The sequence below is a fragment of the Chitinophaga varians genome (assembly GCF_014529945.1).
Lineage (GTDB): Bacteria > Bacteroidota > Bacteroidia > Chitinophagales > Chitinophagaceae > Chitinophaga > Chitinophaga varians.
In genome coordinates this window covers 692,057-749,727 of sequence record NZ_JACVFB010000003.1, presented here as the reverse complement: position 1 = coordinate 749,727, position 57,671 = coordinate 692,057, and the positions used below count along the sequence as shown (strand labels likewise).

Below are 57,671 nucleotides of genomic sequence, written 5' to 3'. Positions count from 1 at the left end.
AGATTTAACCAACCATATCAGCGTCAGTGAATAATATCTTTGTTGGGCTATTGTAATTGTACGTCATCGATGTTGAATCCTTTTTCCGGACAGCATCCGGGCAATAACTTTTTATTTCCTTTTAACACGATCCATCATACCATATTCATAAAATCTGCATGACGGATAATGAAACTCGCTATATGGTTACCATCCGGTAAAAGACCGGCATGCGTAACGTTAACCCTAATTTTGGCAAGCATAGGACCAGATATAGCAGCACCGGGGTGGTAGCCGGCTGCTGCTACTATCACGCTTATCAGATATAAAAGCGGCAGGCTGTGTCCACAGTTCCGCCCTATCTTTTAATTAATCATCTCCTTGATCTCGCTTAGTTTCAGTAGTGCCTCCACAGGAGTAAGCCTGTTGATGTCTACAGTGCCCAGTTTCTCTCTGATCTGCTGGAAGGTATCACTGTGGGCGTCAAAAATGTTGAGTTGCAGTTTCTGTGTAGGCGTCGCAATATTTTTGATGTTTTTCTGTAAGGAAGTATCGATGTGTTTTTCTTCCAGATTGGCCAGCACTTCGTTGGCCCGGTTGATCAGTTCCGGGGGCATACCGGCCATGCGGGCCACATGTATACCAAAGCTGTGACGGCTGCCTCCCGGCGCCAGTTTACGCAGGAAGATGATCTTATTACCTGATTCCATATTGGTGATATGGAAGTTTTTCACCCGCGTATGTTTGTTCTCCAGCTCATTCAGTTCATGATAGTGTGTGGCAAACAATGTTTTAGGACGATGGTCTGTCATATCATGCAGGTATTCCACAATGCTCCAGGCGATGGAGATACCATCATAGGTGCTGGTGCCACGGCCAATTTCATCCAGTATCACCAGGCTGCGGGGCGTGATGGTATTGATGATGCTGGCGGTTTCATTCATCTCTACCATGAAGGTGGATTCACCACCACTCAGGTTATCGGAAGCGCCTACACGCGTAAATATTTTGTCGGTCAGCCCAATCTCTGCGCTGGTGGCGGGTACAAAGCTGCCCATGTGCGCCATCAGGGTGATCAGGGCTGTTTGCCGCAGCAGGGCGGATTTACCGCTCATATTGGGACCGGTCAGGATGATGATCTGCTGATCGTCTTTATTGAGCTGGATATCGTTGGCTACATAACTTTCGCCTGCCGGCAGGCCCCTTTCGATCACCGGGTGACGACCCTCGCGGATATCGAGTTGATAACCGTCTGTGATCTCCGGCCGGCGGTATTTGTATTGCAGGGCGTTGTGGGCAAAGCACAGCAGGCAGTCGAGCTGCGCAAAGACCTGTGCATCCTGCTGCACCGGTTCTATGAAGGGCTGAAGGGCTGCCAGCAGTTCGTCGAACAGCCGCGTTTCCAGCGCCAGTATTTTATCTTCGGCGCCCACGATCTTCTCTTCGTATTCTTTCAGTTCCGGTGTGATATACCGTTCGGCGTTGGCCAGCGTTTGTTTCCGGATCCAGGTGTCGGGCACTTTGTTCTTATGGGTGTTGGTTACTTCCAGGTAGTAGCCGAAAACATTGTTGAAGGCTATTTTCAGGGAAGGGATGCCGGTAGCTTCCGACTCTTTCTGCTGTATCTGCAGTAGATAGTCTTTGCCTTTGGTAGCGATGTTACGCAGTTCATCCAGCTCTGCGTTCACGCCATCGCGGATAACGCCGCCTTTGTTCACCAGTACCGGCGGGTTCTCCATCACTTCGTTCAGAATCCTGTTGAGAATAGGCGCGCAGATGTCCAGTTTTTCGTTGAGGCGTAACAGATGGTCGTTCTCACTTTTGAACAACAGGTGCTGTACGGCCTGTACCTGTTCGAGGGAACGGGCCAGCTGCATCACTTCCCGCGGGTTGATTTTACGCAGCGGAATTTTGGATACCAGCCTTTCCAGGTCACCGGTCTGTTTCAGGTGATGTACCAGCTTTTGGGCCAGCTCCGTTTCTTTGATGAAATAGGTGACGGTGTCCAGTCGCTGATTGATATGGGCAATGTCACGCAGGGGAAATACGAGCCAGCGTTTGAGCAGGCGGGCGCCCATAGGGGTGGCAGTATTGTCCAGCACTTTGAGGAGGGTATGACCGTTTTCCACGCTGCTGTGCAACAGTTCCAGGTTACGCACGGTGAAACGGTCCATCCACAGGAAGTCTTCCTGGCTGATGCGTTGCATGCGGGTGATATGTTGCAGATGCGGATGTTCGGTGTCCTTCAGGTAGTGCATGGTGGCGCCGGCCGCTATGATGGCGGCATTCATGCCTTCTACGCCAAAACCTTTGAGGGAGTGGGTTTCAAAGTGTTTCAGCAGAATGTCTTCCGCATACTGCGTGGTAAAAATCCACTCATCGAGGTTGTAAGTATAAAAACGGCCGCCAAAGGTGGCTTTAAAGTGTTTCTGTTGCTGGCGGGCAAACACTACTTCAGCAGGACGGAAGCTCTGCAGGAGCTTGTCCACATATTCAATGCTGCCTTCGGCGATGATGAATTCACCGGTGGATATATCGAGGAAGGAGACTCCGGTCACGTCTTTGTCGAAGTGAACGGCTGCCAGGAAGTTGTTGCTGGCGTTCTCCAGGAGTTTGTCATTGACGGCCACGCCGGGCGTCACCATTTCGGTCACCCCGCGCTTTACGATACCTTTTACTGTTTTAGGGTCTTCCAGCTGATCGCAGACGGCTACACGATGTCCGGCCTTTACCAGCTTGTGCAGGTAGGTGTCCAGCGAGTGATGGGGAAAACCTGCCAGGTCAACGTAAGAAGCAGATCCATTGGCTCTTTTGGTTAACACAATGCCCAGTACCCGGGAGGCGATCACAGCGTCTTCATTGAAGGTCTCGTAAAAGTCGCCCACGCGGAATAAAAGTACTGCATCCGGATATTTGTCTTTGATAGCCTTATGCTGTAGCATCAGTGGCGTTTCTTCTGATTTCGTTTTTGCCATGGCGCAAATATATAAAACTCATCCGATCCGGTTATCTTTGCAGATCATGAGAAAACTAAGCATGGATGAACTGGGCCGTAAAACGGTGGACGAGTTCAAGGCAGCAGATAAAACGCCGTTGGTACTGGTACTGGACAATGTACGGAGTATGCATAATGTGGGGTCCGTGTTCCGTACCGCAGATGCTTTCCTGTTACAGGGCATTGTGTTGTGTGGCTATACGCCGGTGCCTCCTCATCGTGATATTAACAAAACGGCCCTCGGCGCTACCGAAACGGTGGATTGGCAATATTTCCCTACTACCCTGGAAGCTGTACAGGCGTTGAAAAATGCCGGATACCGGATTATTACGATTGAACAGGCCGCCGGCAGCGTGATGCTCGATGCTTTCACCCCTCCAGCAGACCAGCCCGTGGCGCTCGTGTTCGGCAATGAAGTGAGCGGCGTGGACGCGGAAGTGATGAAAACCGCCGATGGCTGTATAGAAATACCCCAGTCCGGCATGAAACACTCCCTGAATATTTCTGTCAGCACCGGTATTGTAGTTTGGGATATCTTTGTAAAACTGAAGGCCGTCGCAGGCCGCTGATACAGTATCGATAAGGTTATATTTAAGAGCTGTTAGCTCAACTGTTTACATATGATTACTACTATTAACAAGTATCTGTCGCTGGTAAAGTTCAGTCATACCATCTTTGCCATGCCGTTTGCACTGACAGGTTATTTTATGGCCACTACGAAGGGTGGGGGCAGTTTCAGCTGGGTTACCTTCGGGCTGGTGGTGTTGTGTATGGTATTTGCCCGCAGCGCCGCCATGGCGTTCAATCGCTGGCTGGACATGGACATTGACAAGCTGAATCCGCGAACGGCCAAAAGGGAGATCCCCGCAGGCATCATTTCCCCGCAGAACGCCATGTTCTTCATCCTGATCAATGTGATGTTGTTTATACTCACGACCTGGTTTATTAACCGTATTTGTTTTTTCCTGTCGCCCATCGCGTTGATGGTGGTGCTGGGATATAGCTATACCAAACGTTTTACGGCCCTGTGTCATATGGTGCTGGGCGTAGGCCTGTCATTGGCGCCGATAGGAGCGTACCTGGCCGTGACCGGCGAGTTTGCCCTGTTGCCGGTGCTGGTTTCCGTGCTGGTGCTGTGCTGGGTGTCCGGCTTCGATATTATTTATTCCCTGCAGGACGAAGATTTTGACAAATCGCAGCAGCTGAATTCCATCCCGGCATGGCTGGGCCTCTCCGGCGCGTTGCGTTTCTCGGAGCTGCTGCATGTGATAGCGGCCGCACTGGTCATCACCATCGGTATATATGGGCACTATCATTGGCTGTTCTGGATAGGCGCTGCTGTATTCATTTCCATGCTGATATCCCAGCACTTGCTGGTGAAACCCAATGACCTGAGCAAGGTCAATGTGATGTTTATGACGACCAACGGCATTGCCAGCGTGCTGTTTGCCGTTTTTGTCATTGCAGACATGCTGCTATTTTGATATTTAGTTATTTGATTATTTTGAAATTGACTGTGCATAAGTCTTTCAGGAACTAAATAACCTATATTCAAAACAGCTCTCTAAATATCCAAATATCCAAATATCAAAATTTCTAAATGATATGGCTCGTGTAATGGCGATCGATTATGGAAAAAAAAGGACCGGACTGGCGGTGACAGATCCGCTGCAGCTGATTGCGAGCGGGCTTACGACCATCCCTACCCATGAATTGATCCCTTATCTGAAAAAATATTTCGCAGCGGAAGAAGTGGAGGCGATCATCATCGGAGAACCTAAAAACCTGGATGGCAATGCTACACATGCCACCCCGCTGGTGGAAGAATGTGTCCGTATTCTCCGGAAAAACTTTCCGCAGGTGCCGGTAAAAAAGGTAGATGAACGCTTTACTTCCAAAATGGCCTTCCAGAGTATGATCGACAGTGGGCTGAAAAAAAAGGACCGTCAGAATAAAGGCCTGGTGGATGAAATCAGCGCAACGATCATTTTACAGGAGTACCTGCAAAATAAAATGTAGGTATTTAATCATTTAAATATTTTTTATTTTAATATTTAGGCATTTAGCAGCGTAGCTCCTATGAAATAACCAAATATCGAAATATCAAAATAACCAAATGTCGTACCTTTGCAGATCAATTAAAACCAGCACAACATCATGATATTGCCAATTGTTGCATATGGGCATCCGGTACTGAGAAAAGTAGCAGAAGATATTACGCCCGATTATCCCCAGTTGAAGGAACTTATTGCCAATATGTGGGAAACAATGTACGGCTCCAACGGAGTAGGCATTGCCGCCCCTCAGGTAAACAAATCCATCCGTCTGTTTGTAGTAGACAGCAAACAGATCATCGATAACCTGGAAGACGATGAGAAAAACGATTATCCGGGAGATGAAGGAGTGAAGGACGTGTTTATCAATGCACACATCGTGGAAACCGGTGGCAAGGAATGGGCTTATAACGAAGGATGCCTGAGCATTCCTAAAGTACGGGAAGACGTATACCGCGACGAGACGGTGACGCTTTCCTATGTGAACGAAAATTTCGAACCGCAGCAGAAAACCTTCACCGGCGTTACTGCCCGTGTCATTCTGCATGAATATGACCACATCGACGGCAAGCTGTTCATCGATCATCTCAAACCGCTGAAACGCAGGATGTTGAAAAGCAAACTCGATGATATCACCAAAGGAAAGATAAGGGTAGACTACAAAATGACCTTCCCGAAATAGGAAATAATTTTGTAATGTAAAGAAAACCCGTTATTTTGGTATTATAAAGACAACCATCCGTATCCATTTTGGGAACTACCTTATCATATACTGAAATAGAGCTCGTTCAGGGACTGCAAGCCAGGGATGAAAAATTATTCAGTTATTTGTATGACCACTACTCCCCCGCGTTGTATGGGGTAGCACTCAAAATAGTTACGGATGATGCTTCCGCGGGAGATGTGCTCCAGGAAGTATTCATCAAGATCTGGAAGAATATAGACCGATACGATCCCTCCAAAGGCCGCCTGTTTACCTGGATGCTCAACATTGCCAGGAATACCGCTATCGACAGTTTAAGGTCAAAAGCTCACAAACTTGACCAAAAAGTACAGGATGTAACCAGCGCTAATCTGATGTATGAGCCACAACTGGCCGTACACCTGTCCGTAGATCATCTTGGATTAACAAAGGTGATCGAAGGCCTTCCCAAAGATCAGCGTATTATTATTGATCTGGCTTATTTCAAAGGCTGCACACAGGAAGAAATCGCAAAAACCCTGGATATACCGTTGGGGACAGTGAAGACCAGAATGCGCAATGCGATTATGCAGTTGAGAATCCTATTAAAACAATTATAACGCACAGTGGATGTACAACGTTACATATCGTCCGGTATCCTGGAGAGTTATGTGTTTGGACTGCTACCCGATGCAGAACAAAACGAAGTAGAAACAGTCGTCGCACAATACCCTCAGGTGAAAGCTGCTGTTCAGGAGTTACAACTGGACAGGGAGCGGTTTGTACAGTTGTATGCCATGGCGCCGCCGGCAGGCATCAAAGACCGGCTGCTGGATATCATCCGTGAGGAAGAAACACCGGCAGGCAACGTCCTGTTACCGGAAGAACTACGTGCCCCCTCGGCCGCTCCTGCCCGGGCAACACCCGTGAAACGCATCAACGGACATAAGCCTTCCACAGAAAAAATCTGGAAATACATAGCAGCGGCTATTATCGCATTGTTTCTCGGCAGTGTGATACTTAACTTCTTTTTCTTTAGTCGCTCTACAGATTATAAAAGCCGCTACCAGTCGCTGGTAGCCGCCAAAGAAAAACTGGACGCTCAAAAGGAAAGCCAGTCGCTCACTGCACATACGGAATTGCAGAAAGAGCTGGATATGCTCAAAGACCCCGCTTTTAAATGGATCAAGCTGGAAGGTTTTGGCGCTAATGCCGGACAGATCGTAACGGTATGCTGGAACCCCGTTTCCCACGCTGTTTTCCTGATGGCACAGGCTTTACCGATGCCACCCGCTGGTAAACAATATCAATTGTGGGCTATCCGTAATAAGAAACTCGTGGATGCTGGTGTGTTCCATGGCGGAGCGCAGATGGCACAAAAAATCCAGTCCATGAAACCGGCCGAAGCCGCAGAAGGCTTTGCCATCACACTCGAAAATGAAGGCGGCAGCGCACTGCCCACCATGGACCAGCTGCAGCTATCAGCCAAAGTACAGAAATAGTAAGTGGTAACTACGGGTTGTAATTGATTAATCCGTAAATTGCCAAGAATACCTCGGAAAACCATTAGTTTACACGCTCGGCACAGTTTACACAGATTAGCAAGGTAGTCTATATTGATTTTTCAGTTGCGAACGGCGCTACCTATGATGTCATGGAATGAATTCAACCAAATACACCGATCAACCAAACCTGGCGGTCTGTCTTGGATTATCATGTAACATACACAGAAGCAGAACTGGTACAGGGCCTTCATGCCCGTGACCAGAAAGTATTCAGTTTCCTCTATGATCACTATTCGCCTGCTCTCTATGGCGTGGTCGTAAAGGTGCTGAATGATCATGCCCAGGCAGTAGATGTACTGCAGGACGTGTTCCTGAAGATATGGCGCTATGCGGACCAGTACAATGAGGACAAAGGACGCCTGTTTACCTGGATGCTGAATATCGCCCGCAATACGGCGATCGATGTGCTACGCTCCAAAGCTTATAAACTGGAACAGAAAATCCAAAATATTACGGACGACGTACATCTAAACGGTGGCCCGTTAACCGTGTACCAGTCCATCGATCATCTCGGTTTTTCCAAAGTCCTGGACAAACTGACCAAAGAACAACGTACCCTTATCGATCTGGCTTATTACAAAGGCTGTACCCAGGAAGAAATCTCCCGGGCACTCGATATTCCTTTAGGTACGGTGAAAACCAGACTACGTAATGCCATCATCCAGCTAAGGAACATTTTGAACAAATAAACAACTTGCGTGGACGCCCAATTCATCATATCGTCCGGACTGATAGAATTGTATACTGCCGGCCTGACTTCCGAAAAGGAAAGCCAGGAGCTGGAGGCTGCCATGCATCAATATCCCGAAGTGGCCGCAGCAGTGGCTACCTGTCAACGCAACCTCGAAGAATATGTGAAGCTCCAGTCCGTATCCCCACCGGAAAGCATTAAAATTCGCCTGTTAGACCTCATTCATACATATCCCCTCACATCGGATACAGCTATAACCAATGCTGATATACCACAACTCACTAAAACATCGCCCATGGAACAAACCAACGTCCTGTCCGTTCCGGAAACAAAAGGAGTTTCCTGGAAGTGGATCGCTGCAGCAGCCGCCGTACTGCTCATTGGCAGCGTCATTCTCAACTTTTTTTACTTCAACAGATGGAAGGAATTCCGCGAGTACAAAGACAAATACCAGTCACTACTCCTATCCCAAAACTCCATCATCTCCAAAACCAACGAGTACAAAACCAGACTGGAAAAACTCACTGAGTCCATGGAAATCATGGAAAACCCGAAAGTCATGAAAGTGGCCATGCCTGGTACTGCAGCCTTCCCGACTGCCGTAGCAACGGTGTTCTGGAACCAGGACGACAAACAGGTATACCTGAAAGTCAACAACCTGCCGGAACCAGCCGCAGACAAGCAATACCAACTGTGGGCTATCGTAGATGGCAAACCAGTGGATATGGGCGTGTTTGAAATGGGCGATACCGCCAGCCTGCTGCAAAAAATGAAGATCACCGGCAAAGCACAAATGTTTGCCGTAACCCTGGAAAAGAAAGGTGGCGCCGTTTCTCCAACCATGGAGCAGATGTACGTAGCCGGAAAAATCCCGGGCTGATAACATCAACCGCCGGCAGCCCCCGCTGCCGGCCCGTTTACACCACTGACCACAGCGGAGATAACAGGGCCATCGGCAACCCTGTTGTCTCCGCTGCTTTTTTAACGAATTCCTAACACCCGAAAGCTTACAGCTTTTCCCTAAATTGCAGCATGTCACATTTTTGGAAAAGTATAGCCGCAACCGTTGTTGTGTGCTGCCTGCAACTTACACACCTGGCCGCGCAGGACACTGCCCGGTACAAGGGAATGACCGTTAACCTCGATGAAGTGATCGTGGAAGCTAAGCGTATAGGCTTCGACGTTAATAGTTTTATTAAGAGGGTGGAAGAAGACACCACCTTCTACCGTGCCTTCAAAAACCTGCATATCGTTGGGTTTCAGGCAGACAATGACATCCGCATCCTCGATAAAAAAGGACAGATACAGGCCTCCCTCAAAAGCAAAACCGCACAGCATGTAAAAGGCCGCTGCCGCAACATGGAAGTGCTCGATCAACAAGTCACCGGCGACTTCTACACCCGCAAAGGCAATTACAACTACTATACGGCAGAACTATACGGCAACCTCTTCTTTACCCAGGGAACGGTATGTGTAGACGGCAACGGTGAAACACCTGAAAATACCGGCGGCGCCATGGCCCGTCATAAAGCCCAGCTCAAACAACTCATCTTTAACCCCGGTAAACCCGTGAAAGGCGTGCCCATCGTGGGACCCAAAGTAGCCATCTTCGACCGGGACGTGATGCGGTTTTACGATTTCTCCATCAGCGCGGAAAACTATGTGGACGGCACCCCCTGTTACGTGTTTACCGCCAAAGCCAAGCCAGACCTTAGCCGCATAGATCGTGGCGACGTGGTGATCGATGAGCTCATCACCTGGTTCAACAAGGAGAACTTTGAAATCGTAGGCCGTAAATACGCCCTGTCCTATAAAACAATGCTGTTTGATTTTAATGTGAAGATGAATGTGCAGATGACCAAACAGTTTGGCCTGCTGATACCCGCACTGGTGACCTACAACGGTACCTGGGACGTGGCATTCAAAAAGCGGGAAACAGCCACTTTTGTAGCTAAATTCTATGATTTTAAGGCGGCGGAATAACTAATATAATATCGTCACGGTACCGGTCTTATGCACCGGAATGCGGGTGTACACTTCGCGATAATCCACAATCCACACGTAGGTGCCCAGATCTGCCTGCAGGCCTTTTACACGGCCAGTCCAGCCTATCTGCGGATCGTTGGTATAGAACACCCGTTCCCCCCAACGATTGTAGATACTAAGGGTATATTGTTCTATCGGGCACCGGTATCGTGGCCGGAAGTAGTCGTTGCGCCCGTCGCCATTAGGTGTAAACGCATTGGGGAAATGTACGGCGCACTCACAATCGTGATATTCCACTCTTACAGAATCCACACTCTTGCCACAGGCATTCCAGGCCAGCAGCGAATAGATGCCCGGCTGCCGCACAATGTATTGCGGTACGCTGGTGCTGTCCTGCCATTTGAATGGCGCGCCGCCCGCGCCCACCACCGGGATCTGGTATACTTCATTGCGGCACAACAGCGTGTCCGGCCCCAGACGCACCCGCAGCGTATCATTGAAAGACACATGGATGGTATCTGAAGATTCACATCGTCCTATTTGCGCGTGCACAAAGTAGTTGCCCGGTTTGGTGACATAATAGGTGGCCTGGTCGGAGCCGTCCTGCCAGCGGTATAAACCGTTGCCAAAATCGGCTGTCAGCACCAGGAAATTGCCTTTGCAGATAGTAGTATCGTTGCCCAGATTGAGTTTGCGTAGCCGGTTGAAGTTGACAAAAATCGTGTCTACCACGTTACAGATATGATTGATCTCCACCAACGCCCAGATATTCGCTTCATAGTTAACGCTGATAGACGGTGTCGTAGCGCCATTGCTCCATTTCCAGGCGGTGGCTTCCGGAACGGAAGGCGCCAGCGTAATGGACTCGCCCGGGCACAGCAGGGTGTCGGGCCCGAGGCTGAAAGGGTAGGGCGGACCGGTAAACGTGATGGTGATCTCGTCGTCTATCTCTGCACATCCTTTCGGAAATATACGCACCTTGTAGGTGCCGGTGGTCCGTACATCCTGTACAGGCGTGGTGTTGCCGGTGTTCCAGAGATAGGTGCAGTTCTGTGCGGTGGCATCAAGCTGGAGCTGTTCGCCGGAGCACAATATCAGGTCCGGGCCAAGGTCTACCTTGGGTATCGGCGTATAAAATACGTTGACGGAATCGGGTATCAGACAGCCATTGATTTTCACTTTATAGGTAGCGGAGGTATCTACCAGAATAGTGGGGGCCGTGGAGCTGTCCTGCCACAGGTAGGTGGCGCCGGGTATGACAGGGGCGCTGAGCGTCATGGTGCCGCCCTGACAGAGGGTGACATCCTGTGGCCCTAAGTCATAGATGACCGGTGTAACAATGGTGATAGGCTGTGTGGTGATGTCCTGTACCCCGTTACGCCAGGCCACCAATGTAACGGTGTAGGTGCCTGTTTGCTGGTACACGTGAAAAGCGCCTTTTATCTTATTGGAAGTGTCTTTGGCTGCGGTGGGAGGATCGCCAAAATACCATTTTACAGAGTCGATGCCTGCCGGCTGTTTGATTACAAAAAACACACTATCCTGCACGCAGGTAGACGATGCCGTGAAAGCGGTAACAGCTTTGGCTTTTAGGGCAACCGGCAGCAGGGCCAGTAGCAGAAATAAGGTGCGAAAGGGACGACGTATTTGGCGGCTTCTCATGTTGTTGACATGGTAATGGCCGCTAAGATAATCGAAATATGTAAATTAATAATAATAATTTGCCATGAAATAAAAAGCCTCCGGAGAGAGTTGTCTGCGGAGGCTTTTACTATTTTAATCTTCCCATTTTTGTTGTTTTCCTTCTTCTTCCTGTAAGGGTCGGGCGGTAGTATACCGGCGCCATTTCTCCAGCACCTGTGTAAAGTCCGATGGTAGCGGGCTTTCAAAGTACATCTGCTGACGGGTACGAGGGTGGATAAAGCCCAGCTGCTGTGCATGAAGCGCATGCCGGGGTATGATCTCGAAGCAGTTTTCCACAAACTGTTTGTATTTGGCGAAAATGGTGCCTTTCAGGATGCGGTTGCCGCCGTAGGTGTCGTCATTAAAGAGGGAGTGCCCGATATGTTGCATGTGCACACGTATCTGGTGGGTGCGACCTGTTTCCAGGCGGCATTCTACCATGGTAACATAGTTATAGCGTTCGAGCACGCGGTAGTGGGTAATGGCTTCTTTGCCGTATTCGCCGTCGGGATAGGCGTCCATGATTTTGCGCAGCCGCTGGTGACGGCCCACGTGAGCCACCACTGTTCCTTCATCTTCCTCAAAATCACCCCATACAAGGGCTATATAACGACGGTGAACGGTATGGTCGAAAAACTGTTTGGCCAGATCGGTCATGGCTTTTTCAGATTTCGCCACTACCAGCAGACCGGAAGTATTTTTATCAATGCGGTGCACCAGCCCGAAACGCGGGATTTCAGGAGTGGTAGCCTGTGTTTTGTCGCCCAGGTACCAGGAAAGACCGTTGACCAGCGTACCGGTATAGTTGCCGCAACCGGGGTGTACCACCATACCGGCAGGCTTATCGATGATCAGTACGTCATCATCTTCATAAACAATATTGAGTGGTAACTCTTCCGGTATTACCTCGGTGCTTTCCGGATTTTTATTGGAGAATACGATGATCCTGTCCAGCGGCCTGATCTTGTAGTTGGCTTTAACGGGCTTGTCGTTTACCAATACCATCTCCGTGTCCAGTGCATTCTGGACCTTGTTGCGGGTAATGCCTTCAATACGGGCGGTCAGGAACTTGTCGATACGAATCGGTTCCTGGCCTTTATCCACCACCATGTTGATCTTCTCATACAGTTCCTCACTGCCCTCCCCGTTTTCCAGCTCGTCTTCCAGTTCCAGCAATTCTTCAGCCATTACAGTAAATTTTGGCAAAGGTAAAATAAAATACCCGTAGCCGTGAGGGTATGCCGCAGGGCTTGTCTGGTAAACCGGCCGGGAGGCGCATTTCAGGCCGGACATTACAGAAAAATGACATCTGGGGCGGGGCCGGGACGCCCGACGATATGAAACCGGGCAGGAGCCACTGATGACAGGTATAATTGGCAGCAACTGACGCATTACCCCGCCTTGATGCGCCTTAGCGCTTTGTTTTATATCTTTGCATCTCGGGATTTTTCTCTTTAAAGACCCGGACTGGTTAGTCCGGAAAAAAGCATAGGAGTGTAGCACTTTTCAGTATGGAAAAGCAGGAGATCATCGTCAGAGACCTTGGCAAAATAGATTATCAGGAAGCCTGGGATTACCAGGAACAGCTATTGAAGGAGAATGTACAACGGAAGGCCCAAACGCCGGACCAGTGGCCTAAACCCACTACTAATTATCTTCTTTTCTGTGAACATCCGCCGGTATATACCCTTGGCAAAAGCGGGCATATGGAAAACCTGCTGTTGAGCCAGGAAGAGCTGGACCAACAGGGGATCGGCTTCGTGCCTACCAACCGCGGTGGTGATATCACTTTCCATGGCCCTGGCCAGATAGTAGGATATCCCATCATCGACCTCGAAAATTTCTTCACCGATATCGGGAAATACCTGCGTTACCTCGAAGAGGTGGTCATCCGCACCCTGGCGGAATACGGCGTTACCGGCGACCGGTCTCCGGGAGAAACCGGCGTATGGCTGGACCCGCAGGACAAAACTAAAGCCCGTAAGATCTGCGCCATGGGCGTGCGCTGCAGCCGCTGGGTAACCATGCACGGCTTTGCCCTCAACGTGAATACCTCCATGAACTACTTCGACAATATCATTGCATGTGGCATCGCGGATAAAAAAGTGGCTTCACTGGACAAGGAACTGGGTCGTCAGGTGCCGGAGGATGAAGTGAAAGCCAGGCTGAAAAAGCATTTTGCGGAAGTGTTTGGCGCTGCGCTCATTTAATCATTTAGTCATTTGGTTATTTTGATATTTTATTAATATAATATCAAAATAACCAAATGACTAAATAAGCAATTTACATGCGGTAGTTCAGTGGAATGAAGAAGTTCCATTTCTCTTTCAGATGGCCGTCTTCAAACAGTTCGAAATTGAACCAGCCGGCATGCATGAAGATGGCTTTTTCCAGAATGAGGGAAGGGCCTTTTACCTGCTCAATCTCAAACAGGAAAGTACCGTTGGGCTCAAAAAATTTGACAGAATACTTTTTCTGTGGAGCGTCATTCAGTTTGATGTTGACGTTGCCATCAGCGGTGGTGTAGATATAGTTAGATGGGTGCCATACCACCTTAGGTTCTTTATTCTCTTCAGCGGGTTTGTTCGGGTTGCGGGTTGCATCCTTAATATCCGCGTATTGCAGTTTCATATCTGCTCTGATGGTACTGTCGGGCAGTGCCAGCAGGGTTTTACTGTAGATAAACCGTCCGTTGTTGAACAGGATAAAGAGACGGTAATAGTTATTGCCGGGCAACGGTTTGTTGTCCAGATACACATTTCGTGTTTGCGTAGGATAGCTGGCGTAGCCAATGGTATTAAAGTTCAGCACGCTGTCCAGTGAACGCTGAATGCCGATCTCTTTTACCTCCATAAATCCGGATATCCAGTCCAGCTGAATTTTACCGGTTTTAATAGTGGCCGAAAAATCAGGTAATACCGGGGGCAGCATTTCCTGACCCTTACCTGCGAGTGCTATCGATAAAAAAAATCCTATGGCGAATGTTAAACGCACGACCTGCTTCATACAAAAAATCCGTAAGCTCTTATAAGTTGGCAAAAATACACTACCGTTCAAATATAATGAACAGTTTTTACAGGGAGAGAACGCCCGAAGGCAGGGAAAGATTGCCCTGTAGCCCGCCGGTATGTATTAATAATACTTTGCTATTGTCGGCAAAGTAGCGCTGATGGATTAATTCGCGGAAAGCCTTCACTAATTTTCCGGTGTAAATGATATCCGTCGGAATACCGGTTTCTGCAAAAAAAGTATTGATAAAATCTATAAGTTCCGGTTTTACTTTAGCGTAACCACCGCCATGAAAATCATGTAACAATTGCCAGTGGCTGGTTTGACCGGTATGTAACAGGGTTTTGATATCGGCTTCAAGATAACCGGCGCCTTTCAGGACCGGAATACCGACAACAGTCTGCATGGCCGTGGCGCTGTTGATGAGGCCGGCCAGCGTGGTACCTGTCCCCACAGCGCAAAGAATATGGGTAAAATGCTCCGTGGGAAAAAGGGAGAGGATGTCTTCGCAACCACGGGCGCCGGCGGCATTGTGCCCGCCCTCCGGAATAATGTACGTATCCGGGCGGTTTTCAAAAGATGGACGGCTGTCGCGGTAAGATTCCCGGCTGATAAACTCCAGCTGTATACCCTGATGCAGTGCGGTTTGCAACGTATGGCTCAATACGGAAGGCCGCTCGCCACGGATGATACCGGTGCAGCGCAACCCGGCCTCGCGGCAGGCCGCGGCAGTGGCGGCAATATGATTGGAATACGCGCCACCGAAGGTAAGAATGTGCTGTTTGCCCTCGCGCCGCGCCGCTTCCAGATTGTATTTAAGCTTGAACCATTTATTACCTGAGATCTCCGTGTCCAGCTTGTCGAGCCGCAGCATAGCTGCCTCCAGCTGCTTTGGCAGCCAGGAAGGGCGAAGGGCGTCTAATGTGATCTTCCCGGTCCCAGGGCTAAAGCCCTGGGTTACGATGTTTTTCAAGTTAATTAACCGTTGGGTTTTGTGAACAAAACGTGGGTACCCATCTTGGGTCGTCCATTGCTCCAGCATAATGGATGAAGCCCCGGGCTACCTTGTCTTTCAGATTTTGTAAAGATACTGTTATGATATCAATCTACTGTTCAGCAGTAGAGGGCTTTATGCCACCAGCTATCAACACAGCCTTAGAAGTAGCCTGAAACACATCGTAGCTCAGGGCTTCAGCCCTGGGGACAAAAATGTTGGTTATTCGTTGGTCAGAAATCCGCCTTTGCCGCGGTACAGCTTAACCGGTTTATCCAGTTTTACTTTCAGCACCGTTACATATTTGTCCTGCACGTTTTCCGGCACATCGATGTACACGAGGCCTGGTACAGGGCTCCAGGAGATTTTACCGACTACTTTATGATTCAGTTTGGTACCGTTGCCTACAACGCTGATCTCTTCGATCTTGTTGCTCAGGCCTTTGATCACTACCTGTCCGCTGGTTTTGCCAGGCAGGAAGAGATAGAGTGTGCCGGAATCTTTAGAGAGGGTGGTAGGACCGTAAAAGTGTCCCAGTGGCAGTCCGGCGATGGTATTAAAAACAGCTTCGCCGTTCTTTTTATTCCAGGCGCCCAGTTCTTTCAGGATGTTCACTTCTTCTGCAGGGATGGTGCCATCTGCTTTAGGGCCGATGTCGAGGAGGAGGTTACCGCCGTTGGCTACTGCATCTACGAAGATGGTGATGATTTCGAAAGGTGTTTTCCAGTTGGTGTCTTGTGGTTGCCATCCCCAGTTGTTGTTGATGGTCATGCACAGTTCCCACCAGTGGTAGTGAGGGCGTGTAACGGGGAAATTTTGTTCCGGTGTGTCATAATCGCCATAGCCCTGTAAACGCCCGTTGATAATGGTGTTGGGGTTATGGGTGGTGAGCATTTTACGCATTTTGTCTGCTTCCCATTCTTCGGCGGAGTGTTCCCAGTCGCCATCAAACCACCAGAGGTCGGGGTTGAATTTGGTCATCACTTCTTCCATCTGGCCTTCGTAGAATTTCAGGAAACGCTGCCAGCGTGCGGGTTGTGTCTTGATATCATAGCGGTTGCTGTCTTTCAGGAACTGCGGATAATCGGGATAACTCCAATCGATCAACGAAAAATAGGCACCACATTTGATACTGTCGCGCCGCAAAGCGGTGTAGAGTGGTGTCAGTACGTCCCGTTTGGCAGGGGTGCTGTTGACAACGTCGAGTTTACTGTATTTGCTGTCCCACAAAGCCACGCCATCGTGGTGTTTGGTGGTGACTACCGCGTAGCGGGCGCCGGATTCTTTGATCAGGTCGGCCCATTCCTGCGGGTTGTAATTACTGGCAGTGAAGCCTTTGAGCTGCTGCATGTAATCGGGGTGGGAGATTTTTTTGTTGTGGAATGACCAGGATTCATCAATTCCTTTTACCGAATAAATGCCCCAGTGGATGAAGATGCCCAGTTTGGCGTCGGCAAACCACTGCATTTTGCCTTTGATGTCGTCCGGATTGGTTTTCTGTTGCGCATGAGCAGTCATAGAAAGCTGCATGGCACAGGCTCCCAGCACAAGTAGTCTTTTCATCGTTCCAATTAAATTAATCATTAAAATATGTGTTGTCCACAAAAAGAAAGCGTGAAAATAGGTTTAATGATTATATTTAGCGCCGATATTTTCAGGTAAAACATTGAAAATTATAAAATAATATCAGAAAAATGCAACCGACTTTATTGATTTTAGCGGCCGGTATGGCCAGTCGATATGGCAGTTTGAAGCAAATCCAGGCTTTCGGGCCCAGTGGAGAGACTATCATTGACTACTCTATTTACGATGCTATCCGTGCCGGCTTTGGCAAGATCGTATTTATTATCCGGGAAAACTTTGCCACAGAGTTTAAAGAGATCTTTGAACCTAAGCTCAAAGGCCGTGTAGCAACGGATTATGTGTACCAGAACATGGATTCTTTCACCGGTGGTTATCAGATCCCGGGCGACCGTACCAAGCCATGGGGTACTGCACATGCTATTCTGTGTGCGAAAAATGCTATCCAGGAGCCATTTGCCGTGATCAATGCGGACGATTTTTACGGAGCGGATGCTTTCGTGAAAATGGCTGATTTCCTGAAGGGCGAAGCCAAAGCAGATATCTACAGCGTAGTAGGGTATGAACTGGGCAAAACAGTAAGTGAGCACGGTTCCGTGTCCCGCGGTGTTTGCGCAGTAGACGGCGCCGGTTTCCTGTCAGCGATCAATGAAAGAACAAAAATTTATACTGACAATGGCCAGATCGTTTATGAAGAAGCCGATGGCAGCAAACACCCGCTGGGTGCTGAAACGCCGGTTTCCATGAACTTCTGGGGTTTCCATCCGAGCGTATTTGACATCAGCCAGTCGCTGTTCAACGAGTTCCTGGAGAAAAACGGCACCAATCCTAAATCGGAGTTCTTTATTCCGATCGTGGCTGACGAATTTATCCGTCGTGACCTGGGTAAGGTAAAAGTGTTACCTACCACAGCGAAATGGTTTGGGGTTACTTACAAGGAAGATGCACCCGGTGTTCAGGCCAGTCTGTCAGAATTGGTTAAAAACGGAGCATATCCCGACAATTTATGGAAATAACACCCAACAAATTAATCCTTCAGGCTTTCGGACTGGAGCCTGAAGGATTAAACGTCCGAAGATTCGGATCCGGACACATCAACAACACTTTTCTGCTCGAAAAGAAGGAGGACGGCAGCAAATATGTTTTACAGAAAATCAATGTAAACGTATTTAAGGAACCCGGGATAATAGCCGCTAATCAGAGAATGGCAGCCGATTATCTCGCTACACATCATCCGGCGTATCTGTTCATTACGCCCATACCCACGGTCAACGGGGAAGAGCTCTTTGTAATGGACAACGAATACTGGCGAATGATTCCGTTTATTGCCGGTTCTGTGACGGTGGATCAGGCAGATAACCCAAAGCAGGCATATGAAGCCGCCAAGCAGTTTGGCCGCCTTGCCAATTACCTTTCGGGCATCGACCTGAAGCCGTTTAAAGCTTCAATTCCGAACTTTCACAATCTCACCCTCCGGTATGCCGCTTTTCAGGAAGCGATCCGCAATACCAGGGAAGACAGAAAGGCAGCAGCAGAAGAACTGATTGATGAATTCCTCCGCTACTCCGATATCGCAGTCACCTACGAACAGCTGAAAACAAATCCCGAATTCAGGGACCATCTGATGCACCATGATACCAAAATCAACAATGTGCTGCTCAACAAAGACACATATGAAGGTATCTGCGTCTGCGACCTGGATACACTGATGCCGGGAAAAATCATCTCAGACCTCGGAGACATGGTACGCACCTATGTCTGCCCCGTTTCCGAAGAAGAGCCTGATGTCAGCCAGATCGTTGTCCGCGATGAATACTTTGAAGCCCTCATGCAGGGATATCTCGAAGAAATCGGCGGCGCTCTCACCAAAGTGGAAAAAGAACAGCTCTTCTTTGCAGGAAAGTTCATGATCTACATGCAGGGTATCCGGTTCCTCACTGATTATCTCAACGGTGATGTGTATTACCCGATTAAGTACGCCCGGCACAACTTTGATCGCGCACACAATCAGCTCGTACTGCTGAAGCGCCTCATAGAAAAACAAGACACATTGCAGGCCATCATCAACAAATGCCTCCATGTAAGTGAACAGGTTTAGACTAGTGAACAATTAAATGAAATCATTCAAAGTCCCGGTGCTTTTCCGCACCGGGATTTTTTTTGCCACCTTCTACGCTTCCCCCTGCTTTCCGGGATCAGTTGGTTGTTAGTATTTGATAACCGGTTTTGATAATTTGTTAGAAACGAATTAATAATCGACTTCTTTTTTTGAATATTTTCAAAAACATATAAAGGGATTAATTTTTGACGAAATATTTTGCCCTTTGTTGTTTTTTATTTTTTTCACGAATACATTTGTACTGATACAAACAATAATCGCCTCCTTATGTGGGTAAATAAAGACAATATAAAACTTAATCACATCGTACCTCAGCTCAACTGGGCTATCACGAAGGTCGTGATTATCGTCGTTGTCATTATTAGCCACCATTACGGAGGATAGGTACACGTGCATAATCAAAATCGATATACGCCTTCCTCCGCAAAGAGGAAGGCTTTTTTTTTGACCACAACATTTTGACGCTAATAATTCAATTTTATGTATAGCTATTACAACAACGACACCTTTCTTTATCTCGACGGTGAGTATCTGAAAGCAACAGCAGCCACCACAGACCTTTTCGGTCAATCGCTTCACTACGGCTACGCCGTGTTTGAAGGTATCCGTGCCTACAAAACAGCCAACGGAGAAGTAAAAATCTTCAAAGCGAAAGAACACTTCGACCGCCTGAAGCGCTCCTGTGAACTGATCCACATCCCCTACAAATTCGACAACGAAGAACTGATCGCTGCCTGTTACAAGGTACTGGAGATGAACAACATGGAAGAAGCCTACATCCGCCCGCTGGTGTTCTGTCCGCCGAACATGACCCTGAAAGCAGCGAGCGAATCCAATATACTCATCTGCGCATGGGAATGGGGTGCTTACCTCGGTGAAAAACTCCTCCGCATCATGACATCTTCTTTCGAAAGACCGAACCCGAAAGCATTCCAGATAGAATCCAAGTCGGCCGGCCTTTACGTAAACTCGATACTGGCATCGCAGGAAGCAAAACAAAAAGGATACGACGAAGCACTGCTGCTGGATATGAATGGTAACGTTGCGGAAGGCCCGGGTGCTAACATCTTCTTTGAAAAAGACGGCAAAATCTTCACACCTCCTCCCGGTAACATTCTCCCCGGCATTACCCGCGCCACCGTTATCGAACTTTGCCACGAACTGCAAATCCCACTCGAAGAAAAACTGTTCACCATCGATGAATTAAAACAAGCTGACGCCGCCTTCTTCTGCGGTACCGCTGCAGAAGTGGTGGGTCTCGAATCTATCGACGGACAGGCTTTCGGTAAACCATGGGCTTCCTCTCTCGGAAAAGTATTACAACAAGCATATAAAGCAAGAGTGCTCGACAAAACATTCCAACGCGAAGCACAATTAGCATAGCCTTTAGCTGTTAGTATTTTAGCTGTCAGTGCTAAATGCTGACAGCTAAAAGCTAAAAGCTTCCCTTGGACCTTGTAAAACGAAAAACAGAGAATCCGCTACAGTAAAGGGTTTGAAAGAACCGAAGGCAGATTTGAAAACCGGTTTACCGAAAATATTTGGTTTGAATTTGCCGGCCTCACCGGGTAATTTGTGATGGATTTTTAAAATAGGATTACTATAAACAGTTGGTAATCCGGGTAATAACAACAGCAATGGAATTAAATAAATACAGCAAAACGATTACACAGGACCCTACGCAGCCCGCTGCGCAGGCACAGCTCTACGGTATCGGCCTCACTGAAGAAGACCTGAAAAAAGCTCAGGTCGGCATCGCCTCCATGGGCTATGATGGTAATACCTGTAACATGCACCTCAATGACCTCGCACAGGATGTGAAAAAAAGCGTCTGGGCTAACAACCTGGTCGGCCTTACTTTCCACACCATCGGCGTCAGCGACGGCATGAGCAACGGTACGCCCGGTATGCGCTACTCCCTGGTAAGCCGCGATCTGATCGCTGATTCCATTGAAACTGTTTGTGGCGCGCAGTACTATGACGCGCTCATTACCGTACCTGGCTGTGATAAAAATATGCCCGGCTCCCTGATGGCCATGGGCCGCCTCAATCGCCCGTCCATCATGGTGTACGGCGGTACGATCGCACCTGGTAAATACAAAGGCCAGGACCTCAACATCATCTCCGCTTTCGAAGCGCTGGGTCAGAAAATGGCCGGCACGCTTGATGAAGGCGACTTTAAAGGCATCGTACAAAACTCCTGCCCCGGCGCCGGCGCCTGCGGCGGTATGTACACGGCCAATACCATGTCTTCCGCTATCGAAGCATTGGGTATGAGCCTGCCTTACAGCTCATCCAGCCCCGCACTGAGCAAGGAAAAAAAGGAAGAATGCGCCATCGTAGGCCAATACATCCGCCTGCTCCTTGAAAAAGATATTAAACCCAGAGACATCATGACCAAAGAGGCTTTTGAAAATGCCCTCACCGTGATCATGGCCCTGGGTGGCAGCACCAACGCGGTACTGCACTTTATCGCTATCGCAAAATCTGTGGGCGTGCCGTTGACACTGGAAGATTTCCAGCAGTCGAGCGACAAAACCCCGCTGATAGCAGACCTGAAACCAAGCGGTAAATACCTCATGGAAGATCTCCACAACATCGGCGGTGTTCCGTTAGTCATGAAATACCTGCTGAAACAAGGTCTCCTGCATGGTCACTGTCTCACCGTGACCGGCAAAACCGTGGCTGAAAATCTGGAAAGCGTTCCGGACATTGATTTCGGCCAACAGGATATTATCGTTCCCACGGAGAAGCCACTGAAAGCCAGCGGTCATATCCAGATATTATATGGCAACCTCGCCGAAAAAGGCTCCGTTGCTAAAATCACCGGTAAGGAAGGCGAACAGTTCACAGGACCTGCGCGCGTGTTCGACGGTGAATTTGAACTCATCGCTGGTATTCAGTCCGGAAGAGTGAAACAAGGCGATGTGGTGGTGATCCGCCAGGTAGGCCCGAAAGGCGCACCAGGTATGCCTGAAATGCTGAAGCCTACCAGCGCCATCATGGGCGTGGGATTAGGCAAAAGCGTGGCACTGATCACCGACGGCCGCTTCTCCGGTGGTACCCATGGTTTCGTGGTAGGTCACATTACGCCGGAAGCCTTTGAAGGTGGTAACATCGCACTGGTAGAAGACGGCGACATCATCGAAATAGATGCAGTGAACAATACAATCAATATGAAAGTGAGCGACGAAGAACTGGCTGCCCGCAGGGCCCGGTGGACCGCTCCGGCATTGAAGGTATCCAATGGAATCTTATTTAAGTACGCAAAACTTGTAAAAAATGCAACAGAAGGATGTGTTACCGATGAAAGCTGAGAAAGCTGATAAGCGGTTGTCTGCAAAGCCTGTAATTACCGGCTCAGAAGCTGTGATCCGTTCCCTCATCGCCGAAGGAGTGGACACCATCTTCGGTTATCCCGGCGGGGCCATCATGCCTATCTATGATGCCCTGTATGATTTCCAGGACCAGGTACATCATATACTGGTACGGCATGAACAGGGTGCTACACATGCGGCCCAGGGTTATGCCCGTAGCTCCGGTAAAGTAGGAGTGGCCTTTGCCACCTCCGGTCCGGGCGCTACCAACCTGGTCACCGGCCTTGCAGACGCGTATATGGACAGTACTCCCATGGTATGCATCACCGGTCAGGTGGCTGCTTCCCTGCTGGGTACAGACGCTTTCCAGGAAACAGACGTGATCGGTATTACCATGCCTATCACTAAATGGAATATACAGGTGACCCGCCAGGAAGATATCCCCGGCGCTATCGCCAAAGCTTTTTATATCGCTCGTAGCGGCCGCCCGGGCCCCGTGCTGGTGGATATCACCAAAAACGCACAGTTCGGCGAATTCGAATATGAGTATGTACCGTGCACGCATATACGTAGTTATCAACCAGTGCCTGAACTGAAACAGGACGCTGTAAAAGCGGCGGCTGCACTGATCAACGAAGCAAAAAAACCTTTCCTGCTGGTAGGCCACGGCGTATTGCTGTCCGGCGCTGAAAAAGCCCTGATAGCCCTGGCAGAGAAAGCACACATACCGATGGCTTCCACCTTGCTCGGCCTGTCGGCTGTTCCGGTAGACCACCCGCTGTATGTAGGTTTGCTGGGTATGCATGGTAACTACGGACCGAATGTGCTCACCGGCGAATGCGACGTGCTCATCGCAGTAGGTATGCGCTTCGATGATCGTGTAACCGGCGACGTGGCCTCTTATGCCAACAAAGCAAAAGTTGTCCACATCGAAATAGATGCGGCAGAAATAAACAAAATCATCACGGCGGAGGTAGCCATACACGCTGACGCCAAAACAGCGCTGGAAGCACTGGTAACAGATGTACAGCCTGCCAACCATGACGAATGGCTCGCTGAATTCAAAGCGGCCCATCAAAAAGAATACGATAAGGTTCAACACGGTGAACTGTATCCTGAAGCCGGTGAACTGAAAATGGCGGAAGTGGTACGCCTGATCTCCGAAAAAACAAAAGGAGAAGCGGTACTGGTAACAGACGTAGGACAGCATCAGATGATTGCTTCCCGCTATTATCGCTTCAAAAATCCAAATACCAATATCACCTCCGGAGGCATGGGCACCATGGGCTTCTCCCTGCCTGCTGCCATGGGCGCTAAAATGGGCACACCGGAAAAAGAAGTCGTAGCCGTTATCGGTGATGGCTGCTTCCAGATGACCCTTCAGGAACTGGGTACTATCTACCAGTCTAAAATCGGCGTGAAGATCGTGATCCTGAACAATAACTTCCTCGGCATGGTACGCCAGTGGCAGCAGTTGTTCTTCGACAAACGTTACTCTTCCACTGAGATGGTCAACCCTGATTTCGTTCAGATCGCCAAAGGATTTTTTATCCCGGGCAAAAAAGTCACTGCCAGAGAAGATATTTCCGCAGCTATTGATGAAATGCTGGCTACCGACGGCGCTTACCTGCTGGAAGTAGTGGTGGAAAAAGAAGACAACGTGTTCCCGATGGTGCCTGCCGGCGCCCCTGTTTCCACTATCAGACTGGAGTAGTACCACCCGATTATAACAGATCAGTAAATAAATTTTTTACAAGAATTGCCTCTCTTTTTCACCGGCCAAAGGCCATAAACAGGAGGGAGGATGCCCAAGCTGTTTTTATGCAAAAAGAATATACAGTCACGGTTTATACGGAAGACCGTATAGGTATCACCAACCGTATCACCATTATCTTCACCCGCAGAGGGATCAATATCACCAGTCTGACAACTGCTGAAACAGAGATCCCTGGCGTGTATAAGTTTATCATAACGGTAATGTCTACACGTGAAAAGCTGGATAAGGTGGTCGGTCAGATCGAAAAGCTGATTGAAATTCACCGTGCCTTTGTACACGAGGAAGATGAAGTGGTGTACCAGGAACTGGCATTGTATAAGATTTCCACCAAGTCACTGGAATCCGGTGATATCGAACGGCTGATCCGTGATCATCAGGCACGTATCCTGACCATAACGGCAGACTATTTCGTGATCGAGAAAACCGGCCACCAGCAGGAGCTGACAGACTTCATCAAAAAGCTGGAGCCCTATGGTCTGATAGAATATTCCAAAAGCGGAAGGGTGGCCATTGTGAAATGGAGCCGCCGTTTCCACGAACACCTGAAAGAACTGCAGGCATCATCGGAAGCGTAAGCTGCCGGAAGCTGCAACATAAACAAGCCCTTTATTCATTTACTTAAATTTTACAGCTAATAGCTAATGGCTAGTAGCTAAAAGCTAAAAACACAAAACATGGCAACCATCAATTTTGGAGGTGTACTCGAAGAAGTAGTAACCAGGGAAGAGTTCCCAATGGAAAAAGCACGGGAAGTCCTGAAAAACGAAGTCATCGCTGTTATCGGCTATGGTGTACAAGGCCCCGGCCAGGCACTGAACCTGAAAGATAATGGCTTCAACGTTATCGTTGGTCAGCGCAAAAATTCCAAAACATGGGATAAAGCTGTCGCTGATGGCTGGGTTCCGGGCGAAACTTTATTCGATATCGAAGAAGCTGCTGCCAAAGGTACTATCATTCAGTTCCTGTTGTCCGATGCAGGTCAGATCACCCTGTGGCCTACCCTGAAACAACACCTGAATCCTGGTAAAGCACTGTACTTCTCCCATGGATTTGGTATCACCTATAAAGATCAGACCGGCATCATTCCGCCTGCTGATGTAGACGTAATCCTGGTAGCGCCTAAAGGTTCCGGTACTTCTCTGCGCCGCCTGTTCCTCGCTGGTCAGGGCCTGAATTCCAGCTTCGCTGTCTTCCAGGACGCTACCGGCCGCGCTAAAGAACGCGCAGTAGCACTGGGCATCGGCGTTGGCTCCGGTTACCTGTTTGAAACAGATTTCAAAAAAGAAGTATACTCCGACCTCACCGGCGAACGTGGTTCACTGATGGGCTGTATCCAGGGTATCTTCGCTGCTCAATACGAAACACTGCGTAGAAACGGTCACTCTCCGTCTGAAGCATTCAACGAAACAGTAGAGGAACTGACACAGTCCCTGATGCCACTCGTTGCTGAAAACGGTATGGACTGGATGTATGCTAACTGCTCTACCACTGCTCAACGCGGCGCGCTCGACTGGTGGAAGAAGTTCAAAGACGCTACGCAACCAGTATTTGATGAACTGTACGCCAGCGTAGCTGCCGGTAAAGAAGCTGCCCGTTCTATCGCTTCCAACAGCACTCCGGATTACCGCGAGAAACTGAACGAAGAACTGAAAGAACTGCGCGAAAGCGAAATGTGGCAGGCTGGTGCAGCTGTTCGTAAGCTCAGACCGAACGCATAATATTTTATGATTTGGTTATTTAATTATTTAGCCATTGACAGCATACTATCAATGGCTAAATAATTAAATAACCAAATCTTCAAATGATTTAATATGTCCTCTAATTTAATATCTGGCGTTAGCCCGCTCAATATCCTCGATGCGTCGGTGAAATTGAAGCCTGTGGTGAACCGCACGCCGTTGACTTATAGCGCCACGCTCTCCCGTCGCTATAACTGTGATGTATATCTGAAAAGAGAGGATATGCAGATTGTACGCTCTTACAAACTCCGTGGGGCCTATAATCTGATCAGCAGCCTGCCTGCCGATCTGCTGGCGAAAGGGGTTACCTGCGCCAGCGCCGGTAACCACGCACAAGGTTTTGCCTATGCCTGTAAAGCCATGAACATCAAAGGCGTGGTTTTCATGCCGATCATCACACCAAAGCAAAAAGTAAATCAGGTCAACATGTTTGGAGGAGATAACATCGAAATACGCCTCACCGGCGATACTTTCGACGACTGCTCCGCAGAAGCGCAAGCCTTCACTGCTGCCAACGGCATGACCTTCATCCCTCCTTTTGATAACGCTAAAATTATTGAAGGACAAGGCACCGTGGCGGTGGAAATTCTGGAAGACCAGACCAACATCGATTATTTATTTGTACCCGTAGGCGGTGGCGGCCTCGCTGCCGGCGCAGGCACCTACTTCAGGACCTACAGCCCTAAGACCCGCATTGTGGGCATAGAACCGGAAGGCGCTCCTTCCATGCTGCGTGCCTTTGAAAACGGAGGCCCCGTAACCCTCGATGAAATTGAACGTTTTGTTGACGGCGCTGCTGTGAAAAGAGTAGGAACGCTCAACTACGAAATATGCCGCGAAGTGCTGGATGAAATGCATCTCGTGCCGGAAGGGATGGTGTGCTCCACCATCCTCAAACTGTACAATGAAGACGCTATCGTGGTAGAACCTGCCGGAGCACTCTCTATCACCGCCCTGCAAGACTACGCGGAAGAAATCAAAGGGAAAAAAGTGGTCTGCATTATCAGCGGCAGCAATAACGATATCGACCGCATGCAGGAAATAAAGGAACGCTCGCTCCTGTATGAAGGACTGAAGCACTACTTTATTGTTCGCTTTGCACAGCGCCCGGGCGCACTCAGGGAATTCCTGAACCATATCCTCGGTCCTACCGACGATATCACCCGCTTTGAATTTATTCAGAAACATAATAAGGAAACAGGTCCTGCACTCGTAGGTATTGAACTGAAATGCAGAGAGGATTATGATACCCTCATCGCCAATTTCCGGAAATATAATTTTCAGTTCACCGAACTGAATAAAGATGATAACCTGTTTGGTTATCTTGTTTAGAGTTTGACAAATAGTTGTTTTAAGAGTAATATAAGCCTGGTCATTTTTATGAACGGGCTTTTTTTATTGTTCAACTATCGCATGTAAAGTGGCCAGGTAGTCGTCTTTTAAATAAGGATGCACATCCTCCTCATTCAGCATTGCCTGGATTTTTTTGATAATAACCAGTTTTACTTCCAGTGACATCGGATCATGTTTCTCCAGCTGCTGCTTTACGGTATCATAAAAAACAACGATGGATTTTTTCTTCGGTGCAATGTCCGGAACAGACAACAGGTATTCCCATCTTTTAGCCCAGGTCTGATACTGCGGAAAAACGCGGATATGCAGCGCTACGTAAAAGTTGACCTTCCTATTACCGGACGCGGCCACCAGGAGGTCGAACATAGCATCTGTGGGTGTTAGGCCGTAGCGCAGCACCATATTGCCTAAAGCCGAAACAACATTGATCAGCAGTTTGACATTGTCAGGGAATTGCTGACCAATGGCTACCAATAAGGCGCCCAGCTCGCTATCGGAAAGTACCGGTGTGTAAAAGGTCGAAACTTCGGCACGGGGGATTCTTTCAAATTCACGTATATATGTTTCCAGCTCCTGCTCAGATAACTGCTGCCAGTTGAGCAGTTTGTCTTTCAGCGAGTGTAAGGCATCTGTTTTTAATTTCATGGTTGGAATAGTTAGCTGCTTTTGAAATCAGTAAGCTGATAATATGGCATCATATAGGTTTCCTGTGGGTACCGGATTCCAATGATTTTCCATATTGTTCATACACTACCACTAATACTAATAAAGATAAGGGGTTAAACGCAGAAACGTGCATATCTTTTTTCAGGGCCATCCGTAAAGCGTAAAAAGAAAAGGCAGGTAATAACCTGCCTTTTACATGATAATTTAGACGCTATATTATTTTTTCAGACTCGCGATGTCGATCACAAAACGATATTTCACATCGCCTTTCATCATGCGGTCATACGCGGTGTTAATGTCTTTGATATCGATCACTTCCACATCACTCACAATATTATGCTCGGCACAGTAGTCCAGCATTTCCTGTGTTTCCCGGATGCCGCCTATGAGAGAACCAGCAATGCTGCGCCGCCCCATGATCAGGTGAAAAGCAGGTACCTCGGAAGGCTCTGGCGGTATGCCCAGACAAATCATCACGCCATTGAGTGTCAGCAGCTTCAGGAAGTCGTTGTACTCGTGTGGCGCGGACACTGTATTGATGATAAAGTCAAACGTGTTACGTAACTTTTTCATTTGCTCCTTGTCCTTGATCAGCGCAAAGTGATGCGCCCCCAGTTTTTTGGCATCTGCCTCTTTGGAAGGGGAGGTGCTCAGCATGGTCACTTCTGCGCCCATGGAATTGGCGAGTTTCACGGCCATATGTCCGAGACCGCCCAAACCCAGTACCGCTACCTTATGTCCTTTGCCTACTTTCCAGTGGCGCAGGGGCGAGTAGGTGGTGATACCGGCGCACAACAGCGGCGCTACACCTTCGAGGGGCAGTTTGTCGGATACTTTCAGGGTATATTGTTCATCCACCACGATCTGGGTGGAATAACCCCCATAGGTGAGTGTCTGTCGGTCCATCTCTGTACCGTTATAGGTGCTGGCGTTGCCTTTCTCGCAATACTGCTCTTCTCCGCTCTTACAGGGATTACACTCCCGGCAGGAATCCACAAAACAGCCGACGCCTGCCAGATCACCCACGCTGAATTTGGTCACATGGTCGCCGACTTTCACGATACGGCCCACGATCTCATGACCGGGCACCATCGGGTACACTGAACCACCCCATTCATCCCGTACCTGGTGTATATCGGAATGGCATACACCACAATAAAGGATTTCTATCTGTACATCGTGAGGACCAACTTCTCTCCGTTGGAAATTCCACGGACCAAGGGGGGAAGTAGCATTTTGTGCTGCGTAAGCTTTGGTTTCAATCATGGTCTTTTGATTTTGAGATGCCGAATCTACTGATTTTTAAGCAGGTTTATGCTGACCTGCATCCTGCTGCCAATTGTTTAACTTAGTAGGATGTTAAGCTATTGGGAGAAACAAAGTCTGCTTCAGTACGACTATATCATTGCCGGCAGCGGTATCGTTGGCCTGTCTGCGGCCATCAGCCTCCGGGAGCGCGAGCCGGACGCCCGCGTGCTGGTACTGGAGCGGGAGGTACTGCCTACCGGCGCCAGCACTAAAAATGCCGGCTTCGCCTGTATCGGGAGCCTGACGGAAATACTGGCCGATCTGCAGACCATGCCGGCCGAAGCAGTCCTCAACCTGGTGGCCATGCGCCGCACAGGGCTACAGCTGCTCCGCAGGCGCCTCGGCGATGAACGGATCGGCTACCGGGAAAACGGTAGTTATGAGCTGATCGGTGCCCGTGAAGAATGGGCCCTCCACCAGCTGGATGAGGTAAACCGTATACTGGCAGCGGTGTTAGAGGAAACACCGGCCTTCTCCCTCGCCAGTGATAAGATTTCATCATTTGGTTTCGCGCCGGCTTATGTGAAGGCCATGGTGCGCAACCACTATGAAGGGGAGCTGCACACCGGGCAGATGATGCGGGCGCTCATCGACAAAGCCATTGCTTCGGGGGTGGAAATAAAGACAGGGTGCCCGGTTACCCGCATGGAAGACCTCCGCTCCGGCGTGAATGTGGTGGTGGCCAACCAGGTACTGAAGGAGGAGGTGGTCTTCCAGGCACGGAAGCTGCTGGTATGCACGAATGCCTTTACCCGTCAGCTGCTGCCGGAGCTGGAAGTAACCCCCGGAAGAGGACAGGTGCTCATCACCGGACCGATTCCCGGCCTCCCTTTTAAAGGGGTATTCCACCTCGAAGAAGGATACTTCTATTTCCGGGAACTCGATGGCCGTATTCTACTCGGCGGCGGCCGCCAGTTGGATTTTTCCGGCGAAACCTCCACAGCGTTCCGGTACAACGACCGTATCCAGCACGAGCTGGAAGAAATGCTGCGCCACCAGATCATCCCCGGAAGGCCTTTTACGGTCGCCGACCGGTGGACCGGCATCATGGCCTTCGGCAGTACCAAACAGCCTATCGTCCGCGCCTATACGGAAAATATTATTCTGGGTGTACGCATGGGCGGTATGGGAGTGGCCATCGGGTCGCTGATAGGAGACAAAATCGCTGCCATGGCGGCAGGAACCCTGTAACCTACACGCCTTCCCGTTTTTTTGTTAAAGTGTTTTGATAGCAATTTTAAATGTATAGATTTGATCTCTTGGGGAAACCGCAGTCAAGCTGCGGTTTTTAGTTTTAGCTTTTTATGGTGCATAAGCGTATTTAATACATTTATTTCACTATATTGATCCGCCAAATTTATTATACAAACCACGTTTGAACATTTATGCAACCAAACTTACTTCACTACGTCGATTACCTGGTATTCCTGGTGTATTTTGTAATAGTGGCCGGCTACGGGTATTATATCTATCAGAAGAAAAAGAAGGCGACAACGGATTCCAAAGACTTTTTCCTGGCAGAAGGCTCCCTGACATGGTGGGCTATCGGCGCCTCCCTGATTGCCTCCAATATCTCGGCGGAACAGTTTATCGGTATGTCCGGCTCAGGTTTCACTATGGGCCTGGCTATCTCCACCTATGAATGGATGGCGGCTGCCACCCTGATCGTAGTGGCAGTTTTCTTCCTGCCCATCTACCTGAAAAACAAAATCTACACCATGCCCCAGTTTCTGGAGCGGCGGTACAACCAGACGGTAAGTACCATCATGGCGGTGTTCTGGCTGCTGTTGTACGTGGTGGTAAACCTCACGTCCATCCTTTATCTGGGTGCATTGGCCATCAATAAAATCTCCGGCATCGATTTTTATGTCTGTATGATAGCGCTGTCTTTCTTTGCGGTGCTGATCACACTCGGTGGTATGAAGGTAATCGGTTATACGGACGTGATACAGGTGTTTTTCCTGATCCTCGGCGGCCTGGCGACGACCTATCTGGCGCTGGACCTGGTGGCAAAACATTTTGGCGGAAGCGGTGTAATGCAGGGTTTCAGCCTGCTGCATCAGCATGCCGATGATCATTTTCACATGATCTTCAAAAAGAATGATGCTCACTACCTCGACCTGCCGGGATTAAGTATCCTCGTGGGGGGTATGTGGATCGTGAACCTCAACTACTGGGGCTGTAACCAGTACATCACACAGCGTGCACTGGGCGCCGATCTGAAAACAGCCCGCAGCGGCCTGCTGTTTGCCGGTTTCCTGAAGCTGCTCATGCCTATCATTGTGGTATTGCCGGGCATCGCGGCTTATGTGCTGCATCAGCAGGGCCTGTACCATCAGGAGATGATGCAGGGTGGTTCCATGAACCCGGACAATGCCTACCCCGTATTGCTCAATCTCCTGCCCAGTGGCCTGAAAGGATTGGCATTTGCGGCGCTTACAGCTGCGGTGGTGGCTTCTCTGGCGGGTAAAGCCAACAGTATCTCCACCATTTTTACCCTAGATATTTATAAGAAGATATATCATAAAGATGCTGATGAACAGAAAGTAGTAAAGGTAGGACGTACGACGGTGATCGTCGCCATGGTGCTGGCCATTATTCTGTCCAACTTCCTCGGTATCGATAAAAAAGGTGGTTTCCAGTTCATTCAGGAATATACCGGCTTTGTGTCGCCAGGCGTGTTTGCCATGTTCATCATGGGCTTCTTCTGGAAACGCACTACCTCCAACGCCGCCCTGTTTGCCATGATCGTCGGCTTACTGATGTCCTTTGTGCTGAAGTTCCTGCCGATGTGGGTAGACCTGCAACCGCTCTATCAGTTTGGCTGGGCCGCTCCCAATGCTGCCGGCGTTTATGAAATGGCGTTCATCGATCGTATGGGCGTGGTGTTCGTGATTTGTGTGGTGGGTATGATCATTATCTCTCTGGCCGATCCTTCCAGCAAAAACAATCCGAAAGGACTGGAAATCGACAGCAGCATGTTTAAAACAGCGATGCCGTTTACCATTGGTGCTTTGTTTATCATCGGTATCCTCATTGCGCTGTATACCGTTTACTGGTAATCGTTATTCACAACAGGTATGTATTTTATCGGGTATGATATAGGCTCTTCTTCTATCAAAGCGGCATTACTGGACGCAGACACCGGTCGTTGCCTGGCAACGGCCACCAGTCCGTCCCGCGAGATGCCTATCCTGGTCCCGCATCCTGATTGGGCGGAACAGGACCCGGAAAGCTGGTGGCAGGAGGTGGTGAACGCCACCGCACTCCTGCGCCGGCAACATCCTTTCGATCCGGCCATGGTCAAAGGAATAGGCATCGCCTATCAGATGCACGGCCTCGTCTGTGTGGATAAAGATATGCAGGTACTGCGCCCCGCTATTATCTGGTGCGACAGCCGCGCCGTGGACATCGGCCATAAAGCATTCACCACATTGGGTGAGCCCTACTGCCTTTCCCACCTGCTCAATTCCCCCGGCAATTTTACCGCTTCCAAACTGCGATGGATATACGAAAACGAACCGCATGTTTACGAACGGATTCATAAAGTGATGCTTCCCGGCGATTTTATCGCCCTGAAACTCACCGGTGAAACAACCACCACCGTGTCAGGCCTCTCTGAAGGCACTTTCTGGGATTTTCCGGGTAACACTGTCAACACCGCGCTGCTGGACCACTATCAAATCAGCCCGCAACTGCTGGCCACGATTGTTCCTGCTTTTGGTACACAGGGCCGGTTGACAGCCGCGGCTGCCGCAACGTTGCAACTGCTGCCCGGCACGCCCGTCACCTATCGCGCCGGCGACCAACCCAACAACGCTTTTTCACTCAATGTACTGGAACCGGGCGAAGCAGCCACCACTGCCGGTACTTCCGGCGTGGTATATGCGGTACATGATCAGCATACCTTCGACCGGGAAAGCCGCGTCAATACTTTTGTACATGTAAATAATGGTCCGCAGCATACCCGCGATGGCGTGCTGATGTGCCTCAACGGTACCGGTATCGCCAACTCCTGGCTGCGCAATATGATCGGCGATATCAGCTATGCGGATATGAATGAAGCCGCCACACAGGCCCCCGCAGGCGCCGACGGTCTGCTGGTATTTCCCTTTGGCAACGGGGCGGAAAGAATACTGGGCAACAAAAGCATCGGCGCCACTGTCAGTGGCCTCGACTTCAACCGGCACCAACGGGCACACCTGTTGAGGGCTGTACAGGAAGGCATCGTCTTCGGACTGAATTACGGGCTGGACATCATGAAAGACATGGGCCTCGATATACACCGCGTGCGGGCCGGTCACGCTAATATGTTCCTCAGCCCGCTCTTCCGCGAAGTTTTTGCCAACACGGCCAACGTCGCCATCGAACTATATAATACAGACGGAGCACAGGGGGCAGCAAGAGGTGCCGCGGTAGGAGCTGGTTATCTGTCCGTCAAAGAAGCCTTCAGGGGCATGGAATGTCTCGCTGTAATAGAACCGGATAACCGGCAGCGCGAACGTTATGCAACAGCTTACAGCCATTGGCTGGGCCGACTGCGTTCGTTGCTGGCTAACGGTGAATAATAAACGATATTTTAAAATCCACTATTATGAGCATTACACTTGGAAACCACGAATACTTCAAAGGCATCGGTCAAATCCGCTACGAAGGGCCGGAATCAGACAATCCGCTGGCATACCGCTGGTATGATGAGCACCGCCTCATCGCCGGCAAATCCATGAAAGAACTGTTCCGCTTTGCCGTATGTTACTGGCATACCTTCTGCGGCACCGGCGGCGATCCTTTCGGTCCGGGTACCAAACATTTCCCCTGGCTGGTGTCTGCAGATCCGATGCAAAGCGCAAAAGACAAAATGGATGCAGCTTTTGAATTCATCACCAAACTGGGCCTGCCATATTATTGTTTCCATGACATCGACCTTGTAGACGAAGGCGCTACCATCGCCGAATATGAAAGCCGTATGCAGCAGATCGTTGACTATGCCAAACAAAAACAGGATGTCAGCGGCGTGAAGCTGCTCTGGGGCACAGCCAATGTGTTCAGCCATCCCCGCTATATGAACGGGGCTGCCACCAACCCCGATTTTGCCGCACTGGCCCATGCCGGTACACAGGTGAAAAACGCACTCGATGCCACCATCGCACTGAACGGAGAAAACTATGTTTTCTGGGGCGGCCGCGAAGGATATATGACCCTGCTCAACACCAATATGAAACGGGAACAGGAACACCTGGCCCGCTTCCTGTCCATAGCCCGTGATTATGCCCGCAAACAGGGCTTCAAAGGCACTTTCTTTATAGAGCCCAAGCCCTGCGAACCGACCAAACATCAGTACGATTATGACAGCGCGACCGTGATCGGCTTCCTGCGTCATTATGGACTGGACAAAGATTTTAAACTGAATATTGAGGTAAACCACGCTACGCTCGCCGGCCACACCTTCCAGCATGAGCTGCAGGTAGCGGTGGACGCCGGCATGCTGGGCAGCATCGATGCCAATCGCGGTGACTATCAGAATGGTTGGGACACCGATCAGTTCCCCACCCAGCTGAATGAACTGGTAGAGAGTATGCTCATCATCCTGGAAGCAGGCGGTTTTGCCGGCGGCGGCGTTAACTTCGACGCCAAAACCCGCCGTAACTCCACCGACCTGGAAGATATCTTCCACGCGCACATCGGTGGTATCGATGCTTTCGCGAGAGCGGCCATCATCGCTGAAAAAGTACTGACTAAAACGGCCTATAAAAAATTCAGGACAGACCGCTACGCCTCCTTCGATACCGGCAACGGAAAAGCTTTCGAAGAAGGGAAGCTCACCCTGGAAGACCTCCGCAATATCGCCGCTGCCAACGGAGAACCTGCCCAGATCAGCGGAAAGCAGGAATGGCTGGAAAATATCATCAACGGATGTATTTAATCACGCAAAGGCGCAAAGCAGCAAAGTGGCAAAGAAAAACTTTTACTACTTATTTTATCTTAGCGCCTTGGCTGCTTAGCGCCTTTGCGTGAACAAAACAATGAACAATGACAATCAACACTTTTCATGAGGCAGGATTTGATATCATTGCCCTTACTGATGAACAAAGCGGCACACAGGTAGAGATCGTGCCGGCCCATGGTGCGTTGCTGCATGCTTTTAAGGTGCGCCGTCAGGGTAAACTGATCAACCTGATAGACAGCTATAGCAGCCTGGAAGATCTTCGGGAAAATCTGCACACCAGTTTTAAAAGCGTAAAACTGAGTCCTTTTGCCTGCCGTATCAAAGACGCGGCGTATGAATGGCAGGGCAGTGCTTATAGCATCGAAAAAACGATAGCGCCCGGAAACGCCATCCATGGCCTGTTGTATGATGCAAAATTTACCGTAACAGCACAAAATGCTGCTGCTCAGGAGGCGTCCGTTACCCTCGCTTATCGTTTCCGCGAAGAAGATACCGGTTATCCTTTCAGCTACGACTGTCAGGCTACCTATACACTGCTGCCGGGCAATGAGCTGCGGGTGACCACCAAAGTGATCAACCACAGTGACACTTCTATCCCGGTGATGGACGGATGGCATCCTTATTTCTCTACCGGTACGCCGGTAGATGAACTGGTGCTCACCTTCGCCTCTAAAGAAATCGTCGAGTTCGACGCCAAACTGATCCCCACAGGAAAAGTATTGCCTTACACAGAATTTGTAAAAGGTAAAAAACTAGCGGGCGTGGAACTGGATAACTCCTTTGTGCTGGACTTTTCGCAGGCGCAACCACTTGCTTCCCTGCTGGATCCGGTGAAAAATATCCAGATCGACTTTTTCCCCGGCGATCACTATCCGGTTTTACAGGTTTACATACCGCCGCACCGCAACAGCATCGCTGTGGAAAACCTCAGCGGGGCCCCCAATGCCTTTAATAATGGCATCGGGCTGGTCACCCTGGCAGCCGGTGACGACAGGACCTTCGATACCAGGATAAAAATCACGGTGTAATAACAGCTTCGCTTCGTAATATGAACGTCCTCCGGTCGCCTGGCCGGAGGATTTGTTTTTTAACAACCGCCTCAATTTATTTAAATTGTGGGCTGGAATGGAGATGAACAATACACTTATCGTATTGGTTGTTCAGGGAGAGGAAGGATAGTCAGGATTAAAAACACTTACAATTTTATGAAGGCTCACATGCGTATTCTGTTGCTGGGTTGCATCGCCGGGATATTGTTCCCTTTTGCCGCGAAAGCACAGGTCATCGTAACCGGACAGATTTCAGACAGCAACAAACTGGTGCTGCCATACGCCACTATTACCAACCTGACAACAGGCAGACATTCATTATCTGATCAGGGTGGTTTTTACAGGATAGACGCAACCCGGAATGACAAGATCGTTTTCACGTTCGTCGGTTATCTGCCCGACACGGTAAAAGTTACGCAGACAACCGGTACCCAAACGATCAACGTAAAACTGGTCGTGGCCAGTCGTTTCCTGAAAGGAGTAGAAGTGTCCTCTCAGTATACGCCTTATCAGCTGGACTCACTGGAGCGTCGCCGGCAGTACGGATATTTGCTGGACCTGCCCAATAAACCGCTGGCCGGCGGCAGTACACCACAGGGAGCCGGTATTGTCTTCAGTCCGTTTACCCGTTATTCCAAGAGCGAGAAACAAAAAAGACAGTTCAAAAAGAATTATGAGGAGATGGAAAAGGAGAAATATATTGACTCCCGCTTTACCCCGGTACTGGTTAGTCAGGTTACCGGACTGAAAGGAGATTCCCTGCAACTGTTCATGCGGGATAACTATCCGGATTACGAAACCATGCGGACAATCGGTCATAACGACCTGCTGTACTGGATTACTGACAAATACAAAGCCTGGAAGAAAAAATAACCCAATAGCCAAATACTAAAATATCAAAATAAAAAAGGGTGAAGAACAAGCCGAAGTCTTCACCCTTTTGATTTATATGCTATTGTGTTCAAACTTAATTATAGACCTTCACCATATATACAAACTCTTCCAGCTTTTTGATCTGATCCAGTCTGTTTAACCCTTCCAGATGACTTTTACGGGCCATTTCCTTTTTCATGCTTTTATCTTTCGGCATTTCATCGAGCAACCGTTTCAGGTGGGCCGATTTCACTGCGAAGGCGATACCGTCGGAAGTGGTTTGTTTGCCTGTAACGATACCCACCACATCACCCTGGTTGTCTAACAGAGGAGCGCCGCTGTTGCCGGGGTTAACCGGGATAGACACCTGATAGGCAGTAGTATCACCGTTGAAGCCGGTCTTTGCACTGATGTAACCTTTGCCGTAAACGATTTCATCGCGGGGGAAGCCCATGGTGAAAACTTCTTCGCCCAGTTTCGCGTTCTGAGGTTTCAGTGCGTAGGGCAGGGGTTGGCTTTTGAAGGTGGAGTCGGCAATTCTCAGTACCGCCAGATCGCTGGAGATATCTTCAAAAACGCTGACAGCCTTAAAAGCTTCACCTTTATTATTCTGTACATATACCGAATCGGCGCCGGCCACTACATGATAGTTGGTCACAATATAACCGTTACCGGATACTGCGAAACCAGTGCCACCGTAAGTACCTGGATTAGTCGGTGCTTTACTTTTATTATTGATATCGTTGATAAGGGCATTCTGGGAGCGCTGGATATTATTCAGCACTCTTCTGACGTCCTCGTACTGGGCGGTAGATTTGTTTTTGGCTGCGTTTTGCAGTACCGCGATGGTAGACAGAGAAGTGACCAGTGCGATACAGGCGGCGGCGGCCAGGTTGGTGATCGTGCGGCGGCGGATAGATACCCTTTTGGCGGCCAGGTTTTCTTCCTGGGCTTGTTTACGCAGGGTCGGCATATCCAGTTGCCGGTGAAGGTGGTCCATTTTAGCCTGAAGCGACTGGCGCTGGCCAAAATGTTGCAGCTGCTGCAGGAAAAACTGTTGCTCTTCTACCTGACGGTTGATTTGCGGATTGTTTTTACGCAGTTCTTCAAAAACGGCTTTTTCCTGTCCGCTCATTTCCCCTTCCAGGTAACGTTCAATTTCACGTAATAAATTCATGTCATCTTTCATGGCCGTTGCTGCTTATAAGGATGTATTATACTGATCAAAAAATAACTTCTTCAGGCGCATCAGACATTTATACTTCTGATTTTTAGCATTTTCGGCGTTGGTATAGCCGAATTTCTCCGCGATTTCCTGCATGGACTTCTTCTGTATATAATAATCTTCCAGAATGGTCTTACATGGTTCGCCAATGCTGCCCATCGCACTTTCCATAATACGGAACTGTTCGTCTTTGGTGCTGTGCTCGTCTACCACCTCGGCGGCCGGAATCGTCTCCTCCATTTCCGGGGGAATGGCATAAAGCCCATAAGTGCTTTGTACCTTTTTCAGCCAAATATGGCGGCAAACGGAATAAAGGAAAGTTTTTAGCCGGCTGGTCAGGTTGAAATTACCTTCGCAGGCCTTTTCATATAGAATGATGATCGCTTCCTGGAAAACATCTTTGGCGTCGTCTTCGCTGCCATTGTGTTGTAAAATCATGCGCAGCACGGCCGGAAAATTCTCTGAGTAGATGGTTTCCAATGACTTATCATCGCTCTTTGCCAATCCCAGCAATAATTCCCTGTCTCTTGTTATGTCTTGATGTTGCTTCACTCTTAATACGGTTATTAGGCATTTGGTAACCCAAAGTACCGAAAAAAAAATTTTTTAAAAGTTTGGGTTACCTTTTGGGTTACTCCGGTATAAAGGGTAAATCATTCAAAAAACACCTTAAATTATTTGTACGATGAAGAACGTAATTAAACTTGGTTTCCTGGCTCTGTCTTTCGGTCTGTTCGCTGTAGCTTGCGGCGGTGGTGAAAAACCTGCTACTGACTCTACTGCAACTAACGCTGGCGCTGTAATCGATTCAGCTGCTGCTAAAATTGATTCTGCTGCTGCTGGTGCTGCTGCTGTTGTTGACTCAGCTGCTGCAAAAGTTGACTCAGTTGCTGCTAAAGTTGACTCTGCTGCTGCTAAACACTAATTAGCAATATCTGATTAATTTTTATATGACCGCTATGGCTATGGCCATAGCGGTCTTTTTTTATACACAAATTCAATTTTTACTTCTTTGTTTTCCTGAAATTCGGTCAAATCCGGTCTTTGCTCCTTTGCTCTTTTTGCACCTTTGCGTGACGCTACTGTTCCTCTTTTTCTTCAATTTTAGATTAAATTCAAAAATCGACCCTTATTATTTAAAAAAATGTATTTTTTATATCAGACGCTTGGATAATTAAAATCGTGCCGTATTTTTGTAACACGTTCAAAAAGAGCATATGACTACACAAGCGACTTTCGGATTTTTTGGCTTCTATTATTTCTGGTACCAGGAATAGGGAGGTCGTTTGTAAGTAAAAACATAAAAGAAACTACAAAAAGCCTCCCGCGGAAACGGGAGGCTTTTTAATTATCAAAATACTCTATATGTCAAACCGTCACTTTAACACTTATTATTTTTATTACTTCTTTTTTGCGAAGAAGCAGGGGACTCGTTTGCAATAAAATACTTTACATACAGGTAAAATAAAGCAAAGGGTCCCGGAGACGGGGCCCTTCTTGTTTCAAATAGCTAGTTGCTACAGCAACTATAAAACAATAAACAATCAACTCCATACACATGAAAATTGCCATACAAGGGTTTGAAGGTGCTTTCCACCAGATCGCTGCTCAGAGTTTCTTCGGAAAACAAACCGATATTGAAGCCTGTGCTACCTTTTCCGAACTGGTACGTAAGGTAAAACAGGACCCCGCCGTAGATGCAGGTATCATGGCCATCGAAAATTCCATCGCCGGCAGTATCTTACCTAACTACAGCCTCCTCAAAAATTCCGGCCTGCATGTGACCGGCGAAGTTTACCTGCAGATCAATCAGCATCTGATGGTCCTGCCCGGTCAGCAACTGGAAGATATCCGCGAGGTACATTCCCACCCCATGGCTCTTTTGCAGTGTATCGACTTCCTCGAAAAACATCCGCACATCAAGCTGGTGGAAACAGAGGATACCGCACTCAGCGCTAAACACATCCGCCAGAAAAAACTGAAAAGCGTAGCGGCAATTGCCGGTAAACTGGCCGCTGAAATCTATGAGCTGGACATCATCGCACCAAACATTCAGACCAACAAAAACAACTATACCCGTTTCCTGGCGCTGTCCCGTACTGCTGTACCCGTAGCGCCGGACGCCAATAAAGCCTCCGTATATTTTCATACCAGCCACGATCGGGGTACCCTCGCCAAAGTGCTGACCAAAATAGCCGAGGCAGGTATCAACTTATCCAAGCTGCAGTCTTTTCCCATCCCGGCAAAAGAATGGAACTATTACTTCCATGCCGATATGGAGTTTGAAAATCCGGCACATTTCGAAAAAGCACTGGAAAAAATAGCGCCGCTCACCGAAAATCTCAAAGTGCTGGGCATCTACAGAAAAGGCAAAACACATTAATCAGTATTCAGAAATCAGGCATATGCAGATACAGGTTGCTAAAAGATTACAGGGAACAGAAGAGTACTATTTCTCTAAAAAACTGCGGGAAATAGACGAAATGAACCAAAACGGTCCAAAAGTCATTAATCTGGGTATCGGAAGCCCGGACCTGCCCCCGCATCCATCCGTGGTGGAGGCGCTCCATGAACAGGCTGCCCTTCCCAATACCCACGCATACCAGGGCTACAAAGGTATCCCGGCACTGCGTAAGGCTATGGCCGACTGGTATCAGCGTTATTACGGGGTGCAACTGAACCCGGACGCTGAAGTACTGCCACTCATCGGGTCCAAGGAAGGCATCATGCACATCTGCATGACCTACCTCCAGGCCGGCGACGAAGCACTGATCCCTAATCCGGGTTATCCTACCTACCGCTCCGCAGTAAACCTGAGCGGCGCCACCGTGGTGGACTACGATCTGGTGGCGGAAAACGGCTGGCTCCCTGATCTGGACGCACTGGCCAAAAAAGACCTGAGCCGGGTGAAAATCATGTGGGTGAATTATCCACATATGCCTACCGGCGCCAAAGTAAACAGGGAATTTGCGGCAAAGCTGATCGCTTTCGCGAAAGCGCACCATATCCTGATCTGCCACGACAACCCCTATAGCTTCATCCTCAATGAACAGCCTGAAAGCCTGTTACAGTTTGAAGGCGCACGGGACGTGGTACTGGAGCTCAACTCCCTCAGCAAGTCCTCCAATATGGCCGGCTGGCGCGTAGGTATGCTGGTGGGCAATGCAACATGGATCGCTGATGTGCTCCGCTTTAAAAGTAATATGGACTCCGGTATGTTCCAGCCGCTGCAGATGGCCGCTGTAAAAGCACTGCAACTGGGCCCTGAATGGTACGATGAGCTCAACAAAATATACCGCGGCCGCCGCGAAAAAGTATTCCAGCTGCTGGACCTGCTGCAATGCTCCTACGATAAAAACCAGGTAGGGATGTTCGTATGGGCAAGCATTCCGGATACTTACGATAACGGCTATACGCTCAGCGATGAGGTGCTGCAGAAAGCAAGGGTATTCATTACGCCCGGCGGTATTTTCGGAAGTAACGGTAACGGCTATGTCCGGGTAAGCCTCTGTCAGGATGAAAAGGTTTTCCAGGAAGCCATCGACCGTATAAAAACTGCGATAAAATGATTGTAACAATAATAGGAACAGGTTTGATCGGCGGCTCGCTGGCTATCACCCTCCGGGAAAAAGGAGTGGCGGATAAGATCATCGGCGTAGACCAGCACGAGGAGCACCTGCAACGGGCCAAAGAACTGAACATCATCGATGAAGGCATGCCGCTCGATGAGGCGCTGGAAAGCTCCGACCTGGTGATACTGGCCATCCCCGTAGATGCCGTATTACAGGTATTGCCCAAACTGATGGACAAGGTACGCGCCAATCAGGTGATCATGGACGTTGGTTCTACCAAACAAAAGATACTGCAACTCGTTGCCGGTCATCCCAATCGCGGTCGTTTTGTGGCGGCCCACCCGATGGCCGGCACCGAGTATTCCGGCCCCGATGCCGCTATACGCAACCTCTTCACCCACAAAACGATGGTGCTCTGCGATGTGAAAAACAGCGATGACGATGCCCTCGAAATGGTAGAAGATATGGTCGACAAACTGCAGATGCGCACCGTATATATGAACGGAGAAGAGCACGACCTGCACACCGCTTACGTGTCACACATCTCCCACATTACCTCTTTTGCGCTGGCGCTCACCGTACTCAAAAAAGAGAAAGAGTCCGGCCGCATCTTCGAACTGGCCAGCGGTGGTTTTGAATCTACCGTACGTCTCGCAAAAAGTTCACCGGACATGTGGGTGCCTATCTTCAAACACAACCGTGGCAACGTGCTCGATGTGCTCGATGAACACATTCACCAGCTGCAACAGATGAAATCACTGCTTGAAAACGAAGACTACGATGCCTTCTACAAGCTGATCCAGAAATCAAACAAAATCAGGAAAATCCTGAAGTAAACATAAATTCTAACAATCTACTTAACTTCAATACTTATGGTACAGACAATGGAAGAAATATTATCCAAAACCAAATTCTCAGATCCTTCATCTGATAAAAAGCCGTTGATCATCTCCGGCCCCTGCAGCGCTGAAACAGAAGAGCAGGTTTTAGCTACCGCGCTGGCATTACAAAAAACCGGTAAAGTAGACGTATTGCGCGCCGGTATCTGGAAACCCCGCACCCGTCCGGGCTCTTTCGAAGGCATCGGTACCAAAGGCCTGGCCTGGCTGCAGAAAGCCCGCGAACTGACCGGCCTGCCGCTGGCGGTGGAAGTAGCTACCGCTAAACAGGTAGAAGACGCGCTGCACTTTGGTGTGGATATCCTGTGGGTAGGAGCCCGAACCACAGTAAACCCCTTCTCTGTACAGGAAGTGGCAGATGCACTGAAAGGTGTGGACACCACTGTACTGATCAAAAACCCGATCAACCCGGACCTCGAGCTGTGGATCGGCGCTGTGGAAAGAATCCAGAAAGCAGGCATCAACAAAGTAGGCCTCATTCACCGCGGCTTCTCCAGCTACGGTAACACCCAATACCGCAATGCGCCCATGTGGCACCTCGCTATCGAGCTGAAACGCCGTATGCCTGAACTGCCCATGATCTGCGATCCCAGCCATATCTCCGGCCGCCGCGATATCCTGCAGGAAGTTTCCCAGGAAGCGATCGACCTCGACTACGATGGTCTGATGCTCGAAACACACGTAGATCCGGACAACGCCTGGAGCGATGCCAAACAACAGGTGACACCTGAAAAATTGGCTGAACTGCTGGACGGTATCGTGTGGAGAAGAGAGCACACCGATAAAAAAGATTTCAACACCGCCCTCGAAAAACTGCGTGCGCAGATCAATCAGGTGGACGATGAAATCATGCTGCTGCTCGGCAACCGCATGAAAATCGCGGAGAAGATCGGTATGTACAAAAAAGAAAATAACATCACCATCCTGCAAACCAACCGCTGGAATGAAATTCTGGAGCGCAATATCGCTAAAGGTGAGAAACTGGGCCTGACAAAAGAATTCATCCTGAAATACTTCGATGCGGTGCACCTGGAATCCATCAACCGCCAGAACAGGGTGATGAACGAAGAAAAATAACAGCATCATTTACTGATCGCTAAAATCAATGAATGAAAAAGCTAACCAATAATTTTCAGCAGCAGGCCACTACCTATCTGATGGGAGAAAGCCTGCTGCAGTTGGGAAACCATGTGGACCGGAACCGCGCCGTGATCGTGATCGATGAAAACGTGGAAAGGCTCCACGGTCATCATCTGCATGACTGGAAAAAGATCGTGGTACCTGCCGGGGAAGAAGAGAAAAACATGGCCACGGTGGAAAAAGTCATCGACGGACTGATTGCACATGAGGCCGACCGCAAAACGACCCTTATCGGTATCGGTGGCGGTATGATCACAGACGTGGCAGGTTTCGCCGCCAGCATCTACATGAGAGGCATCCCCTTCGGGTTTGTGCCTTCCACCTTACTGGCCCAGGTAGATGCGTCTATCGGTGGTAAGAATGGCGTCAGCCATGGAAAACACAAGAACCTGCTCGGCACGATTCGTCAGCCTGAATTCATCCTTTTCGATTATGCCCTGCCCCTGACCATGCCTGCAGAGGAGTGGCACAACGGCTTCGCAGAGATCATCAAATATGCCTGCATCATGGATGCCGAACTATTTGACTACCTGGAAGTCAACCGGGAAAAGGCGCTGGCACGGGATGTGGCGATGCTGGAATATCTGGTGGAAAAATCAGTGGCAGCCAAAACCAAAGTGGTGCTGGAAGATGAATTTGAGAACGGCCCACGCCGCTGGCTTAATTTCGGCCACACCCTGGGACATGCGGTAGAGAAACTGGAGCATATCGCACATGGTAAAGCGGTAGCCATCGGCATGGTGGCAGCGGCACGTTTCTCCGAACAACTGATGGGTTTCCCCAACGAACAAACCCTGCGCCTGATAAAGCTGATCACCGATTATCAGTTGCCGGTAGCGTTTAACTCCGACAAAGCAGCGGTGTTTGATATCTTCAAGCTGGACAAAAAACGGGAAAAAGACGCCATCCATTTTGTGCTGCTGGAGAAAATAGGAACGGCTACCACGATGCCTGTTCCTATCACAGACCTGCAACTGCTGCTGCAGGCGTTGTAATTATTTTCTAAACATCTAAAGGCGGACGACACATATATATGCAAGTTACTGTATCACCCGGCATCGTTAAAGGTACCGTTACGGCCAATCCTTCCAAAAGCGCCATGCAACGCGCGGTAGCCGCGGCGCTGCTGGCAAAGGGCACTACTATTATCCGTAATCCCGGCCTGAGCAACGATTGCCTGGCAGCACTCGAGGTAGCTGAAAACCTCGGTGCCAGAATCAAAAGGGGAGATGATCATTTTGAAATCACCAGCCATGGCGTAAAACCATTTTACGATGAAATCAACTGCGGAGAGTCAGGCCTCGGTATCCGTATGTTTACGCCTATCGCTGCGCTGGCTTCTATGCCGATCACTATCGTTGGGCACGGCAGCCTCACCACCCGCCCCATGCACTTTTTTGAAGAAGTGCTGCCACAGCTGGACGTGAAATGCTCCACCCAGGATGGTAAACTGCCCCTGCATATAGAGGGCCCGCTGCAACCGAAAGATATTACCATCGACGGCTCTCTCAGTTCCCAGTTCCTCACCGGCCTGCTGATGGCTTATGGCGCCGCGGCAGAAGACGTGACCATCACCGTGAAAGATCTTAAAAGCAAGCCTTATATCGCGTTAACCCTGCAATTGATGGAACACTTCGGGGTAAAGGTGGAGGAACAAAACTTTGAGCAGTTCCGCTTTGGCAAAAAACAGTCCTATAACGCTACCGAATATACGGTGGAAGGAGACTGGAGCGGCGCCGCTTTCCTGCTGGTAGCGGCTGCGGTAGCCGGTAAAGCTGAGGTGCAACACCTCAATACCGCTTCTGCACAGTCAGATAAAGCTATTCTGGAAGCCCTGGAAAAAGCAGGTACCCACATTCTGCCAGGGGTGTTTACAGTAAATATTCAGCAAAACGGGCTGAATGCCTTCGAAATAGATGCTACCGATTGTCCGGACCTGTTCCCGCCGCTCGTAGCGCTGGCAGCTAACTGCAACGGCACTACGAAAATTAAAGGGGTAAGCCGTCTGGCCCACAAAGAAAGTGACCGTGGCCTTACTTTACAGGAAGAATTCGGCAAAATGGGCATTCGCATAGACCTGGAGGGTGATATCATGCTCGTGCATGGCGGCACCGGTATCAAAGGCGCACATGTACATTCCCATAACGACCACCGTATTGCTATGGCCTGCGCAGTAGCAGCCCTCACAGCCGACGGTCCGGTGATTATCGAAAACGCAGAAGCAGTGAATAAGTCGTACCCTGAATTCTACGACCACCTGCAACTGCTGGGAGGTAAAGTAGCCGTAGCGGCCAATAGCTAGGCATCCCCTTTTTATTCAATTTTAAATCATCAGTGTGTGAACAGTTTTGGCAGATTATTCAGGGTGAATGTTTTCGGAGAATCCCACGGCGCCAGCGTTGGTGTGAACATCGACGGGGTACCGGCCGGCATTCCGCTTAAACAGGAAGATTTTTTACCCGACCTGGAACGCCGTAAAGGTGGCTCCAGAGGCACTACCCCCCGCAAGGAGGAAGACCTGCCCTTTATTAAGTCAGGCGTATTCAACGATCATACTACCGGCGCACCGGTAACCATCCTCTTTGAAAACAATAACACCCGCAGTACTGACTATGAAAAGCTGCGCGAGTTTCCACGGCCGGGTCATGCCGACTTTGTAGCCACGGAGAAATTCGGCGGCTTCGAAGACTACCGGGGCGGCGGCCACTTCAGTGGCCGGCTTACGCTCAACCTGGTAGCGGCTGGGGTGATCGCTAAAAAAATCCTCGGTGATACCATACAGGTAAAAGCCACCATCACGGAAGTAGGTGGTTATGCCAATCCGGAAGAGGGACTGGAAGCGGCCATCGCAGCAAAAGATTCTGTCGGCGGTATTGTGGAATGTGTGGTAGATGGACTGCCTATCGGTCTGGGGGAACCATTCTTTGACTCCCTGGAATCATCGCTGGCACATGCAGTATTTGCCATTCCGGCTGTAAAAGGGATCGAGTTTGGCGCCGGCTTCGCTGCCGCTAAGATGAAAGGACTGGAACACAACGATCCTATCCTCGATAAGACCGGTAAAACAGCGACCAACAACGCCGGTGGCGTGGTAGGCGGTATCAGCAACGGCAACCCGCTGGTATTCCGTATCGCGGTAAAACCTACGTCCAGCACGCCGAAAGAACAGCAGACGCTGAACATCGCCAGCGGACAGGTGGAAACTTTCAGCGTAAAGGGCCGTCACGACCTTTGCATCGCACTGCGTGTGCCGGTGGTACTGGAGGCAGTAACTGCCATGGTATTGGCTGATTTTATACTCCTGGAGCAAAGGCGTCCACGGGTATACAAACCGTAAGGAAGACTAAGTAGAGAAGCATAAAAAAAAGCATCCTGTTGTAAACAGGATGCTTTTTTTTATGTGCCATCAGGCTGTTCTTATTTTACGATGTCGAGCAGTTCCACATCAAATACCAGTGCCGCGCCCGGGCCGATTTTAGCACCCGCGCCACGGTCGCCATAGGCGAGGTCAGAAGGGATAAAGAGGCGCCATTTGGAGCCTACCGGCATCAGTTGCAGGGCTTCTGTCCAGCCTCTGATCACACCGCTCACCGGGAAGGAGATCGGCTCTCCTCTTTCCACAGAGCTATCGAATACAGTACCATCGATCAGGGTACCATGATAGTGTGTTTTTACTTTATCGTTGATAGTGGGTTTAGGCCCGTTGCCTTCTTTCAGGACCTGATACTGAAGACCGCTGGGGAGGGTTACCACGCCCGGCTTGGTTTTGTTTTCAGCCAGGAATTTGTCGCTGGCTTCGCGGTTTTTGGCAACTTTTTCCGCTTTCAGTTGCTGAAGATAGTTACTGATGCTCATCTCACTCTGTTCTTTAGATAATGTTAATGTTTTATTGGTCAGCATATCCTGTACGGCTTTGGCCAGCAGGGTAGTGTTGACATTACTTAATCCCTGTGCTTTCAGGTTCTCAGCGATATTAACGCCGATGCCGTAGCTCACGGAGTCTATCCTGTTTTTTAATAAACCAGGTTTTGCTGTGGCGGTATGGGAGGCCGGTTTCGCTTTGGGTGCCGGTTTAGCCTGGCTAAATCCCTGCATGGCCAACAGGCCAAGAACACCGGTGAAAATGTATTTTTTGTACATAAATTTGTGGTTGTCAATAACTTTGATTCAAATAAGGTTTTGCTAAAGTCCTCGCAAGTTAAGGAATTAACTTTTTACAAGCGATTTGCTCTGGTACAACAAAAGGGAGCCTTGCTTTGTTGGCCTAAAAATAAAACCGATATGTTAACCGTTCAGGCGTCTATGAGATGTAGTATTTTAACCATGGTAGCGGCGCTGTTAGCAGGCAGCCTGCAGGCACAGGATTCAACAGATTTATGGTCAAAGGCCAAAGCTAATCCCAATCTGGGCAGACAGAAATTTATAGAGCTGAAGCTGCATACGGGTAGCCACCTGTATAATGGCGACGAGATGTCCAAGATACTGGAACATGGGTATGAGTCGGTAGAAGTCAGAATGGGGTGGATGTCTACCGGCAAGCAGGAATGGCAGCGGGCCCTTAATTACCCAAGTTACGGCATCGGTTTCTATACCGGCAACATCGGCGATGCAACCGTTCTGGGTAACCCCAGCGGCATATACGGTTTCTTTTATGCGCCTTTTGCGCGCCGCAAGCGGCATCATTTCGAAGCCGGGCTGTCCCTGGGTTTCACCTACGATCTGAAGGGGTATAACAAGGACACCAACCCGCTCAATGACGCCATCAGTTCCAAAGTAGATGTATATTTTAATGTGGGGGTCAGCGGAATATGGCGGTTGTCTGAAGTATTCGATTTTGTATATGGATTGGACCTCACTCACTTTTCGAATGGCCGTACCCACACGCCCAACCTGGGCCTCAATATGCCTGGTATCCATGCTGGTTTGAGAGTGCATTACAATACGATCCGTAAGATTGTACAGCAGCAAATTGATCCTGCTTTTGTAGCCCGTATACGACCTGCCTATATCGACAGCCCGCTTTCCAAATTGAAACATAAGCAGGCCTGGAGCCTTTACGGCGCCTTCGGGGTGGTACAGCCGGATACCCGTTACGGAGTCAGAGCATCTTACGGCACTGCTTCTGCGGTATTGGACTGGAGCTACCTGTACAGCCATGTATGCAGCTTCGGCGCCGGCATAGATGGCTTCTACGACGGGTCCCTGGGGGTAGTTTACGCAGAGAAATACCAAAAAGTATCCACCTTCGATAAAATGGCGCTGGGCGCCCATATCGGCCATACCCTTCACTTGCAGCGTTTTGATATTGTTACGCAGGCAGGCACCTATCTGTGGCGCCGCGATAGCGAGAAAGGTAACTGGTTTCTGAGGATAGCGCTTCGGTATAACGTGAGTAAATACGGCTTCCTGCAGATCGGCCTCAAAACACAGAATGGCGCCGCGGCAGACTGGATTGAATGGGGCGGCGGCGGAAGGCTATAGGTCGCAAAAGCGTCACGCAAAGGCGCAAAGCAGCAAAGACGCAAAGATGATATAAGCGAGGTAAGAAAGCAAAGGAGCGGAGATCACATTTGATCTCCGCTCCTTTGCTTTCTTATTATTCTTATCAATCCTTTGCGTCTTTGCTGCTTTGCGCCTTTGCGTGACGCTTTTGCGAGAACACTCACTGCGCTATCGGCAGCAATACCTTAGATGCATGGGCAGCATCATGATAGATCCTGATATCCGCTTTTTTGAAATCTTTATCAGTGGCTTTGTAGATGTCCATGAACTGCTGCGGATTGCGATCGGCCAGCGGGAACCAGCTGCTTTGTATCTGAATCATGATACGGTGGCCTTTCTGGAAGGTGTGTGCTACGTCCGGCAGGGTGAACTTCACCGGTGTAGGTTGGCCCGGAACAAAGGCTTCCGGTTTTTCAAAGCTGTTGCGGAATTTGCCGCGCATGATCTCACCACGTACCAGCATCTGGTAACCTCCCATTGGGTAGGTGGAAGATGGCACACGGCGGTGTTCTGAAGAAGCATCCTCTTCGTATTTGAAATCATTTGGGAACACGTCTATCAGCTTTACCACGAAGTCAGCATCGGTACCGGTGGTGCTGGCCACGAGATCAGCGATAACAGGACCGGCAAGGGTAATGTCTTTGTCCAGTACTTCAGATTCAAACACCACTACATCGGGTCTGCGGGAAGCAAAACGCTGGTCATCGGTCATGTAGTTGATGGTGCGGTTGAAGTGTATATCTTCTGTATAAGGCACCGGTTTGGCCGGATCGCTGATGTACTCGCTGAAACTATTGGCGGCGGTAGGCTGTGTGAACGCCAGTTTACCGTCAGGTTGCAGGTAAACGGGTTGTTCCTTCATATCAGCCGGAGGCCATTGTGGCAGCCTTTTCCACTCGTTTTTGCCGGTGAAGAAGATGGTGGCTTCAGCGATATCTGGTGCCTGGCCTTTGCCTTTCAGGTAATAGTTGAAGAAAGGGACCTCAATGTTGTTGGCATAATACTCGGAAGTGTTACTACCAAAGCGGACGTTGCCCAGGTGGGTACCGTCAGTAAATGCCCACTGGCCATGATACCACGGGCCCATCACAATACGGTTGTTGGTATTGGGACTTTCGGATTCAATGGTTTTATAGGTATTCCAGGCGCCGAAGCAGTCCTCTGCATCAAATACACCGCCTACTTCCAGCATCACCGGTTTTACGTTTTTCAGGAAGTTGCGTACGTTACGCGCTTTCCAGTAGTCGTCATAAGTAGGATGGGCGTACATTTCATGCCAGAAAGCCACACTGTCGCCGATGATCTTGGAGAAATTAGGCAGTGCGCCGGTTTCGAGATAGAATTTGTAGTTGTCGCGGGTATAGTATTCGATGCCTTTAGGCCCGACAGTAGTGGGCTTCGGGTGCGGGTGATCAAATACGGTATAGAAAGAAAATGCATCTGTGAGCATGAAAGCGCCGTTATGATGGAAGTCGTCGCCCATGAACCAGTCTGTTACCGGCGCCTGAGGGCTCACGGCTTTCAATGCAGGGTGACCACTCAGGGCGCCCATGGTGGAGTAAAAACCGGGATAGGAGATACCAAAGATACCCACGCTGCCGTTGTTGCCGGCGAGGTTTTTTACCAGCCAGTCGATGGTGTCATAGGTGTCGCTGGCCTCATCGATATCATTTTTCCCTTTTTTATTAGGGTTAAACGGACGTACGTTCACAAACTTGCCTTCACTCATCCACGTGCCTCTTACATCCTGGACCACCATGATGTAACCTTCCAGCAGGTATTGTTTATAGTGGTTTTTGTACAGCGGGCGAAAGTTGCTTTCGCCGTAAGGTGCGCAGGAATAAGGAGTGCGCGTCATCAGAATAGGATGTTTCTCCGACTGGTCTTTAGGAAGATAGATGGAGGTAAACAGTTTTACCCCGTCCCGCATCGGGATATACACTTCTTTTTTGGTGTAATGGGTATACATCCAGAGGGAATCCTGGTTAACAGCTTTGGTAACTACAGGAAAGACGAACAGCGCGGCGCAGGCCAGCAGCAGCCATTTTCTCATAAACGGTTTGTTTTAGACGGGGGCTAAAGTAGCAAAAAGTAAGGTAATATGACCGCAGAAAAGGGTGAGCGGTTATTGGACCAGCTTTTCCCGTTCTTTTTTAGGTAAACTGGCCACTACCAGATCGTAGGAGTTCTTAATCCATTCCAGTATCAGTTTGTTGGGAATATTGGAATGCATATCAACGGTGTTCCAATGTTTTTTATTCATATGGTAGCCGGGTGTTACGCCTTCATAGCGTTCCCGCAGTTCTACCGCTTCATCCGGGTCACATTTCAGATTGACGCTGCTGAATTCTTCCAGATTGGTGAGGGCAAACATTTTGCCGGCGACTTTATACACAAGGGTTTCTTCTCCGAAAGGGAATTCTTCCGTAACGCCAGGAAGAGAAAGGCAGTATTCGCAGAATTGTTCGATGTTCATGAATGACAGATTTCTATGGACATCAAAGATAAAAAAAAGTCAGCGGCCATTACCGGGATAACACCGGTTACGGTTTCACCAACCGGTACAGGTAACTAATAGTAGTACCGGAGGCGAGTCGTTGTTCCTGTGGATAGGGCATGGTGTCTGCTGTAAAATAGGTGACGGGAATAGTGACTGCTGCGCTGGCAGTGGTTTCATACCGGATGCTGGTCACATAATGTTCGCTGGCCAGGAACGGATAACCTTTCCAGATGTTGTTTTGCAGGTCTGCGGTGACCATCCGCAGCAACAACGGATTTTTGGACAGGTGTCGGTATAATGCGTTCGGCTGGCTGTTATAGGTCATGTCGTATTGGTAAGCTTCCGTGGTGGGCGGAATACCAATAGGCTCTACATAATTAACGATGTGGTACTGCCGGATATCCTGCTGGTCATAAAAATATTTTTCATAACTCATCATTCTACCGAAAAAGAAAGGCAGCGTGTCTGTATACCCAATCAGGAAGAAGCGGCGGGCATCATCCTGTAAATACCTGGTGGTATCATAACCGGATATTTCATCTCCCAGATTACGGTAGAAGGTGGTGTAGACGGTCAGCTTTCCAGTGGTCCATATCAGAGAATCTTTCTGGGAGAGGCTTTTAAGGGTATTGTCGTTTTCATTATAATGACGGGCTATTTTCAGATATCCGTCGACGTTATAGATGAAAGCGGTGTAGTTCTGCCATTGACGATAGGAAGTATTGTAATCCCAACGCTCGGTGAGTTGCTGGCGGTCGTTATATACGAAGCTGTCTTTGGGAATACCATTTATCCGGATGGAGGTTACCAGGTACTTATCCTTTTGTTGTTGCACAGGCGGCGCCGGCGGATCGATATGTTCCTTTTTACAGTGGCAGGAGGGTGCCACCAAATAAAGGATAACTATGAGAAAAAGCAGATAATAACGTTGTTGGTATAACATACAGCCTGGATAACGGTAGTAAGATAATGTTTAGTTGTTATGTTATTTACCCCTGATAATCTGGTAGCGATAACTGATCGATGTATTCGTTCCTATCAACTGTTCTTTGGGATAAGCGGAAGTGTCAACGGGCGTGTAGGTTACCGGCAGGGTGGTCCGTGTGCCGGCGGCATCTTCATACCGCATCGCGCTGACGTAATGTTCGCTGGCCAGGAACGGATAACCTTTCCAGTTGTTCTGCAGGTCGGCGGTCACTATCTGCAAGAGCAGCGGATTTTTTGAAAGATAGCGGTACAGTGCATTTACCTGACTGCCGTAGGTCATGGTATAGCGGTATTCTTCCAGTATGGTAGAAGCGCCGATGACATTGACATAATTGTGCCCGAGAAATTGCTGAACATCCTGTTGCTGATAAGTGTACTCTTTAAATCGTACCATATCGCCGTAAATGCCCTGGTTGAAAATAAACGTATCTTTTGAACCAGAGAGGGTAAACTGCCGGTTGCTGTTTACCAGTAACAGCGTGGTGTCATATCCGGATATCCCGGCGCCGAGGTCGCGGTAGCGCGTTGTGTACACCCATAGTTTGCCGGATGTCCATGCCAGAGAATCCTGCTGGCTCAGGCTTTTCACTGTATTATCATTTTCATTGTAATACCGGGCTGTTTTCACATAGCCGTCAGCGTTATATTCAAAGGTGATATAGTTCTGCCATTGCCGGTAGGAGGCATTGTAGTCCCAATGCTGCGTTAGCTGTTGCCGGTCGTTGTACGCGAAACTGTCTTTCGGAATGCCGTTGTGGGTAATCGATGTTACGAGGTAAACGTCCTGCGGAGGGGCTGGCGGTTGTGGCGGATCAACATGTTCTTTTTTACACTGACAGGAATGTGTTAGCAGCAGGACCGCAGCGAAAAGGTAAATAGCATATTTTCTCAGGCAAGGCATGCAGGGGATTTCAATAATCCTTCCTAAGATAAGGATTAACAGGCATATTCATCCGTGGTATTGTCAGTAGATAAGTTGGAGGTATATACCGGTACGCAGGGCGGGCCAACGTACCGGTGCTAAGTGTAGGTTAAAGCTATTTTTTATTGATGGCGATGATAACGCGGGAATAACGGGCGTAGGTGATTTCCACTTCCTGACCGGCACGGTAACCTTCGAGGGCGCCACGCATCCAGTAAAACAGGCGTTTTTTCTGGTTATCCAGCTTTATCATGATATTGGTCTGTGTATCGTTGTTCTCCAGATATACTGCTTCCATAGGTGCCTGCAGGGTGGCTTTCTGCAGGGCTACCAGATCCTTCTTCAGCGCCCAATACCGGATATCCGTTACTTTGATCAAGGCAAACACTAGTGCAATCACAAAACAAATCATCCATACCCAAAACCAGGCGTTCTTATAGGAAAACAGCGATTCATCTGCATCACCCAGCGTATTGTGGGTGTACAGGTAAATCTGCGGAATAATAGCCGCTACCAATAACACAATAAAACCTATTAACGCAAATTTCCGTAACTGCTGTTTGTTCCGCTTCAGTGCTTGTTGTAGTAAAAAATTCTCCTCGGTTGTAATAAAGGTGTAGTCGGACATAGTTCGATGGTTTTTCAGTTGGCTAATATATAGATAAACAATCAATTAATTAAATTAATATATATAATATTTTAACCGATGGTTGTTATTTTGCCTTTATTTTAGTGAGATGATTAATTTTTGGACAAAATATTATCATATAATCTAATTCGTACATTAACGTTTATATAATTACCTGTCCGGCCGGATATGGAATAAGTTTTCTAATTTGCGCGTTTTTAACCCATCCTGTTATTACTCCCCATCAACAGATCATATAAACTAAAACAACGAAAGTGAAGCGGATTCTCATCTTATTGGCGGCAGCATTTCTTACAACAACAGGCCTGTATGCGCAGGACACGGCTCAACTGACAGTGGAAGGGCGGACAAACAGCGCCTCTCAGCAAACAAAGCCCTACGTGATCATGATCTCCATCGATGGGTTCCGGTATGATTACGCAGAGAAATACCATGCACAAAACCTGCTCCGCCTCTCCGGACAGGGTGTAAGGGCTACTGCCATGCAGCCTTCCTTTCCTTCACTCACATTTCCCAATCACTATACACTGGCAACAGGCATGTACCCGGCACATCACGGTTTGGTAGACAACCATTTCTACGACCGCAAACGCGATGCGGCCTATAAAGTAGGTAACCGCGATGCAGTGGAGGATGGCACCTGGTATGGCGGGCTGCCGCTGTGGGTACTGGCTGAAAAACAACAGATGGTCAGCGCCAGTTATTTTTGGGTAGGCTCTGAAAGCGCTATTCAAAACATCCGGCCCACGTACTATTTTAAGTACCAGGAAAAAACAGGCATCGACCAGCGTATCCAGCAGGTGGTGAACTGGCTGCAGCTGCCGGCAGAGCAACGCCCGCACCTCATTACCTTCTATTTCCCTGAAGTTGACCATAAGGGGCACAGTTATGGTCCCGACAGCGACAGCGTAAGAAGTGCCGTACAGTTTGTAGATGCTGCCATCGGCCGCATGCAGGAAGCGGTGAGTAAACTGAACCTGCCGGTCAACTTTATCATCGTATCAGATCATGGCATGCTGCGCGTAGATACAGAACGCACCCTGTCTCTGCCGGACAGCCCCGCGTTAAAGCCTCTCCGCATCCTGCCCGGCGGTGAGAAAATAATGCTCTATGGCAATAATGAAGCGGAAATCAAAGCAGCATACGATTTCCTGAAGCAACATGAAAACCACTACACCGCATACCTGAAAAAAGAAACACCGGAAAGATGGCACTATGGACAGGAAGATGTGTATAACCGCATTGGCGATATCATTGTAGTAGCTGAAGCCAACTATGCTTTCAGCAAAGGGGAAACGAACAGGAAGATGCATCCCGGCCACCATGGCTTCGACAATAACCTTACCGAGATGAATGCTATCTTCATGGCATGGGGACCGGCCTTCAAAACCAATACACGCATCGCCACTTTTGAAAACATACATGTGTATCCGTTAGTGGCCCGTATACTCGGCCTCGATATTAGACAGCCGATAGATGGTAAAATTGAAGTGCTGGAACCGGTACTAAACCAGTAAAAAATAATGGACCAGCAAGACTTATACGGGCTACTGTTGCAACATGTGGCCCGGCATGTACCACTCACACCGGAAGAACAGCAATATTTTATCAGCCTGCTGAAACCCCGTCGCCTGCAACGGCGCCAGTGGCTGTTGCAGGCCGGCGACATCTGCCGCTATGAGTATTTTATCGTACAGGGATGCCTGCGTTCCTATATCACAGACAGAAATGATGTGGAGCATGTATTGCATTTTGCGGTGGAAGACTGGTGGATCACTGACCTTGAAAGCCTGTTGACACAAAGTCCTTCACAGGTAAGCATCGAAGCGCTGGAGCCCTCCTGTGTGTTGCAGCTGGAGCGGGAAGCGTTACAAACGCTTTACCAGAAAGTGCCGGCCTTTGAACGCTTTTTCAGGATACTGCATCAAAATGCTTATCTGGCGCAGAACCGCCGTATTCTGCAGAATATCAGTCACACGGCAGCGGAGCGTTACGAGGCTTTCCTCGAGCGGTATCCGGCCATTGCGGCCCGTGTACCACAGAAGTACCTGGCTTCCTATCTGGGCATGACACCCGTTTTCCTCAGTCAGCTTCGTAACCACAAAGCCGGAAAATAAAGTAACCCGGGACTTTAGTCCTGGGGTATGGGCCATAAAAAAAGCTGCTCCTGAAGGGAGCAGCTTTTTTATGGCCTTTAAATGAGCTGTTTACGCTACAGATTCCTCATAAGCACTTACCGGTTCGCAGGTGCAGATCAGGTTTCTATCACCGTGGGTGTTGTTCACACGGCTTACGGAAGGCCAGAATTTGTTGGCTTTCACGTATTCCAGCGGATAAGCTGCCTGTTGACGGCTATATGGACGGGTCCATTCGTCGGCAGTGATCACCAACTGAGTATGTGGCGCATTTTTAAGTACGTTGTTCTGTTTGTCGGCAGCACCTTCTTCCACAGCGCGGATTTCTTCGCGGATGGCCAGCAGGGCATCGCAGAAGCGGTCCAGTTCGCCTTTGTCTTCACTTTCGGTAGGCTCGATCATGATAGTGCCTGGTACCGGGAAGCTCATGGTAGGAGCGTGGAAGCCGTAGTCCATCAGACGTTTGGCCACATCTTCTGCTTCGATACCGGCAGTAGCTTTAAACGGACGGAGGTCTACGATGAACTCGTGCGCGCAGGTACCGTTAACGCCTGTGTACAGGATATCGTATGCTTTTTCCAGGCGTGCCTTCATGTAGTTGGCATTCAGGATAGCATATTCAGAAGCTTGTTTCACGCCGATGTTACCGAGCATGCGGATATAAGCGTAAGAGATGAGCAGGATGCTGGCAGAGCCAAATGGTGCTGCAGATACGGCGTGAGATACCTTACCGTTGTTCAGCTCCACGTGACCTGGCAGGAAAGGTGTCAGGT

At 49.2% G+C, this 57,671-nt stretch carries 52 protein-coding genes (1 of these 52 cut by a window edge); 35 read left to right on the top strand and 17 right to left on the bottom strand.

The features are described from left to right. Positions 1–344 precede the first annotated feature (344 nt). On the bottom strand, positions 345–2,954 hold the full coding sequence (mutS, locus tag ICL55_RS17470; RefSeq protein WP_188099551.1) for a DNA mismatch repair protein MutS: 2,610 nt from the start codon (positions 2,952–2,954) through the stop codon (positions 345–347). Between the two features lie 46 nt (positions 2,955–3,000). On the opposite strand from mutS, the gene ICL55_RS17465 reads away from it, so the two are divergent. The 9 genes from ICL55_RS17465 (at position 3,001) to ICL55_RS17425 (ending at position 9,949) form a co-directional block, all read left to right on the top strand. Next, the gene (locus ICL55_RS17465; protein ID WP_188099549.1) at positions 3,001–3,543 is read left to right on the top strand and encodes an RNA methyltransferase; all 543 of its coding nucleotides are present in this window, start codon (positions 3,001–3,003) and stop codon (positions 3,541–3,543) included. 51 nt (positions 3,544–3,594) lie between these two features. Continuing rightward, complete coding sequence (locus ICL55_RS17460; RefSeq protein WP_188099547.1) at positions 3,595–4,458, top strand: UbiA-like polyprenyltransferase; 864 nt, start codon at positions 3,595–3,597, stop codon at positions 4,456–4,458. 121 nt (positions 4,459–4,579) lie between these two features. Beyond that, a complete protein-coding gene (gene ruvX, locus ICL55_RS17455) occupies positions 4,580–4,993 on the top strand; it encodes a Holliday junction resolvase RuvX (protein WP_188099545.1) in 414 nt (137 codons plus the stop codon). Between the two features lie 138 nt (positions 4,994–5,131). Next, entirely contained in the window at positions 5,132–5,710 is a 579-nt protein-coding gene (def, locus tag ICL55_RS17450) for a peptide deformylase (RefSeq protein ID WP_188099543.1), read from the top strand. Positions 5,711–5,778: 68 nt separating this feature from the next. Next, on the top strand, positions 5,779–6,330 hold the full coding sequence (locus tag ICL55_RS17445) for an RNA polymerase sigma factor (RefSeq protein WP_169228712.1): 552 nt from the start codon (positions 5,779–5,781) through the stop codon (positions 6,328–6,330). A gap of 6 nt (positions 6,331–6,336) precedes the next feature. Then, a complete protein-coding gene (locus ICL55_RS17440) occupies positions 6,337–7,212 on the top strand; it encodes an anti-sigma factor domain-containing protein (RefSeq protein ID WP_188099541.1) in 876 nt (291 codons plus the stop codon). 203 nt (positions 7,213–7,415) lie between these two features. After that, positions 7,416–7,964 (top strand): RNA polymerase sigma factor, encoded by a 549-nt coding sequence (locus ICL55_RS17435; RefSeq protein WP_188099539.1) that lies wholly within the window; start codon positions 7,416–7,418, stop codon positions 7,962–7,964. 9 nt (positions 7,965–7,973) lie between these two features. Beyond that, positions 7,974–8,846, top strand: a complete 873-nt coding sequence (locus ICL55_RS17430; RefSeq protein ID WP_188099537.1) for an anti-sigma factor domain-containing protein — start codon at positions 7,974–7,976, stop codon at positions 8,844–8,846. 152 nt (positions 8,847–8,998) lie between these two features. After that, a complete protein-coding gene (locus ICL55_RS17425) occupies positions 8,999–9,949 on the top strand; it encodes a hypothetical protein (protein ID WP_188099535.1) in 951 nt (316 codons plus the stop codon). Here ICL55_RS17425 and ICL55_RS17420 read toward each other — a convergent pair whose 3' ends face one another. Together ICL55_RS17420 and ICL55_RS17415 are read right to left on the bottom strand one after the other, a co-directional pair. Next, a complete protein-coding gene (locus ICL55_RS17420) occupies positions 9,950–11,614 on the bottom strand; it encodes a T9SS type B sorting domain-containing protein (protein WP_188099533.1) in 1,665 nt (554 codons plus the stop codon). A gap of 114 nt (positions 11,615–11,728) precedes the next feature. Beyond that, entirely contained in the window at positions 11,729–12,823 is a 1,095-nt protein-coding gene (locus ICL55_RS17415) for an RluA family pseudouridine synthase (protein ID WP_188099531.1), read from the bottom strand. A gap of 323 nt (positions 12,824–13,146) precedes the next feature. Between ICL55_RS17415 and lipB the strand changes: the two genes are divergently transcribed. After that, positions 13,147–13,845 (top strand): lipoyl(octanoyl) transferase LipB, encoded by a 699-nt coding sequence (gene lipB, locus ICL55_RS17410; protein ID WP_188099529.1) that lies wholly within the window; start codon positions 13,147–13,149, stop codon positions 13,843–13,845. Positions 13,846–13,918: 73 nt separating this feature from the next. Here the strand turns inward: lipB and ICL55_RS17405 are convergent, their stop codons facing one another. The 3 genes from ICL55_RS17405 to ICL55_RS17395 all read right to left on the bottom strand — a co-directional run bounded on the left by ICL55_RS17405 (position 13,919) and on the right by ICL55_RS17395 (position 17,201). Then, the gene (locus ICL55_RS17405; protein ID WP_188099527.1) at positions 13,919–14,641 is read right to left on the bottom strand and encodes a hypothetical protein; all 723 of its coding nucleotides are present in this window, start codon (positions 14,639–14,641) and stop codon (positions 13,919–13,921) included. Between the two features lie 67 nt (positions 14,642–14,708). Next, the gene (locus tag ICL55_RS17400; protein ID WP_188099525.1) at positions 14,709–15,617 is read right to left on the bottom strand and encodes a 1-aminocyclopropane-1-carboxylate deaminase/D-cysteine desulfhydrase; all 909 of its coding nucleotides are present in this window, start codon (positions 15,615–15,617) and stop codon (positions 14,709–14,711) included. Between the two features lie 243 nt (positions 15,618–15,860). Beyond that, positions 15,861–17,201, bottom strand: a complete 1,341-nt coding sequence (locus tag ICL55_RS17395) for an alpha-L-fucosidase (RefSeq protein ID WP_188099523.1) — start codon at positions 17,199–17,201, stop codon at positions 15,861–15,863. 131 nt (positions 17,202–17,332) lie between these two features. Here ICL55_RS17395 and ICL55_RS17390 point away from each other — a divergent pair, with 131 nt between their 5' ends. The 8 genes from ICL55_RS17390 to ilvA all read left to right on the top strand — a co-directional run bounded on the left by ICL55_RS17390 (position 17,333) and on the right by ilvA (position 27,503). After that, positions 17,333–18,235: a nucleotidyltransferase family protein gene (locus ICL55_RS17390; protein ID WP_188099521.1), complete on the top strand. Its 903-nt coding sequence runs from the start codon at positions 17,333–17,335 to the stop codon at positions 18,233–18,235. Then, positions 18,226–19,317: a phosphotransferase enzyme family protein gene (locus ICL55_RS17385; RefSeq protein ID WP_188099519.1), complete on the top strand. Its 1,092-nt coding sequence runs from the start codon at positions 18,226–18,228 to the stop codon at positions 19,315–19,317. Before ICL55_RS17390 ends, ICL55_RS17385 begins: the two co-directional genes overlap by 10 nt. 501 nt (positions 19,318–19,818) lie before the next feature. Continuing rightward, entirely contained in the window at positions 19,819–20,721 is a 903-nt protein-coding gene (locus tag ICL55_RS17380; protein ID WP_188099517.1) for a branched-chain amino acid transaminase, read from the top strand. A gap of 254 nt (positions 20,722–20,975) precedes the next feature. After that, positions 20,976–22,655, top strand: coding sequence for a dihydroxy-acid dehydratase (gene ilvD, locus ICL55_RS17375; RefSeq protein WP_188099514.1), 1,680 nt, complete (start codon positions 20,976–20,978; stop codon positions 22,653–22,655). After that, entirely contained in the window at positions 22,621–24,369 is a 1,749-nt protein-coding gene (gene ilvB, locus ICL55_RS17370) for a biosynthetic-type acetolactate synthase large subunit (RefSeq protein ID WP_246496415.1), read from the top strand. The genes ilvD and ilvB overlap by 35 nt, the downstream gene beginning before the upstream one ends. A gap of 107 nt (positions 24,370–24,476) precedes the next feature. Further along, the gene (gene ilvN, locus ICL55_RS17365) at positions 24,477–25,007 is read left to right on the top strand and encodes an acetolactate synthase small subunit (protein ID WP_169228727.1); all 531 of its coding nucleotides are present in this window, start codon (positions 24,477–24,479) and stop codon (positions 25,005–25,007) included. A 99-nt stretch (positions 25,008–25,106) separates the two neighbouring features. Beyond that, the gene (ilvC, locus tag ICL55_RS17360) at positions 25,107–26,150 is read left to right on the top strand and encodes a ketol-acid reductoisomerase (protein WP_188099511.1); all 1,044 of its coding nucleotides are present in this window, start codon (positions 25,107–25,109) and stop codon (positions 26,148–26,150) included. 93 nt (positions 26,151–26,243) lie between these two features. Next, positions 26,244–27,503: a threonine ammonia-lyase IlvA gene (ilvA, locus tag ICL55_RS17355; RefSeq protein ID WP_188099509.1), complete on the top strand. Its 1,260-nt coding sequence runs from the start codon at positions 26,244–26,246 to the stop codon at positions 27,501–27,503. A gap of 63 nt (positions 27,504–27,566) precedes the next feature. Here ilvA and ICL55_RS17350 read toward each other — a convergent pair whose 3' ends face one another. Continuing rightward, on the bottom strand, positions 27,567–28,169 hold the full coding sequence (locus ICL55_RS17350; RefSeq protein WP_188099507.1) for a hypothetical protein: 603 nt from the start codon (positions 28,167–28,169) through the stop codon (positions 27,567–27,569). Between the two features lie 237 nt (positions 28,170–28,406). After that, the gene (locus ICL55_RS17345) at positions 28,407–29,456 is read right to left on the bottom strand and encodes an NAD(P)-dependent alcohol dehydrogenase (RefSeq protein ID WP_223151484.1); all 1,050 of its coding nucleotides are present in this window, start codon (positions 29,454–29,456) and stop codon (positions 28,407–28,409) included. 90 nt (positions 29,457–29,546) lie between these two features. Between ICL55_RS17345 and ICL55_RS17340 the strand changes: the two genes are divergently transcribed. The 6 genes from ICL55_RS17340 to ICL55_RS17315 all read left to right on the top strand — a co-directional run bounded on the left by ICL55_RS17340 (position 29,547) and on the right by ICL55_RS17315 (position 37,367). Then, a complete protein-coding gene (locus ICL55_RS17340; protein WP_188099506.1) occupies positions 29,547–30,689 on the top strand; it encodes an NAD(P)/FAD-dependent oxidoreductase in 1,143 nt (380 codons plus the stop codon). A 194-nt stretch (positions 30,690–30,883) separates the two neighbouring features. Then, on the top strand, positions 30,884–32,560 hold the full coding sequence (locus tag ICL55_RS17335) for a sodium/sugar symporter (protein WP_188099504.1): 1,677 nt from the start codon (positions 30,884–30,886) through the stop codon (positions 32,558–32,560). Between the two features lie 18 nt (positions 32,561–32,578). Next, positions 32,579–34,066: a xylulokinase gene (locus tag ICL55_RS17330; protein WP_188099502.1), complete on the top strand. Its 1,488-nt coding sequence runs from the start codon at positions 32,579–32,581 to the stop codon at positions 34,064–34,066. A 26-nt stretch (positions 34,067–34,092) separates the two neighbouring features. After that, positions 34,093–35,421: a xylose isomerase gene (gene xylA / locus ICL55_RS17325; protein ID WP_188099500.1), complete on the top strand. Its 1,329-nt coding sequence runs from the start codon at positions 34,093–34,095 to the stop codon at positions 35,419–35,421. 107 nt (positions 35,422–35,528) lie between these two features. Continuing rightward, a complete protein-coding gene (locus tag ICL55_RS17320; RefSeq protein WP_188099498.1) occupies positions 35,529–36,473 on the top strand; it encodes an aldose 1-epimerase in 945 nt (314 codons plus the stop codon). A gap of 177 nt (positions 36,474–36,650) precedes the next feature. After that, positions 36,651–37,367, top strand: coding sequence for a carboxypeptidase-like regulatory domain-containing protein (locus ICL55_RS17315; RefSeq protein WP_188099496.1), 717 nt, complete (start codon positions 36,651–36,653; stop codon positions 37,365–37,367). A 94-nt stretch (positions 37,368–37,461) separates the two neighbouring features. On the opposite strand, the gene ICL55_RS17310 is transcribed toward ICL55_RS17315, so the two are convergent. Beyond that, the gene (locus ICL55_RS17310) at positions 37,462–38,556 is read right to left on the bottom strand and encodes a S1C family serine protease (protein ID WP_223151483.1); all 1,095 of its coding nucleotides are present in this window, start codon (positions 38,554–38,556) and stop codon (positions 37,462–37,464) included. A gap of 12 nt (positions 38,557–38,568) precedes the next feature. Further along, on the bottom strand, positions 38,569–39,144 hold the full coding sequence (locus tag ICL55_RS17305) for a sigma-70 family RNA polymerase sigma factor (protein ID WP_188099493.1): 576 nt from the start codon (positions 39,142–39,144) through the stop codon (positions 38,569–38,571). Positions 39,145–39,277: 133 nt separating this feature from the next. On the opposite strand from ICL55_RS17305, the gene ICL55_RS17300 reads away from it, so the two are divergent. The 8 genes from ICL55_RS17300 to ICL55_RS17270 all read left to right on the top strand — a co-directional run bounded on the left by ICL55_RS17300 (position 39,278) and on the right by ICL55_RS17270 (position 47,540). Continuing rightward, the gene (locus tag ICL55_RS17300) at positions 39,278–39,517 is read left to right on the top strand and encodes a hypothetical protein (protein ID WP_188099491.1); all 240 of its coding nucleotides are present in this window, start codon (positions 39,278–39,280) and stop codon (positions 39,515–39,517) included. 633 nt (positions 39,518–40,150) lie between these two features. Then, the gene (locus ICL55_RS17295; RefSeq protein WP_188099490.1) at positions 40,151–40,975 is read left to right on the top strand and encodes a prephenate dehydratase; all 825 of its coding nucleotides are present in this window, start codon (positions 40,151–40,153) and stop codon (positions 40,973–40,975) included. Between the two features lie 22 nt (positions 40,976–40,997). Beyond that, the gene (locus tag ICL55_RS17290; protein WP_188099487.1) at positions 40,998–42,161 is read left to right on the top strand and encodes a pyridoxal phosphate-dependent aminotransferase; all 1,164 of its coding nucleotides are present in this window, start codon (positions 40,998–41,000) and stop codon (positions 42,159–42,161) included. Continuing rightward, a complete protein-coding gene (locus ICL55_RS35095) occupies positions 42,158–43,000 on the top strand; it encodes a prephenate dehydrogenase (protein ID WP_223151482.1) in 843 nt (280 codons plus the stop codon). The genes ICL55_RS17290 and ICL55_RS35095 overlap by 4 nt, the downstream gene beginning before the upstream one ends. Before the next feature lie 36 nt (positions 43,001–43,036). Beyond that, on the top strand, positions 43,037–44,140 hold the full coding sequence (locus ICL55_RS35090; RefSeq protein ID WP_240976009.1) for a chorismate mutase: 1,104 nt from the start codon (positions 43,037–43,039) through the stop codon (positions 44,138–44,140). Positions 44,141–44,172: 32 nt separating this feature from the next. Next, on the top strand, positions 44,173–45,198 hold the full coding sequence (aroB, locus tag ICL55_RS17280) for a 3-dehydroquinate synthase (RefSeq protein WP_188099485.1): 1,026 nt from the start codon (positions 44,173–44,175) through the stop codon (positions 45,196–45,198). Positions 45,199–45,236: 38 nt separating this feature from the next. Continuing rightward, positions 45,237–46,505 (top strand): 3-phosphoshikimate 1-carboxyvinyltransferase, encoded by a 1,269-nt coding sequence (gene aroA, locus ICL55_RS17275; protein WP_188099483.1) that lies wholly within the window; start codon positions 45,237–45,239, stop codon positions 46,503–46,505. A gap of 36 nt (positions 46,506–46,541) precedes the next feature. Continuing rightward, positions 46,542–47,540 carry a chorismate synthase gene (locus tag ICL55_RS17270; RefSeq protein WP_188099481.1) on the top strand — a complete coding sequence of 333 codons (999 nt, stop codon included), beginning with the start codon at positions 46,542–46,544 and terminating at the stop codon, positions 47,538–47,540. Positions 47,541–47,620: 80 nt separating this feature from the next. Here the strand turns inward: ICL55_RS17270 and bamJ are convergent, their stop codons facing one another. Next, on the bottom strand, positions 47,621–48,343 hold the full coding sequence (bamJ, locus tag ICL55_RS17265) for a BamJ family beta-barrel-assembly machinery protein (protein ID WP_188099479.1): 723 nt from the start codon (positions 48,341–48,343) through the stop codon (positions 47,621–47,623). A gap of 162 nt (positions 48,344–48,505) precedes the next feature. On the opposite strand from bamJ, the gene ICL55_RS17260 reads away from it, so the two are divergent. Further along, positions 48,506–49,684, top strand: a complete 1,179-nt coding sequence (locus tag ICL55_RS17260) for an acyloxyacyl hydrolase (protein WP_188099477.1) — start codon at positions 48,506–48,508, stop codon at positions 49,682–49,684. Positions 49,685–49,865: 181 nt separating this feature from the next. Here ICL55_RS17260 and ICL55_RS17255 read toward each other — a convergent pair whose 3' ends face one another. The 5 genes from ICL55_RS17255 to ICL55_RS17235 form a co-directional block, all read right to left on the bottom strand. After that, the gene (locus tag ICL55_RS17255) at positions 49,866–51,758 is read right to left on the bottom strand and encodes a CocE/NonD family hydrolase (protein WP_188099475.1); all 1,893 of its coding nucleotides are present in this window, start codon (positions 51,756–51,758) and stop codon (positions 49,866–49,868) included. 72 nt (positions 51,759–51,830) lie between these two features. Next, positions 51,831–52,181: an MmcQ/YjbR family DNA-binding protein gene (locus ICL55_RS17250; RefSeq protein ID WP_188099473.1), complete on the bottom strand. Its 351-nt coding sequence runs from the start codon at positions 52,179–52,181 to the stop codon at positions 51,831–51,833. 67 nt (positions 52,182–52,248) lie between these two features. Continuing rightward, entirely contained in the window at positions 52,249–53,148 is a 900-nt protein-coding gene (locus ICL55_RS17245; protein WP_188099470.1) for a hypothetical protein, read from the bottom strand. A gap of 42 nt (positions 53,149–53,190) precedes the next feature. Continuing rightward, positions 53,191–54,093, bottom strand: coding sequence for a hypothetical protein (locus tag ICL55_RS17240; protein WP_188099468.1), 903 nt, complete (start codon positions 54,091–54,093; stop codon positions 53,191–53,193). A 136-nt stretch (positions 54,094–54,229) separates the two neighbouring features. Further along, the gene (locus tag ICL55_RS17235) at positions 54,230–54,742 is read right to left on the bottom strand and encodes a hypothetical protein (protein ID WP_188099466.1); all 513 of its coding nucleotides are present in this window, start codon (positions 54,740–54,742) and stop codon (positions 54,230–54,232) included. Between the two features lie 275 nt (positions 54,743–55,017). Here ICL55_RS17235 and ICL55_RS17230 point away from each other — a divergent pair, with 275 nt between their 5' ends. Both ICL55_RS17230 and ICL55_RS17225 read left to right on the top strand, forming a co-directional pair. Continuing rightward, positions 55,018–56,280 (top strand): alkaline phosphatase family protein, encoded by a 1,263-nt coding sequence (locus tag ICL55_RS17230; RefSeq protein ID WP_223151481.1) that lies wholly within the window; start codon positions 55,018–55,020, stop codon positions 56,278–56,280. Between the two features lie 6 nt (positions 56,281–56,286). Continuing rightward, positions 56,287–56,880: a Crp/Fnr family transcriptional regulator gene (locus tag ICL55_RS17225; protein WP_188099464.1), complete on the top strand. Its 594-nt coding sequence runs from the start codon at positions 56,287–56,289 to the stop codon at positions 56,878–56,880. A gap of 90 nt (positions 56,881–56,970) precedes the next feature. Here ICL55_RS17225 and gcvP read toward each other — a convergent pair whose 3' ends face one another. Then, positions 56,971–57,671, bottom strand: the 3' portion of a protein-coding gene (gene gcvP, locus ICL55_RS17220) for an aminomethyl-transferring glycine dehydrogenase (RefSeq protein WP_188099462.1). The gene runs 2,164 nt beyond the window's last position; the window shows 701 of its 2,865 coding nt (coding positions 2,165–2,865); its start codon lies beyond the right edge, outside the window; it ends in the stop codon at positions 56,971–56,973.

Bases quoted from the DNA above. Each gene is read 5' to 3' on its own strand.
- ICL55_RS17420 (WP_188099533.1), bottom strand. From the start codon at position 11,614: ATGAGAAGCCGCCAAATACGTCGTCCCTTTCGCACCTTATTTCTGCTA.
- ICL55_RS17240 (WP_188099468.1), bottom strand. From the start codon at position 54,093: ATGCCTTGCCTGAGAAAATATGCTATTTACCTTTTCGCTGCGGTCCTG.
- ICL55_RS17250 (WP_188099473.1), bottom strand. From the start codon at position 52,181: ATGAACATCGAACAATTCTGCGAATACTGCCTTTCTCTTCCTGGCGTT.
- aroB (WP_188099485.1), top strand. From the start codon at position 44,173: ATGAAAAAGCTAACCAATAATTTTCAGCAGCAGGCCACTACCTATCTG.
- ICL55_RS17225 (WP_188099464.1), top strand. From the start codon at position 56,287: ATGGACCAGCAAGACTTATACGGGCTACTGTTGCAACATGTGGCCCGG.
- ICL55_RS17385 (WP_188099519.1), top strand. From the start codon at position 18,226: ATGGAAATAACACCCAACAAATTAATCCTTCAGGCTTTCGGACTGGAG.
- ICL55_RS17380 (WP_188099517.1), top strand. From the start codon at position 19,819: ATGTATAGCTATTACAACAACGACACCTTTCTTTATCTCGACGGTGAG.
- ICL55_RS17245 (WP_188099470.1), bottom strand. From the start codon at position 53,148: ATGTTATACCAACAACGTTATTATCTGCTTTTTCTCATAGTTATCCTT.
- ICL55_RS35095 (WP_223151482.1), top strand. From the start codon at position 42,158: ATGATTGTAACAATAATAGGAACAGGTTTGATCGGCGGCTCGCTGGCT.
- ICL55_RS17315 (WP_188099496.1), top strand. From the start codon at position 36,651: ATGAAGGCTCACATGCGTATTCTGTTGCTGGGTTGCATCGCCGGGATA.
- ruvX (WP_188099545.1), top strand. From the start codon at position 4,580: ATGGCTCGTGTAATGGCGATCGATTATGGAAAAAAAAGGACCGGACTG.
- ICL55_RS17465 (WP_188099549.1), top strand. From the start codon at position 3,001: ATGAGAAAACTAAGCATGGATGAACTGGGCCGTAAAACGGTGGACGAG.
- ICL55_RS17330 (WP_188099502.1), top strand. From the start codon at position 32,579: ATGTATTTTATCGGGTATGATATAGGCTCTTCTTCTATCAAAGCGGCA.
- ICL55_RS17290 (WP_188099487.1), top strand. From the start codon at position 40,998: ATGCAGATACAGGTTGCTAAAAGATTACAGGGAACAGAAGAGTACTAT.
- ICL55_RS17255 (WP_188099475.1), bottom strand. From the start codon at position 51,758: ATGAGAAAATGGCTGCTGCTGGCCTGCGCCGCGCTGTTCGTCTTTCCT.
- ICL55_RS17395 (WP_188099523.1), bottom strand. From the start codon at position 17,201: ATGAAAAGACTACTTGTGCTGGGAGCCTGTGCCATGCAGCTTTCTATG.
- ilvD (WP_188099514.1), top strand. From the start codon at position 20,976: ATGGAATTAAATAAATACAGCAAAACGATTACACAGGACCCTACGCAG.
- ilvB (WP_246496415.1), top strand. From the start codon at position 22,621: ATGCAACAGAAGGATGTGTTACCGATGAAAGCTGAGAAAGCTGATAAG.
- mutS (WP_188099551.1), bottom strand. From the start codon at position 2,954: ATGGCAAAAACGAAATCAGAAGAAACGCCACTGATGCTACAGCATAAG.
- ICL55_RS17415 (WP_188099531.1), bottom strand. From the start codon at position 12,823: ATGGCTGAAGAATTGCTGGAACTGGAAGACGAGCTGGAAAACGGGGAG.
- bamJ (WP_188099479.1), bottom strand. From the start codon at position 48,343: ATGTACAAAAAATACATTTTCACCGGTGTTCTTGGCCTGTTGGCCATG.
- xylA (WP_188099500.1), top strand. From the start codon at position 34,093: ATGAGCATTACACTTGGAAACCACGAATACTTCAAAGGCATCGGTCAA.
- ICL55_RS35090 (WP_240976009.1), top strand. From the start codon at position 43,037: ATGGTACAGACAATGGAAGAAATATTATCCAAAACCAAATTCTCAGAT.
- ICL55_RS17320 (WP_188099498.1), top strand. From the start codon at position 35,529: ATGACAATCAACACTTTTCATGAGGCAGGATTTGATATCATTGCCCTT.
- ICL55_RS17235 (WP_188099466.1), bottom strand. From the start codon at position 54,742: ATGTCCGACTACACCTTTATTACAACCGAGGAGAATTTTTTACTACAA.
- ICL55_RS17350 (WP_188099507.1), bottom strand. From the start codon at position 28,169: ATGAAATTAAAAACAGATGCCTTACACTCGCTGAAAGACAAACTGCTC.
- ICL55_RS17300 (WP_188099491.1), top strand. From the start codon at position 39,278: ATGAAGAACGTAATTAAACTTGGTTTCCTGGCTCTGTCTTTCGGTCTG.
- ICL55_RS17295 (WP_188099490.1), top strand. From the start codon at position 40,151: ATGAAAATTGCCATACAAGGGTTTGAAGGTGCTTTCCACCAGATCGCT.
- def (WP_188099543.1), top strand. From the start codon at position 5,132: ATGATATTGCCAATTGTTGCATATGGGCATCCGGTACTGAGAAAAGTA.
- ilvA (WP_188099509.1), top strand. From the start codon at position 26,244: ATGTCCTCTAATTTAATATCTGGCGTTAGCCCGCTCAATATCCTCGAT.
- ilvC (WP_188099511.1), top strand. From the start codon at position 25,107: ATGGCAACCATCAATTTTGGAGGTGTACTCGAAGAAGTAGTAACCAGG.
- ICL55_RS17310 (WP_223151483.1), bottom strand. From the start codon at position 38,556: ATGAAAGATGACATGAATTTATTACGTGAAATTGAACGTTACCTGGAA.
- ICL55_RS17335 (WP_188099504.1), top strand. From the start codon at position 30,884: ATGCAACCAAACTTACTTCACTACGTCGATTACCTGGTATTCCTGGTG.
- aroA (WP_188099483.1), top strand. From the start codon at position 45,237: ATGCAAGTTACTGTATCACCCGGCATCGTTAAAGGTACCGTTACGGCC.
- ICL55_RS17345 (WP_223151484.1), bottom strand. From the start codon at position 29,456: ATGATTGAAACCAAAGCTTACGCAGCACAAAATGCTACTTCCCCCCTT.
- lipB (WP_188099529.1), top strand. From the start codon at position 13,147: ATGGAAAAGCAGGAGATCATCGTCAGAGACCTTGGCAAAATAGATTAT.
- ICL55_RS17460 (WP_188099547.1), top strand. From the start codon at position 3,595: ATGATTACTACTATTAACAAGTATCTGTCGCTGGTAAAGTTCAGTCAT.
- ICL55_RS17340 (WP_188099506.1), top strand. From the start codon at position 29,547: ATGTTAAGCTATTGGGAGAAACAAAGTCTGCTTCAGTACGACTATATC.
- ilvN (WP_169228727.1), top strand. From the start codon at position 24,477: ATGCAAAAAGAATATACAGTCACGGTTTATACGGAAGACCGTATAGGT.
- ICL55_RS17260 (WP_188099477.1), top strand. From the start codon at position 48,506: ATGAGATGTAGTATTTTAACCATGGTAGCGGCGCTGTTAGCAGGCAGC.
- ICL55_RS17405 (WP_188099527.1), bottom strand. From the start codon at position 14,641: ATGAAGCAGGTCGTGCGTTTAACATTCGCCATAGGATTTTTTTTATCG.
- ICL55_RS17390 (WP_188099521.1), top strand. From the start codon at position 17,333: ATGCAACCGACTTTATTGATTTTAGCGGCCGGTATGGCCAGTCGATAT.
- ICL55_RS17425 (WP_188099535.1), top strand. From the start codon at position 8,999: ATGTCACATTTTTGGAAAAGTATAGCCGCAACCGTTGTTGTGTGCTGC.